Source organism: Mesorhizobium sp. M0518, from assembly GCF_040321125.1.
Lineage (GTDB): Bacteria > Pseudomonadota > Alphaproteobacteria > Rhizobiales > Rhizobiaceae > Mesorhizobium.
Genome location: NZ_JAMYQY010000006.1, coordinates 224,265 through 280,605, shown reverse-complemented (window position 1 = coordinate 280,605; position 56,341 = coordinate 224,265). Strand labels below are relative to the sequence as shown.

Sequence of the window (56,341 nt, the reverse complement as noted above, 5' to 3'; positions counted from 1 at the left end):
ACCTCGAGGAGGACGATTTTGTAGAGCGCGATGACGTCGGTCTCCGTGTCCATCGGCCAGGCTTCCGGCTTCTCCAGGAACATCGACAGGAACATGCCGAGATCAATGATCGCATCCTTGGCGTAGAAGACGGTGAACACCAGTATGGCAACGAACGAGGCAAAGAGCGCTGTCTCCCGCGAATGGGGCAGTTTGCCCTGTTCGACGGTGTCGCGGATCTTCTTTTCCGTCGCCTCTTCGGTTTTCGAATCCTTGTCGACCGCGTCAGCCATGGCGCGGTCTTAGGCGGCGTCTTGGGTCGAGGGTAGTTCGAAGGCGCCTTCGCGCGACAGCCGGATCGTCGTCGTAACGATCGTCTTGCGGGCCGCCGTGATGTCGGCGAGAGGGACCCCGTCCGAGCCCTGTCCGAGTTCGGCTTCGATCATGCGCCGCGAGCGGGCGCCGATGGCCGACAGCACCGATTCCGCGAGTGCGGCCGAAGTGCCGCGCAGGGCCAGCGTGACCAACTCCGTCGACAGCCCGTCGAACAGCAGCACCCGCGCTTTCTGAGTGAGCAGCGGCAAGTCCTCGAAAGCAAACAGGCGGGCCCTCACACCGTCGAGATCAGGCGTGCCGGCGGCTTCCAGATCCTGCATGACCTCCTCGAGCAGCGGCTTGTCGAGTTCGTTGAGAACGCTGGCGACACGCGCCTGCCCGGCCGAGGTGTCCTTGGTCGAGGTTTCCGCCAGCACGCTGGTACGCAGCCGGTTTTCGACGATCCTGGCGGCAGCGTCGGGAACATTGGCCATCGTCACCATGCGCTTGATGATTTCTCCACGCATCGGCTTGGTCAGTGTCAGCAGCACGTTGGCCGCCACCTGCGGTGCCAGCTTCGACAACACCATGGCCGCCGTCTGCGGATGCTCACCGGCCAGGAAGGCACCAAGCCGCGCCGGCTCGAGCTTTTCGAGCTCGGGCCAGATCGGCGGCGGGCCTTCCGGTGCGACCTCGAATTTCTTGTCGCCCATGATCGCGCTCATCTCTTCGGGCGAGAGCGATTCGTTGAGGATGGTGTCCATCCTGTCGGCGGAATCAAGCAATCCCGCCCCTTCCGTGAACTCGGCCTCGAACTCGGCGACGATACGTTCGAGATCGCTTTGCGGAATCGTCCGCAGCAGGCGGGCGCCCTCGATCAGGGCCTTCAGTTCTTCCTGCTTGAAGAATTTCAGCAGGCGGCTGGCCGACGGCTTGCCCATCGCCACAAGTATGGCGGCCGCCTTCTGCGCGCGGGTCAAGGTCACCGGCGTCGTCATGCCACTCGCCTCCGCTGCCACCGGCAAGCCCCGCAAACCATGTCTAGGCGCCCTTCGTGCCGGCGATGATTTCGGTCAGCCTGATGCCGAAACGCGACGGATCGCTTTCCAGCACGGTGATCTCGCCGCGCGCGATCTTGCGGCCGTTGACCACGACGTCGACAGGTTCCCCGATGCGGCGATTGAGCGCCACGGTCGACCCTTTTTGCAGCGCCATCAGATCGGAGACCGGCATCTCCGTGCTGCCGAGGATGATCTGGACATCGACGGGGATGTTCATGATCACGCTCGAATTGGCTGATGAGGCCGCCCTGAACGCCGCATCGGGGCGCTGCTCCTCTTCATGCAGGACACCGCGCAACTCTTCGATGGCACGGTCGAGTTGCTCGTCCGGCTGGTCGAGGTCGGCTTCCGCCTTGGTTTTGGCCATGATCGTCTCCAAATTCTCAGGCGCGTCCGGCGGCTGCCGGCATCAGCCCGTCGATAAAGTCCTGTCCGGCGTCGTAAGGATGCCTGATCCGGACGGTGTAGTTCTGTCCCAGTTTGCCGAACTCGCATACGAACAGCGTCTTGCCCCGTGCGCTGAGACGCGCCTGGGACTGGGCCGTTTCCTCGAATTCGATGACGTCGCCGATTTGGAAACCGGCGAGCTCGCCGAGCGTCAGCCGCGCCAGCGGCATCGTGGCCTCGAGCGCCACGGTGGAGCGCATCACCTCTTCCGAAAAGCGGGCGCGCCAGCTGGGGCCGTGATCGTCGTCGCTGACAGAAACGGCTCCGTCGCGGCTGGCCAGCACGACGCGCTGCGGCATCGTCACCGTGACGGTGCCACTATCGGCCGGCGTCGAGATGCCAAGCACGATACGGATTGCCGCGCCATCGCGCAGCACATACCGCTTCGCCTCGGTGCCGGACATTGCTCGCGGCGCGGGCAGGCGCAGGTCGAGCGAGCGCTTTCCCGATCCGTTGAGGGCCTGCGCGACCTGCTGGAACACCATGGTCGAAACATCGATTTCGATCTGCGACAGATCGCGTTCGATCGGCGATGCCGGCAGATCCGGGTCGCCGCCGAACAGCGTGCAGACCATGATCGCGATCGCCGGAGCATCGATCACCAGGGTCATCGCATCGGAGGACGCCGACGAGCCGATCACGGTCATGGCAAACGTGTCGCCGGCACGCGAACGCGCCTCGGGAACGCGGCTGACCTCGATCGCTTTGAGTTCGACGACGACCGGAACGCCAAGCTCGCTGGTCAGGCTTTTCTGCAACAGCGGTACGGCGCGTTCGGCCATGGCGCGGCCTGCGTCGATGACCTGCGCGGCCTCGCCGCTGTCACCGACCAGACGCTCGATGATCAGCGAACGCGCTTCCGCTGGACTGCCCAGGCTGGTCATGACAGTGCCGGGACCGATCTGTCGTGCATCGTTCAGGCGGCCTTCTTTTCGACGGCACCGGTGTTCATCGTGCTCTGTTCGACGGCGTCGATCGTCGGCCGTTCATAGGACGAGATGGTCTTGCGGCCGAACTCGATCGCCACCTGCGGCAGCGCACCGTTCATGTAGGCCAGCAGCGTCTGCTTGACGATGATATAGAGGCGGTTCTTCTTCTCGCGCACTGTCTTGATCTTGGTGGCGACCGGCCCGACCACCGAATAGGACAGGAAGATGCCGAGGAACGTTCCGACAAGTGCGGCACCAATCAAACCGCCGAGGATTTCAGGCGACTGGTCGAGCGCGCCCATCGCCTTGACCACGCCGAGCACGGCGGCGACGATGCCGAGCGCCGGCAAGCCGTCGCCCACCGCCACCAGCGCGTGATAGGCCTTCATCTTGTCGGACTTGATGGTCTGGATTTCTTCGTCCATCAGCGCCTCGATCTCGTGCGAGCGGGCATTGCCGATGATGATGATACGGCAGTAGTCGCAGATGAAATGCGTCAGGTCGTGGTTATGCAGCACGGTTGGGAACGCCTGGAAAATCGCCGACTCTTCCGGATTGTCGATATGCGCCTCGACTTCGCTGCGGGATTTCGAGCGCAGCTCGCGCATCAGCGAGTGCAGCACGCCGAGCGTCTCGAGATAGTCCTGTTCCTTCGGCACCGCCTGCTTGAAGGCTTCGAGGATGCCCTTGCCGGTGTCCTTGACCGTCTTCATCGGATTGGCGACGAGGAAGGTGCCAAAAGCCGCACCACAGATGATCACGGCTTCCCATGGCTGAATCAGCACATGAAGATGGCCGCCCATGGCCATGAAGCCGCCAAGGACGCAGCCGAGCGTTACCACCAGTCCAATCAGAATGCCCACGACAGGTCCTTCCGCATTTCACATCAGGAGCTAGGGATAGTCCCCGTGCCTTGTGTGAGGCTTGAATCGAGGGCTTGGAAGCGATTCAGTTTCGCGCAAGGAAGTAGGGGTATTGTGCCGGCATAGCTTCGGCCGGAGGCACGTCTTTGCTCAATACCTTTACCAGCTACCAGCTCATCACCAAGGACATTTCAAAATCGATCGACAGGATCGAGCAGCAGCCCGTGGTTGATCGCGACACCAAATATTATCTCGCGAATATCACCAAGGTGAAATCGATCGACGATTTCGTCAAAAACGACCGTTTGTTCAAGTATGCCATGAAGGCCTACGGGCTGGAGGACATGGACTACGCCAAGGCCTTCATGGTCAAGGCACTCAAGGAAGGCGTCTCCGATCCCGACAGCTTCGCCAACAAGCTGACCGACAAGCGCTACGCCGAATTCGTCAGCGCCTTCAACTTCGCCGCCAACGGCGCCGATGCGACCATCTACAACAAGACACAGCAGTTGGTGACCAAGAACTATGCCACCCAGGCGCAGATCGCCGGCCTCGATCCCAATTCGGCCTATGTGAAGGGCGAGACGACATACTATCTTGCCAACATCACCAAGGTGAAGTCGATCGACGATCTGATGTCGAACAACCGGCTCTACACATACGCGCTGGCGTCATTCGGTCTCGATTCGGCGACGGAGGACAAGGATCTCATCAAGCGGGTTCTGCAGGGCGGCGTCCGCGACCCCGACAGTGTCGCCAACAAGATGACGGACAAGACCTATGCCGCGCTTGCCTCCGCCTTCAACTTCGAAGCCTATGGCGAAAACACCACCACCATCAATCCGGCGCAACAGCCGACCGTCGACAAATACATGCGCCAGACCCTCGAAGAGGATGCCGGTCAGACCAACCAGGGCGTGCGGCTGGCGCTTTATTTCGATCGCAAGGCCCCGACCATCACCAGCTGGTATGACGTGCTGGCCGACACCGCGCTTGCCAGTGTCGTGCGCACCGTGCTCGGCCTGCCCGATTCCTTCGCCACCGCCGACGTCGACAAGCAGGCGCAGCTGTTCGAGCAAAAACTCGACATCTCGGATTTCTCCGACCCCGAAAAACTCGGCAAGTTCCTGACGCGCTTCACCAGCATGTACGAGATCAACCACCCGACTTCATCGGCCGTCGCCTCGGTCAGCGTGCTGTTTGCCCAGCCACTCACCGTCGGCATCTCCACCGACCTGATGATGGCCATGCAGAAACTGAGGTTCTGAGACCATCATGCGGGACAGCCTGTACGTCGCCCTTTCGTCGCAGATCGCGCTCGAGCGGCGCCTCGACACCATCGCCGACAACGTCGCCAACGCCTCGACGATCGGCTTTCGCGCCACCGGGGTGAAGTTCGAGGACGTCGTCTCCGGCACCGGGCAGAAATGGGTATCCTTCGCCTCTCCGGGCAAGACCTACCTTTCCGGCGCCCACGGTGCCTTGAGCGAGACCGGCAATCCCTTCGATTTCGCCGTCCAGGGCGATGCCTGGTTCGCCATAGAGACGCCGGTCGGCACCGTCATGACCCGCGACGGACGCTTTTCGATGAACGAGAACGGCGAGTTGATGTCGCTCGAGGGCCACCCGGTGCTCGATGCCGGGGGCTCGCCGATCCAGCTTGACCCCCGCAACGGCCCGCCCAAGGCCGGGGCCGATGGTTCGTTGCGCCAGAACGATCAGCTTGTCGGCTCGATCGGTCTCTACAATTTCGATCCAGGCGCGAACTTCGTCCGCTACGGCAATTCCGGCATCGTTCCGGCACGCACCCCGGAGCCTGTCACCGATCGCTCGGATATCGGCGTTGCCCAGGGCTTTCTCGAAGAGTCCAATGTCAATCCGGTGCTGGAGATCACCAGGCTGATCATGGTCCAGCGCGCCTTCGAGAACACCGCCGCCCTGATGCGGCAGACCGACTCGTCCACCGACGAGGCGATCAAGACGCTCGGCTCGAAATAATCCATGTCGCTCGACCAGCCATCCCTGCGCGCACTCGAAAGACAACTCCAGCCGGCGCCGGAAGACCGGCTTGCCGCGCTGGAACGGGTCTGGCGGCGTTTCGCCGACGCCGAGGCGCTGCTCAAGCGCGGCGGCCGCGTCATCGAAGTCACGCCCACGCACTACAAGGTGCACGGCCTTTCCGGTTTCGCCAGGCTGGGCGACATCGTCGAGCAGCGCGGCAATGCCGGTGCGCGCCGCGGCGAGATCGTCAAGATCGGCCGCGACGAGGCCGTCGTGGCGCCCTTCGAACGCAGCGCCGATTCCGGCATCGGTGATGCCGTGTTCCGCCGCGGTCCGCTCGTGGTGGCGCCGCATGCCTCGTGGCGCGGCCGCACCATCGACGCACTCACCAGGGCGATCGATGGCGGCCCGCCACTCGCCCGGGGAGACGACACAACGCGCGGCGCCCAGACGACGCCGGGGGCCATGGCGCGGCAACGCGTCGGCACTGCCTTCATGACCGGCGTCAAGGTCATCGACATCTTCACGCCGCTCTGCTTCGGCCAGCGCCTCGGCATCTTTGCCGGCTCCGGCGTCGGCAAGTCGACGCTGCTCGCCATGCTCGCCGGCGCCGACGCATTCGATACCGTCGTGGTGGCGCTCGTCGGCGAACGCGGCCGCGAAGTCCGTGAATTCCTCGAGGACACGATCGGCGACAGCATGGCCAAGACCGTCGCCGTCGTCGCCACCAGCGACGAAAGCGCCATGATGCGCCGGCGTGCGCCAGACACCGCCATGCGCATCGCCGAGCACTTTCGCGACCAGGGGCATCGCGTTTTGCTGGTGCTGGATTCGATCACCCGCTTCGCTCACGCCCTGCGTGAGGTGGCGACTGGAACCGGCGAGCCGCCGGTCGCGCGCGGTTATCCGGCCTCGGTGTTCACCGAACTGCCCAAGCTGCTCGAACGCGCCGGGCCGGGTACGGAAGGCAAAGGGTCGATCACCGCCATCATTTCCGTGCTGGTCGACGGCGACGATCACAACGACCCGGTCGCCGATTGCGTGCGCGGCATCCTCGACGGCCATGTCGTGCTCGATCGCACGATCGCCGAACAGGGTCGCTATCCCCCCGTGAACCCGCTGTCGTCCATATCGCGGTTGGCCGGAAAGGCCTGGAGCGTCGAACAGCGCGCGCTGGTGACAAGGCTGAAGTCGATGATCTCGCGCTTCGAGGACACGCGCGATATCCGGTTGCTTGGGGCCTATCAGGGGGGCGTCGATGCCGAACTCGACATCGCCGTGCGCCAGGTGCCGCTGATCTATGAGGCGCTGACGCAAGCGCCGAAGGATCGCCCGTCGGCCGACCCTTTCTCCGATCTCGCCCGCCACCTCAAGAGCAAGCTGAACGCCGATGCCGGAGACTGAACGCGAATATACCGAGCGCATCCTGCGCGACATGATCGCCGAGGCCAATGCCGTGGAGCAAGCCGAGGCTGACGAAGCGAGAACCGCCAAGGCAAAGGCTGCCCGTATCATCGCAGCCAAAGCCGAGGCCGTTCTGGCCAGAGCCGTCAAGCCAATCCTGCCACGGGCTGGCAGAGCCGATCCTGATCTTCTGGCCAGGCCCGTCGAACCCGCTCTGCCCCGGGCTGTCCAGGCGGTGGCTGCCGAGATGACGCAGGCGAGCCGCGACTCGCTGATCAACGGGCTGTTCCCGCGCACCGAATGGCCGCAGCCGCCAAAGGCACCGTTTCCCCGACTGAGGAAGAAGTCCGACCGACGCAGCGATTTCGTCATAGCCGCGCTCGGCATCACGCTCGGCCTGATCTGCGCCCTGTTTCCCTGGTACATCTTCTTTAACCAGGACCAGTTTGGCGTCCAGGCGATGAAGTTCGGCGGCACCGGCTCCAATTCCGGGCGAGCGGGCGGCGGCGTGGTCGCCGAACGCAGCGCGCCGCTGACGGCAAAGGATATTCCCGCGGCCAATCTCGATCTTCTTGCCACCGGAACGGTGCGGGATGATGCCAATCCCGCAGCCGCACCCGACGAGCAACCGTTTCCGGCCGACGCGGCGAAATTCCGCATGGTTCATGTCGCCAACGGCCGTGCCATGATCCAGGACGACGCTGGCCTCTGGATCGTCCAGCGCGGCTCGATACTGCCTGACTCCAGTCAGGTGTCCTCCATCGAGCAGCGCAACGGCAAATGGGTCATGGTCACCAGTGCCGACCGGGTAATCGAACTCTCCAGATAAACGATCTCCGGCTTCCGGCCATCCGCAAGGCCCGCGCAAGACTGGCGGCCTAGTCTCTGGGTACCTGCTCGGAGATTCCCATGGAGCCCGTTTCCCTTTTCGATCTCGCCGCCAAGCAAGCGCAATGGCTGGCCGTGCGCCAGTCGGCAGTCGCCGGCAACATCGCCAATGCCAACACGCCGGGTTATACGGCAAACGACGTCGAGCCATTCGAAAAGGTGCTCGACCGCGCCGCCGTATCGCTGCAGGCCACCCAGGCCGGCCATCTCGGCAATGCAGCGAGCAATGCCGGCTTCACCATCAAGCCGCAGGAGGATGACGGCGTCGTCATGCCGTCCAAGAACTCCGTCGTTCTGGAAGACCAGTTGCTGAAAGCCGGCGAGGTGCGCCACTCCTTCGAACTCAACACGGCGATCGTCAAGGCGTTTCATACGATGATGATGATGGCGGTGAAGAGCTGACCATGGACGCACTGACCGCAGCCCTCAAAGTCGCAGCATCCGGCCTCGGCGCCCAGTCGGAGCGCCTGCGCGTGGTTTCCGAAAACCTCGCCAACGCCCAGTCGACCGGCACCGCGCCCGGCTCCGATCCTTATCGCCGCAAGACCATCAGCTTCGTCTCCGAGCTTGACCGGGCCTCCGGCAGTTCAACGGTTGCAGTGAACTCGATCGATCGAGATCCCAGTGACTTTCCAGTCGAGTTCCAGCCCGGCAACGAGGCAGCCGACGAGAAGGGCTACGTCAAGATGCCCAACGTCAACGTGCTGATCGAAATGGCCGACATGACCGAGGCCAACCGCTCCTACGAGGCCAACCTTCAGGTCGTCAAGCAGGCCCGTGACCTGATTTCCATGACCATCGACCTGATGAGGAACCAGTAATGATCAGCGGTATCGGAGCCCTTCAGTTCAAGCCGTCGATCGGCGGCGATGACACGGCGACAAGCCTGCTCCAGGGCGGCGCAACACCCTCGGCCGGCGGCAATGTCGGCACCTCCTTTGCCGAGGCGCTGAGCCAGGCAGCCTCCAAGACCGTCGACACGATGCAGAATGCCGAGCAGGTATCGATGCAGGCGCTCAAGGGCGACGCCGACACCCGTCAGGTGGTCGACGCCGTGATGAGCGCGCAGCAGGCGCTTCAGACCGCCGTCGCCATCCGCGACAAGGTGGTTTCCGCGTATCTCGAAGTCAGTCGAATGGGCATCTGAGGAATTCCGCCATGAAAGCACTTGCCATCGCCGCCACCGGCATGAATGCCCAGCAGACAAATCTGGAAGTCATCGCCAACAACATCGCCAACATCAACACCACCGGCTACAAGCGCGCCCGTGCCGAATTCTCCGACCTGCTCTATCAGGTCGACCGCACGCAAGGCGTGCCCAACCGCTCCAACGCCTCGCTGGTGCCGGAGGGCGTCTCGATCGGCCTCGGCGTCAAGACGACGGCCGTGCGCAACGTGCACACACAGGGCGAACTGACCAGCACCGGCAACAGTTTCGACCTGGCGCTGACCGGCAGGGGCTGGTTTCAGATCGAGGGTGCCGACGGCGGCACGCTCTACAGCCGCGCCGGCGCTCTCAACACCAACGCCACCGGCCAGCTGGTGACGGTCGACGGCGCTGCCGTCATTCCGGCAATCAACGTCCCCGTGGATGCCGTCGAGGTCATCGTCAACAAGACCGGCCAGGTCTTCGCCCGCATCGACGGCCAGACCGACCTGCAGAACCTCGGTCAGCTTCAGATCGCCAATTTCGCCAACGAGGCCGGCCTGGCGCCGCTCGGCGACAATCTGTTCCAGGAAACCACGGCTTCGGGGCCAGCCAATGTCGGCGTGCCTGGCGATCCAGGCTTCGCCACCATCCAGCAGGGCTATCTCGAAGCCTCCAACGTCGACCCGGTCAAGGAAATCACCGAGCTGATCTCGGCGCAGCGCGCCTATGAGATGAACTCCAAGGTCATCCAGGCCGCCGACGACATGGCCTCCGTGGTCTCCAAGAACATCAGGTAACGCATGATGTCGACGCCCGGCCTCCTGTCCGCATTCCGCCGCAGCGCGCTCGTCCTTGCGCTGGTGACCGGCACGATGCCGGCTTTTGCCCAGGAATCGGCCAACCAGTCGGCCACCCGGATCGCCAGCAATCAAGCTGTCGGCGAGGTGGTGCTTATTCCGAGCCGGGTTATCTATCCCGGCGAGACCATCAACCTGGCTGCCCTGAAACAGGTCACCCTTATCGTCGGCAAGCACAAGCCAGAGGCGGTCGCCACACGGGTCGAGGAACTGGATGGCAAGGTCGCCAAGCGCACGTTGCTGCCCGGCCGCTACATTCCCTCCACCGCCATCCGCGAGGCCTGGCTGGTCGAACAGGGTGCTTCCGTGCAGATCTTCTTCATCGCCGGCGGGCTGACGATCTCGGCCACCGCCGTGACGCTGCAGCCGGGAGCCGCGGGCGACCTCGTCAAGGTTCGCAACATCGACAGCGGCAAAGTCCTGTCCGGCACGGTGATGGCGGATGGAACCATCCAGGTCAGCGCTTCATGATGCGCGGGCTTACCCTGATACTGGCAGCCGTGCTTGGCCTGCAGCCGGCGCTGGCCGACGGCCTGACGCCGAAGGCCAAGCGCGAGCTCGCCGCCAAGAATGGCGGCGTCTACAACGATCCCGAATATGATCCGGCCACCACCAGCCGCATGTTCCGGGTGTCGACCGGGCCGAGTTCGCTGCCGCCGGGCCAGGTCGCCTCGCGCATCAAGGACATCGCCCAGCTGCAGAGTTCGCGCGACAATCAGCTCGTCGGCTACGGCCTGGTCATCGGCCTTGCCGGATCGGGCGACAGCCTGCGCAACTCGCCATTTACCGAACAGTCTATCCGCGCGATGCTCGAAAACCTCGGCATCGCCACCGAAGGCGGCAGTGCACGCGCCAAGAATGTCGCCGCCGTCATCGTCACCGCCAACATGCCGCCCTACGTGCAGTCGGGCGCCCGCATCGACATCGACGTCTCCTCGATGGGCGACGCGACCTCGCTTTCCGGCGGCACGCTGATCATGACGCCGCTGAAGGCGGCGGACGGCGAGATCTATGCCGTCGGCCAGGGCTCGGTCATCGTGTCCGGCTTTACCGCCCAGGGACAGGCCGAGCAGCTGACGCAAGGCGTGCCGACCTCCGGCCGCGTGCCGAACGGCGCCATCGTCGAGCGTGCTGTCCAGGCCGAGTTCGACGATCAGGCGATCCTGACGCTGCAACTGCGCAATCCCGATTTCTCGACCGCTATCCGCATCGCGGACGCCATCAACGATTACACCGGCCAACGCTTCGGCATGCGGGTCGCGGCCGAGCGCGATTCGCGCACCGTTCAGATCAGAAGGCCGAAGGGTGTCTCGGCGGCGCGCTTTTATGCCGAGATCGAGAACCTTGTGGTCGAATCCGACACGCCGGCCCGTGTCGTGATCGACGAGCGCACCGGCACCATCGTCATCGGCAATGACGTCAAGATCTCACGGGTCGCCATCAGCCACGGCACGCTCACCGTACGCATCACCGAAGCGCCGCGCGTCGTCCAGCCCGAGCCCTTCTCCAAGGGCGAAACCGCCGTCGAACCGTTCACCGCCATCGACGCCAGCCGGCCCGACGCCCGCGTTGCCGTGCTTGACGGACCCGATCTCCAGACCCTCGTTTCCGGCCTCAACCGCCTCGGGGTCAAGCCGGACGGCATCATCGCCATTTTGCAGGGCATAAAGTCGGCCGGGGCCCTGCAGGCCGACCTGGTTCTGCAATAGGCGATGCCGATGACGCGCTCCTTCCCACGCCATGACGGCAGACACCGCAAAGCCGCGATCCTGCTTGCGACCGCTATTCTCGCGGCTCTGCCCTTTGCCGGCGACACCGCACGCGGCGAGGAGACGGTCCGCCAGGTCCTGCCGGGAGCACCGGTGGCAGCGCCGCCGCGGCAATTGACACGGGAAAACGCGCCGGACCAAAGCGAGATCGAGCGCTTCTGCTCAAACATCGCCGACGCCGCCCGCGACCGCCGCTATGTCCTGCAAGCGGAGGAACTGAAGCAGCTCCAGGCCGGCATTGACGAGCGCATGAAAGCTCTCGATGCAAAGAAAGCTGAATACGAGACCTGGCTGAAGCGGCGCGAGATTTTCCTGGCCCGGGCCGAGGACGGCGTCGTCCAGATCTACGCCGGCATGAAACCCGACGCCGCTGCCGAGCGGCTGGCCATCGTCAACGCCGATCTGGCTGCGGCCATATTGATGAAGCTCGACACACGCAAGGCGAGCGTCATCCTCAACGAAATGGACCAGAAGGCGGCGGCGACGCTCACCGGCATTATGGCCAGCGCAGCCCGAAGGGTAGACCCGTCATGATCCGGAAAATGCTTGTCCTGTGCGCGGTCACCGTGCTGTCGGGTTGCGGAACCAACCTCAAGGAGGTCGGCAGGGAGCCGGCTCTGTCCCCGGTCGGCTCCGGCATCGATGGCGGCAGTACTGGCTCCCTCTATCGCTATCCGCAAACGCCGCCCGCGCCGGTCAAGAAATTCTCGTTGTGGGACGACCGCCAGAGCCGGCTGTTCACCGACCCGCGGGCGCTGTCCCAGGGCGACATCCTGACGGTCAAGATCAAGATCAACGATCGAGCCAACTTCAAGAACCAGAACGACAGGAGCCGCACCGCCAATCGCAAGCTCGGTTACGACCTCAGCGCGCAGTGGGACAAGTGGAGCACCGCCGGCAAGGGCGCTGGGGCTCTCAGCTCCACCACGGACACGACCGCCGACGGCGAGATCAAGCGCTCGGAGACGCTTGAGCTCAATGTCGCGGCGATCGTCACCGATGTGCTGCCCAACGGCAATCTGATGATCACCGGATCGCAGGAAGTGCGCGTCAACGCCGAGCTCAGGGTGCTGACGCTCGCCGGCATCGTGCGGCCGGCCGATATCGGCGCCGAAAACACCATCCCCTACGAACGCATCGCCGAGGCCCGCATCTCCTACGGCGGACGCGGTCGCATCACCGAGGTTCAGCAGCCTGCCTACGGCCAGCAGATTCTCGACCAGGTTCTTCCGTTCTAGGGTTGGGGAACAGAGCACAGTGGCAAATGTCGAACAGGTCCAGCCGCGCAAGGGTCCCTCCCTTGCCATTCAGGCCGGCATGCTGCTGGTTGTGACGGCGGCCGCCATCGGCATGGGCTGGATGTCCGGCGGCTATCTGAAGGGTGTCGACGCACCGTCGTCGGTACCGGCGGCGCCCGAGAATGAAGGCAAGACGGAGCAGCCGGCTTCTGCCGAGCAGCCAGCCGTGGGGCCTACACTGGTCGTGCTGGCGCCGATCACCACCAACATCGCCTCGCCTGCCGGCACCTGGATCAGGATGGAGGTGTCCATCGTCTATGACGCGCCGCAGCCACAGGCAATGTCGGATGACATCCACCAGGACCTTCTGGCCCTGGTGCGCACGTTGAAGATGCATCAGATCGAGGGCGCCAGCGGCTACCAGCACCTGAAGGCCGACCTCGAAGACCGCGCCGCGATCCGCAGCCAGGGTCACGCCAAACAGGTACTCATCAGGACATTGCTGCTCGAATGAGAAAACTCCTTCTCGCCACGGCCATGATCGCCGCCGCCACCTCCATCGCGGCGGCCCAGCAACTCGATCTCGGCGGCATCGGCAAGGCTGACGGCACCACCGTCGGCTACATCATCCAGATGTTCGGCCTGCTGACCGTTCTGTCGGTGGCGCCAGGCCTGCTGATCATGGTGACCAGCTTCACCCGTTTCGTCATCGCCTTCTCGATCCTGCGCGCCGGCATCGGCCTGCAGTCGACACCGGCAAACCTCATCCTGATTTCGCTGTCGCTGTTCATGACCTTCTATGTCATGGCGCCGACCTTCGATCAGGCTTGGAACACCGGCGTCAAGCCGCTGATGGACAACCAGATCACACAGACCGAAGCCTTCGACAAGATTTCGGACCCGTTCCGCACCTTCATGCTGCACAATGTGCGTGACAAGGATTTCGACCTCTTCGCCGACCTCGCCCGCGAGCGCGGCCAGACCGTTTCGCGTGACACCGTCGACCTGCGCATCCTGGTGCCAGCCTTCATGATCTCGGAGATCCGGCGCGGATTCGAGATCGGCTTCCTGATCGTGCTGCCATTCCTGGTCATCGACCTGATCGTCGCCACCATCACCATGGCGATGGGCATGATGATGCTGCCGCCGACAGTGGTGTCGCTGCCGTTCAAGATCCTGTTCTTCGTCCTGATCGACGGCTGGAACCTGCTTGTCGGCAGCCTGGTGCGCTCCTTCAACTGACCCTGCCGCGCCGGCTCGAAATCCCAGCAATATATTTTCGATTAACCGTCCGGTTTAGCCCTTTGGTAGGGACTTGCCCGCATATTCGCTCGCAGATGGCGGGTGATCGATTTGAGAGATCATGGGCATGATGCCGCACCGTCATACCGGTAGAGCCGGTATGTAAAAAATACCTGTAAAATCAAGGTACGAGTACCATGTCCAGCATCATGACGAACAGCGCCGCATTGACGGCTCTGCAGAGCCTCAACGCCACCAACAAATCCCTCACCGACACCCAGGCCCGCATTTCGACCGGCTACAAGGTCTCGCAGGCTTCGGACAACGCCGCCTATTGGTCGATCGCCACCACAATGCGTTCCGACAACCAGGCAATGTCCACCGTTTCGGACGCTCTCGGCCTCGGCGCCTCCAAGGTCGACACAGCCTATACCGGCATGAGTAGCGCGATCGATACCATCAACCAGATCAAGACCAAGCTGGTCGCGTCCTACGGCCAGACGGACGCCTCCAAGGAAAAGACCCAGGTCGAAATCGCCGCCCTTCAGAACCAGTTGAAGGCCTACGCCGATGGCGCCACCTTCTCCGGCACCAACATGCTTTCGGTGTCCACTGCGACAGGCACCGCGGCCGACGTGAAGATTGTTTCGGCCTTCAACCGCGACGCGACCGGCGCGGCTTCGATCTCGACGATCGATGTCAATGTGGAAAGCATCAAGCTGTACGATGCCGGCGCGGCACCAACCGCCAAGGGTATTCTCGACACGGCTCGCCTCGGCACCACGGGCGCTGCTGTTGCCACGGCCTCGAACCCCACCCTGGGTGCTGCAGCAGCGGCAACCGACACCTATTCGGTTGCCTCGCTCACTATCTTTTCGGGTGGCACGGCTGCCAGCGATAGCCAGATCGCGCAGCAGATGAACGTCGTCGACGCCGCGCTCAAGGCCATGACCAACGCCGCCACCACGCTCGGCGCCGCCAAGAGCAGTATCGACCTGCAGAAGACCTTCACCTCGAACCTGATGGACTCCATCGATCGCGGTGTCGGCCAGCTCGTCGATGCGGACATGAACAAGGAATCGACCCGTCTGCAGGCCCTGCAGGTCCAGCAGCAGCTCGGCATCCAGGCGCTGTCGATCGCCAACGGTTCGTCGCAGTCGATCCTGTCGCTCTTCCGCGGCTAATCGCCTTCGCTCAACCGCAGTTCGCACTAAAAATCGGGCCGCGCCAAAAGCGCGGCCCGATTTGCGTTTTGCTCCAGCCCCACGCAACCCTCGATGCTTAACTCTCAAAAGCCAGCTTTTAACAGGCTGTTAACCATGCCGCGCTAGTTATGGTTAACCAATAGCTTACGACAGTTGGCGAATCGGTCCGACCGGCACGATGCCACCCGTTGAACAGGCCCATCCGGCATGTCTGAGCATGTCGGCTTTTGAGAAGGAGCGACTTTCTTGGCGAGCATCATGACCAACGCTTCGGCGTTAACCGCACTTCAAAGCCTCAGCGCCACCAACAAGTCGCTTGAACAGACGCAGGCCCGCATATCGACCGGTTACCGGGTCTCGCAGGCCTCGGACAACGCCGCCTACTGGTCGATCGCCACCACGATGCGCTCCGACAACGCGGCCCTGTCGACCGTGCAGGATGCACTCGGCCTCGGCGCCTCGAAGGTCGACGCCGCTTACACCGGCATGAACAATGTGCTGACAACGATCGGGCAGATCAAGACCAAGGTGCTGTCCATGGTCGGTCAGACGGATGCCGCCAAGGCAAAAACCCAGACCGAGATCAAGGCGCTTCAGACGCAGATGAAGTCGTTTGCCGATGCGGCGACCTTCTCCGGCTCGAATTTCCTGGCGGTGACCTCCAAGCAGACTGCCGCCCCCAATGATGGCGTTCAGCCCGACTCGCAGATCGTGTCCTCATTCAATCGCTCCTCATCCGGCGCAGTGTCGATCGGAACGATCAACATCGATGTTGAGGGCACCAAGCTTTTCGACTACGGCCTCGCCGCCGAGGTGAAGAATTCCGGAACCCTCGATCGCAAAACCTCCATCTATTCCACGGGCGCCGCCCAGACCCTGTACGACAACGCCTATGCGGGCGTGATCGCGGGCGGAGGAACGGATATCGCCGCGAACACAGCCGGCCAGACGGCGGCGGGAGCGGTCGCCAAGGTCGACAATATTTCCGCCTACAACCTCGACATCACGGCCCCAGGGGTAACCGACGACATCATCACGCAGATGGTAACCAGGATGGACAAGGTCATGGCCCAGCTGACCGACTCCGCCACCATCCTCGGCTCGGCCAAGAGCAGCATCGACCTGCAGAAGACCTTCACCCAGAGCTTGATGGACTCCATCGACCGCGGCGTCGGCCAGCTCGTCGATGCCGACATGAACAAGGAATCGACCCGTCTCCAGGCCCTGCAGGTGCAGCAGCAGCTCGGCATCCAGGCGTTGTCGATCGCCAACGCCGCCTCGCAGTCGATCCTGTCTCTGTTCAAGAGCTGATCACGGGCGCCACCGGCGCCCACCTTCCCATCAGATAATCGGGCCGCGCCGCAAGCGCGGCCCGATTTCATTTTCGCACAAGCTTCGAAGACTAGAGTTCCAGCGGACAATCATGCTGGGAGTCGTTGAACCGTGCCGGAACAGATCCAGAGCATCATCTCGAATCTCCGCGGGTTTGGCGTGAAGCGCCTCGCCATGCTGGCGGGCATCGCCGTTCTGGTGATGGGCGTCATCGGCATCGCCTCGGTCTATCTCAACCGCCCCGCCTACGACACGCTCTATGTGGGACTAGACCGTGCCGACGTGAACCAGATCGGCCTGGTGCTGGGCGAAGCCGGTATCGGCTTCGATGTCGGCGCCGATGGAACCTCGGTTCTGGTGCCGGCCGGCACCACCGCTCAGGCCCGCATGCTGCTCGCCGAAAAGGGCCTGCCGACCAGCGCCAATGCCGGCTACGAACTGTTCGACAATGTCGGCTCGCTCGGCCTCACCTCCTTCATGCAGCAGATCACCCGCGTGCGCGCGCTGGAAGGCGAGATCGCCCGCACCATCCAGTCGATATCGGGCATCAAGGCTGCGCGGGTCCACATCGTCATGTCCGAACGCGCCAATTTTCGCCGCGACGAGCAGCAGCCCTCCGCTTCCGTGGTCATCCGCTACGCCGGCATCGACGCCGAGAAGAGCGCCATGTCGATCCGCCATCTCGTCGCCGCCGCCGTTCCCGGCCTGTCGGCAGACAAGGTGACTGTTCTCGATTCCAGCGGCAATCTGCTGGCTGCGGGCGACGACCCTTCCAACACCAGCGCCGCCCGCACGCTCGGCGTCGAGCAGACCGTCGAGGCGCAGATCGGAGACAACATCCGCCGTGCGCTGACGGCCTATCTCGGCCCCGACAATTTCCGCGCCAGCGTCAAGGCCGAGGTCAACACCGACACCCGCCAGACGGAAGAGACCATCTTCGATCCGAATTCCCGCGTCGAACGCTCGGTGCAGTCGGTGCGGGCCAACGAGAACAACAACCAGAAGCAGGCTTCCACTCCGGCCAGCGTCGAGCAGAACCTGCCCGAGACCCAGGCAACCGCCACCGATGGCCCGCAATCCTCCTCGCAAAACGACCGCAGGGAAGAGATCACCAACTACGAGATCAATTCCAAGAAGATCGCCACGGTCTCCAACGGTTACACCGTCACCAAGATGTCGATCGCCGTGGTCGTCAATCAGCAGCGGCTGACGGCCATCCTCGGCAAGGACGCCACGCCGGAGCAGATCGCCAAGCGCGTCGCCGAGATCCAGAAGATGGTCACGTCCGCCACCGGCCTGGACGAAAAGCGCGGCGACATCATCGACGTCTCGGCGGTCGAGTTCATCGATGGCCTGGATGGCGAGGCGATCCCGCAGGCGGGAATGCTCGATTCTATCGGCCAGCATGCCGGCACGATGATCAATGCCGGTGCCTTCATCGTCGTGGTGTTCCTGGTCGCCTTCTTCGGCCTGAGGCCGATGGCCGCGGCGCTGACGGCAAAGGCTACTCCGGCCCTGGCAGGTCCCAGCTTCGACGACGTCCAGCGCTCGCTGCCGACGCCGGAGGCAATGGCGGCCACCGACAGTGCCGCGATCGGGACCTTGCCAGGCACACGCCCAGGCCCCACGCCGCTCGACGATCTTCGCCAGAAGATCCGGCCGGCGCCGCAGGACAGGCTTGCCAGGATGGTCGATCTCAACGAGGAGCGCACCGCGCAGATCCTGCGCAAATGGGCTGCCCAGGAAGTGGCGGTGTAAACCATGCCCTCCGTAGCCCTCTTCGACCTTCTGCCCGATTTCGGGACGCGCGCGCAACGCGCCGGCCAGCCCCGGGCAGCAGTCGATCCCGACCACAAGCCCGAGACGCCGGCGCCACAAGCCGATATCGGCACGCTGATCGCCGAGGCGGTTGCCCAGGCGGAGGCAGCGCTGGAGGTCCGCCTGTCGGCTGCGCATGACGCCGCGCTCGAAGCCGAACGCCAGGCCAGTGCCGAGGAAGCAAGGATATTTCTCGAAAGCCTCGGCGACGATGTCGGCAAGGCTGTCTCGTTGCGCATCGATGCGATGGAGGCGCGCGTGACCGGACTTGTCGCCGCCACGGTCGCCCGCATCATCGGCGGCATCGTCAGCGACGATCTGCAGAAACGTTCGATCGATGCGTTGGCCGGCGCCGTTCGCGAAGCGGTTGGCGATGCCGAAGCGGTGCGCATCGTCGTGCGCGGCCCGCTCTCGATGTTCGAAACACTGAAGGCGTCGCTCGGACCCCGCGCCGCCAATCTCGATTTTGTCGAGGCGCCAGGCTTCGACCTGACCGTCGCCATCGACGAGGCGGTGTTCGAGACGCGCATGGCCGAATGGTCGACGACCCTCTCGGAGGTCCTGGCATGAGCGTCGCCGACGCCGATCACGGCCGCCACGAGATCATCATCGTGCGGCGCAGTCATGACGACCATGACGAAGCCCACCATGGCGGCGTCTGGAAGATCGCCTTCGCCGACTTCATGACGGCCATGATGTGCTTCTTCCTGGTCATGTGGCTGATCAACGCCGCCAACGAGCAGACCAAGGCAGCCGTCGCCAGCTACTTCAACCCGGTCAAGCTGGTCGACCGCAATTCGAGCCGCAAGGGCCTGGAGGATCTCGGCGACGGCCCGCGCGCCATGGGGCTGACGGCCGACGATCCGCAAGAGGCGACCAGCAAAGCCGGACAGAACGGCAATGCCGGCGCGGGCGCGTCGGACCGCAAGCAGGACAAGCAGGAGCCGCAGCAGGCGGAACGCACCGACGATCATCTCTTCGCCGACCCCTACGCGGTGCTTTCGGAAATCGCCGCGGATACCGGCGTCATGCAGAATGTCAGCCAGAAAGGCGACGGCGGCGTGCAGGCTGCCGGACCGGCTACCGGCGCCTCCGGTGGCGCCTCCTACCGCGATCCCTTCGAGCCGGATTTCTGGTCGCAGCAGGTCGCGGCGCCCGGCGCCGAGGCCAGCGCCGAGCGCACCAAGATCGAGGGCGATCCGGCCAAGCCCGGCGACAAGACCGCCGAAACGCAAGTGCTCAAAGTCAAAGCCGTGCCGCCTGTCGCGGCACCGCTCGAGCCGCTGGCTAAGGACGCGACCGGCAAGCAGGCCGCGAACCCTGCCACGGCAATGGCCGGCGAGACCAAACCGGACGGCACCACGGTCGCGGGCGGAGCGAAAGCCGCGACGCAAAACGCCACCAAGCCTGACGTCGGCGAGAAGGCGCCAACCGCGGCTGCCGTCAAGGCAGCGGCCGACGTCAAGCGGCAACTGGCCGATGCCTTCAAGCCCGGCGACAAGCTGCACGACGGCGTCTCGGTCGAAGCCACCGACAAGGGGGTCGTCATCTCGATCACCGACCAGCTCGACTTCGGCATGTTCGAGGTCGGCTCGGCATTGCCGAGACGCGAACTGGTGCTGGCGATGGAGAAGATCGGCCGCATCGTCAACAGCCAGAAGGGCACCATCAGCATCAACGGCCACACCGACGCCCGGCCGTTCCGCGGCGACAGCTACGACAATTGGCGCCTGTCGACGGCGCGCGCGCATTCCGCCTACTACATGCTCGTGCGCGGCGGCGTCGACGAACGCCGCATCACCGAGGTCGCCGGCTTCGCCGACCGCCAGCCGAAAATAGCAGCCGATCCATTGGCGGCCGCGAACCGCCGCATCGAGATCCTGATGGCGACCGGCGGATGAAGCGAGCGGCCGTCACCCGCCGGTTGATTGGCCTGTTGCTGCTGGCCGGCGGACACCCGTCGACCGGTTTCGCCCAGGATACGCTGCAGCCGTATCAGTTGGTGCGCTCGCTGCAACTCATCCAGGACCGCATAGCCGCCGGCGATCATGCCGCCCTGCCGATGCAAGCCAAGCTGCTGGAGATGGCAGATGCGCGCCTGCGGGCGGCGAATGCCGAGGACTACAAGGATCCCGAGAACTTTCGAGCTCTGCTTGTCTATGGCATGAGCGGCGGCAACCCGGTGACCGTCGAAGCGGCCACGTCGCGCGCTACGACGGACCCGCAAAGCCTTGCCATCGCCAAAGGCGTGATTGATTACCTCAACGGCCGGCCCGGCGAGGCTATCGAAGCCTTGAGGCCGATCGATCCCATGGCGCTGCCCCCGGATCTCGGCGCCTTCCTCGCCCTGGTCAAAGGCTCACTGCTTGCCGGCGATCAACCGGCGACCGCACTCCGTCTGCTCGACGAGGCAAGATTGCTCAGCCCCGGCACGCTGGTCGAGGAAGCGGCACTTCGCCGTTCGGTTGGCCTTGCAGTCGCGCAAGGCGACGCGGCACGCTTCGCCCTTGCTTCCACCCAATATGTCGAGCGCTATCTCTATTCGCCCTATGCCAGCCAGTTCGCCGACTCCTTCGTCTCCGGCGTCATCGCGCTGCACATGTCGATCAGCCAGGACAAGCTGGGCGACATCACCTCGATGATGGATCCCGAGCGCGAGAAGGTGATCTATCTGCGCATCGCCCGCCGGGCCGCGATAGACGGCCTGAACGACTTGTCGGCCTTCGCTTCGGCGCGGGCGGAACAGGGCCGCGACGGCAACACCAATCAGGACGATCCACGCGCCCTGCTCTATGCCAGCCTTTCCACCGTCACCTCGGGTACAATCGAGGACGTTCGCGCCAAGCTCGGCAAGATCGACCGCAGCCGGCTGTCGGAGGGCGACCGCGCTTTGCTCGACGCCGCGCAGGCCATTGCCGGCGAGGTCGTCGCGCCGCCCACCGCCCTTCCGGCGGAAAAGCCTGCCCCAGTTCCTGCCGCCGCGGCGCAGCCGGTGCCCGAGATCGCCACGGCGCAAGGCGCCGATGACAGTGGCCTGCCGCCGGTCGAAGGCGCCATCTCGGAGCAACCCGCCGTCACCGCGGCCTCCGGCGGACCAGCCGCCAATGCGCCGGACATGGCAGCAGCGGCATCCGCCGACCCTGCGACTGTCATGCCAGCGTCGGCACCGTCACCCGCAGCCGGTCCAGAGCCCGCCGATCCGACCGACGCCGCCATGACCAGAACACGTCGACAGCTCGACCTGATCGACCAGATGCTTGGAGCCGCCCCAAAATGACCACCAGCCTCGGCTCGGCCTTGCCAGGATTTGCCTCCACGCGCGCGACGTCGGAGCAGCCGGCCGCGAACGGCAGGAACGATGACGCCGGCTTCGGCGAGATGCTGCGCGACGATGCCGGTGCTGCCCGCCCGGAACGGCAGCCTTCGACAGAGGCGGGATCGCGCGACCAGCGCTGGAGCAAGCTCGCTGCCGGCCTTGCCGGGCATGACGCCAGGGCCGAACCAGCATCGGCCGAGCCCGGAAGGACCATCTCGGCCAAAGTGGCAAACGTGAAAACCGGCAAGGACGATTTGGAAGAAAACGCGAAGGCCGACGCTGAAGATACGGCGCCGGATGCCGGGCCGCTTCAGGACGACCTGCCGCTGCTGATCGCGTTTCATGACCTGCGGCATTTCGCGACAACGGCCAATGCAGCCGGGGGCAATACGGCCACCGGCGAGAATCCGTCGGACCCGGCGCTCGATGGGCAGGCTTCACTGCCAAAGACCTACCGGCCAAAAGCCGCGGGCGGACGCGAAGCACTCGAAACCATGTCGAAGCCGGAGCAGGCGTCGATCGTCGACGGACCTTTGACGGCGTTTGACGGTCAGTCGCCGAGCGCTGCCTCCAGCGCGCCAAAACGCGACGCCGCAGCGGCGGCCCAGAAGCTGTCGGACGCACCGGCCGCCGATGTGCCCGGCGTGCGGTCGAAGCACACCGCGAATGCGATGAAGAGCATCGAGGATGTCCAGTCCTCGATGCGTCCAGAAGCGGGAAAACAGTCCCTGTCCACTGCGCGCATCGACGTGGTGTCGGAACGGAGTTTCCCCGCACCGCCGCAAAGTCCCATCAGCCAGGCAGCCCTCAATGTGATCAACGCCATAGCCGCCGACGCCGGGCCGCAAAAGGCGCTTTCAGCCTCACCCACGACCACCCATCTGGCCAGCTCTGTTGCCGTTCCGACACATGTGTTGAAGATCGAACTCCACCCCGCCGAACTTGGCATGGTGACGGCCAATCTTCGCCTCTCCGGGGAACAACTTTCGATTGAGCTGATGCCTGAAACGCATGACGCTTATCGTCGGCTGTCGGCCGACAGCGAGGCCATCGTCAAGTCACTGCGGGGGCTCGGCTTTGAGGTTGACAAGGTCACGATACTGCAACCTTCGGTAGCAGCTCCCGCTACAACCCGGACGGATGCAACCGCTCCTATGGCGGCGGCGACAGGCCGCGATCCAGCATCCTTTCAACCGGGGAATTCGGGCAGCGGCAATGGTGGAGCCGGCGGCCAGCAACCGGGCCAGCAATCCTCAGGGAAACGCAACGATGACGCGCAGGACTACGGCCGCGGCACTTCGCCTGCTCGCGAGCGCGCTGGCGGCGATATCTTTATCTAGCGCGGCAAACGCCGCCGCAGCTACGGCCAACCCCTGCGAGCCGGAGATCCTGCGCGCCGCCGATCGTTATGGCGTGCCCGCCGGCATCCTCTATGCCGTTGGCCTGACGGAGACCGGAAACAAGGGCAGCCTTCAACCCAATGCCTTGAATATAGAAGGAAAAGCAGTCTTTCCGAGGAGCCGGACCGAGGCCCTTGCCGCCTTCGCCAATGCCCGGCGCGAGGGCAAGACCCTGATCGATCTGGGCTGCATGCAGATCAATCACCACTATCACGCATCGCATTTTCGCAGCGTCGAGGACATGCTCGACCCACGCCAGAACGTCGACTATGCGGCGCGCTTCCTGGCCAGCCTTCATGCCCGTCACGAGACCTGGTCGATGGCCGTTGCCCGCTATCATGCCGGTCCCGACAACGACCCGGCGCAGAAGATCTATGTCTGCCGCGTCATTGCCAACATGGTCGCCACCGGCTTTGGAAAATGGACCGCGAACGCCCGCGGCTTCTGCAACCCGTAAGCGCATTTCCCGTTACTAATAGACCAACCGTACAACCCGAATTGTTGGTTTGACTTGATCATACCTTGCCGCCGAAAGCACATCTGGCCGCCCGCTAATGCAACCGGTACGATTCCAGACTCCCAAGAAACTAGCTACAAGAAATGACGGTTGTTCAGGATTCCCGCCAGCGGATACGCCTCTCTTCACGGGGCAAATGATTTGATTCGGAAGGCGGGGCCGATGATTGTGATCGTTGACGAGCGCGAGCTCGTAACAGAGGGATACAATTCACTTTTCGATCGTGAGGGCATCGCCTGTGCAGGCTTTGCGTCCGGCGAATTCGGTGAGTGGGTGAACTCGGCCGCGGACACCGATCTGCGCTCGGTCCGAGCCTTCCTCATCGGCGACTGCCGCGAAGGTTCCATCTCTCCCCGCCAGATCCGCGACCGCACCGGCGCTCCGGTCATTGCGCTCAGCGAACAGCATTCGCTGGAGAACACGCTGCGGTTGTTCGAGAGCGGCGTCGACGACGTCATTCGCAAGCCCGTCCATATCCGCGAGATTCTGGCCCGCATCACCGCCATCCGCCGCCGCGCCCAGGAAGACGTCGCCTACACCGAGATCGGCGCCATGCGCATCTTCATGGACGGCCGCGACCCCGAGATCGACGGTCAGCCCCTCCCCCTGCCGCGCCGCGAGCGCCGCATCCTCGAATATCTGGCGAGCAATCGGGGGCGCCGTGTCACCAAGACCCAGGTTTTCAATGCCATCTACGGCATCTTCGACGAAGAGGTCGAGGAGAACGTGGTGGAAAGCCACATCAGCAAACTGCGCAAGAAGCTGCGCGAGAAGCTGGGCACCGACCCGATCGATTCCAAGCGTTTCCTCGGCTACCGGCTCGTCTTCTGATGCAGCGCCGCGCCAGCCTCGCGCAAGAAAACATGCGTAGCCTCGTAGCCAGCAGCATGGACACAGCGGAGACGTTTCGATGAGCCTCTACGGAATGATGCGGACCGGCGTCTCCGGCATGAACGCCCAGGCAAACCGCCTGTCGACGGTCGCCGACAACATCGCCAATTCCGACACCACCGGCTACAAGCGGTCCTCCGCCGAATTCTCGACGCTGGTCATGCCGTCGACCGGCGGTGCCTATAATTCCGGCGGCGTCACCACGACGATCCGCCAGGCGGTCAGCGATCCGGGTGTGCTTCAGTACACGACCTCGGTTTCCGACCTTGCCGTCAGCGGCGATGGCTTCTTTGTCGTTCAGGATCCGAGCGGCACCCCCTACCTGACCCGGGCCGGCGCTTTCGTTCCCGACGGTCAAGGCAGACTGGTCAACTCGGCCGGCTTCCAGCTGATGGCGTACAGCTACGACAACGGCGTACCGGCAGCGACGGTCAATGGCTTCGAGGGGTTGGTCCCGGTTGTCATCTCCGACCAGGGAATGACCGCAACGCCGAGCACCGAGGGCAGCTATGCCGGCAACCTGCCGGCCGGCGCGACCCCGGTCGCCGCCGGCAATCTGCCCACCACCAATGCTGTCGGCGCGCAGTACACCTCGAAATCCTCGATGGTTGCCTACGACAATCTCGGCAACAAGAAGCTGCTCGACGTCTATTTCACCAACACCGGCGCCGGCACCTGGCAGGTCTCGGTCTTCGATCAGTCTCAGGCCACGGCCGGGACAGCATTCCCCTATACCGGCGGCGCGCTGGGCTCGGCCAACCTGACGTTCGACGCCACCACTGGCAAGCTCACCGGCGCCGTCGACAGCGTCTCCCTCACCGTGCCCAACGGCGCCGCCTTTTCGCTCAATCTGTCTGCGCTGACCCAGCTTGGCGCCGGCTTCACGGTTTCCGACGCCCAGGTCAACGGCAACGCGCCGAGCACCATCGACAAGGTTCAGATCAGCAAGGACGGCACCATCTACGCGCAGTACAAGGACGGCTCCACCAAGCCGCTCTACAAGATCCCGCTGGCTGACGTACAGAGCCCGGATCAGCTCACCGCGCTGCCTGGCAACGTCTATTCGCAGGGCACCGAGTCCGGCGCGGTTCGTGTCGGCTTTGCCAATGAAGGCAAGCTCGGCTCCATCATCTCCGGCGCGCTCGAGAATTCCAACGTCGACATCGCCGAAGAGCTGACCAACATGATCGCGGCGCAGCGCAGCTACACCGCCAATTCGAAAGTCTTCCAGACCGGTTCCGATCTGATGGACGTCCTTGTCAACCTGAAGAGATAAGACGGGCGTCGCCCGCGAAAGACCCGCATGTCACTGTCTACCGCATTGAGTATCGCCCAGTCGGCGCTTATGAACACCGCGCGACAGACCAGCGTTGTCTCGCGCAACGTGGCCGACGCCTCCAACCCGGACTATTCACGGCGTCAGGCCGTCGTCACCAGCACGGCGCCGGGCGCGCGTTCGGTCGATATCCAGCGCGCAGCCAACGAGCTTTTGTTTCGCCAGAATCTCGGCGCGCTGTCGGCCTGGAGCGGGCAGAACGCGCTCTACAGCGGCATGGATCAGCTGGGCGTTGCGGTCAATGGCGTCGACAATGCGTCCTCGCCCTCGACCGCGATCGCCAACCTGCAGCAGGCGCTGCAGCTCTACGCCACCTCGCCGTCGAACCAGAACCTCGGCGCCTCGGTCATCGACGCCGCCAAGCAGGTCGTGCGCTCGCTCAATGAGGGCTCCAAGGCAGTCCAGGATTTCCGCACCCAGACCGACGGCCAGATCGCCACCGCCGTCGATGACCTGAACTCGCTGCTCAGCCAGTTCCAGGATGCCAACACGGCGGTCATGTCCGGAACCCGTTCCGGCACCGACGTTTCCGATGCGCTCGACCAGCGCGACGCGCTTTTGAAGAAGATTTCGAACTATGTCCCGGTGTCGACCTTCACGCGAGGCGACAATGACATGGTCATCACCACCGGTGACGGCACGACTTTGTTCGAGACGATACCGCGCACGGTCACCTTCGCGGCGTCGGCAGGCTATACCGCGGGTGCCGCCGGCAATGCCGTTTACATCGACAACGTGCCGATCTCGGCGGGAGCCGGCGGCAACACCAGCGCCAGCGGCACGCTTGCCGGCCTGCTGCAATTGCGCGACGGCGTCGCCTCGACCATGCAGAGCCAGCTCGATGAGACCGCGCGTGGCCTGATCACCGCTTTTGCCGAGACCGCACCCTCGATGGCCAATGCCGCCGGCCTGTTCACCTGGTCGGGAGCGCCGGCCGTGCCGGCCGCCGGCACGCTGGTCACCGGCCTTGCCGCGTCCATCAGCGTCAATGCAGCGATGGACCCGAGCACCGGCGGCAACCCGACGCTGCTGCGCGACGGCGGTGCCAACGGTGCGGCCTATGTCGCCAACACGGGCGGCGGCGCGTCCTATTCCACCCTTCTGGTTGCCTATGGCGACCGGCTCGACCAGCCGATGACTTTCGACCCCGCCGCCGGCGTTTCGGCAACCTCCAGCGTATCCGACTACGCCGCCAGTTCGATCGGTTGGTTCGAGAGCGTGCGCCAGCAGGCTTCGACCGCCTCCGACGCCAAGGAAGCACTGGCATCGCGCAGCGCCGAGGCGCTGTCCAACGCGACCGGGGTCAATGTCGACCAGGAAATGTCGCTGCTGCTCGACCTCGAACACACCTACCAGGCATCAGCCCGGATGATGAAAACCGTCGACGACATGTTGACGGCCTTGCTCAACGCGGTGGGATAATTCCATGACTTCAGTCTCCTCGGCCGCAATCTCCAATGCCATGCGCTCCCAGCAGATGCGCATGCAGGCCGAACTCGTCAAAGCCACCAAAGAATCCTCGACGGGCCGGGTCGCTGACGTCGGCCTGGCTCTCGGTGGGCGCACCACCCAGGCCGTCACCTTCCAGCGCGATCTTGACCGGCTCAACGTCATCATCGATTCCAACGGCCTGGTCGGCGCCCGGCTTTCCTCGACGCAGACCTCGCTTGGTCAGCTCTCCACCGCCGCGCAGACCTTCCTGTCCGCCCTGACCACCGCTTCCTCGAGCGACTCGTCCAACAGCCTCACCCGGGACTCCGGCAAGGCGACCATCCAGCAGCTGACCTCGATCCTCAACACCAGCGTTAATGGTGAATATCTGTTTGCCGGCACCAACACAGACGTCAAGCCGATCAACGATTTCACCGCTGCCGGCTCTCCTGCCAAGGCTGCATTCGATACCGCTTTCCTCACCAATTTCGGTTTCACCCAGGACGACCCGGCAGCGGCCAACATCACGGCTGCCCAGATGGACGATTTCATCACCAATGATGTCGTGCCGCAGTTCACGGGCGCGGGTTGGCAAGGCAACTGGTCGAACGCCACCGACCAGCAGATCGTCAGCCGCATCGCACTCAACGAAACCACACCGACTTCGACCAGCGCCAACAGCGATGGCATTCAGAAACTCGCCATGGCGGCAGCCATGGTCAGCAGCCTGATGTCCAGCAACATCAGCCAGGCGGCGAAGAATACGGTTGTCAGCCGCTCGACCACATTGGTTGGCGAAGCGCTGAGCGGCATTGGCCAGCTTCAATCCGAGACCGGCATCGTCCAGAAGCGGGTTTCCGATGCCAACGATCGGATGAAAACGCAGGTCGACCTTTTCGAACGGCACATTCTCGATCTGGAAGCCGTCGATCCGGCGGCAGCCGCGACACGGGTCGCGGACCTGACACAGCACATCGAAACGTCTTTCGCGTTGACCGCACGCCTGCAGCAGCTCAGCCTGTTGAATTACCTGACCTGACAACGCTTAACGGAACGGTAGAGCCCCAACGATGTACCAATTCTCCTACGCCGACATCCAGAGCAACTCCGTTGCCGACGCGAAGGACCGTGAGCGGGAGCTTCTGACCCGCTCGATCGACATGCTGGCGGCGGCAGCAGCGGCCGGCCACGATTCGATGGAGGCGATCGAGGCGCTTCACTTCACCAACCGCGTCTGGACCGCCTTCGTCGAGGATCTTGGCTCCAGCGACAACGCCCTGCCCAAGGAACTGCGCGCCAACCTCATTTCCATCGGCCTGTGGCTGCTGCGCGAGGCGGAGGACATCCGTCAGGGCCGCACCAACAATTTCGAAGGGTTGATCGAGGTGTCCCAGATCATCAGGGACGGCATTCAATGACCAACACGCTGAAGATATCGCTGAAGCCGAACGAAAAGATCTACATCAACGGCGCCGTCATCCGGGTCGACCGCAAGGTCACCGTCGAATTGATGAACGACGTCCAGTTCCTGCTCGAAAGCCACGTGATTCAGGCCGACGATGCCTCGACGCCGCTCAAGCAGCTTTATTTCATCCTGCAGGTCATGCTGATGAACCCGGCCGGCGCCGCCGCCGCACGCGACATGTTCCGCCGTTCGCTGCCGCTGCTTCTGGCAAGCTTCGAGGACACCCAGATCTGCAGCGCGCTGAAACAGATCGACCGCATGGTCGGCGAGGATCATATCTACGAGGCGCTGAAGGCGATCCGCGCGCTTTATCCGCTCGAACGCCGCGCGCTGGGTGGTAATGACGATGTTTCGGGTGCCGAGCGCCCGTTGGCTGTGGGAGCACGATACTGATGAACGTGGACATGACGACGACGATTCCGACCGGCGCCAATCAGGCCACGGCGTCGACCTCGAAGACAGCGGTCGACTACCAGTCGTTCCTGAAGCTTCTGATCGCCGAGATGAAGAACCAGGATCCAACCAAGCCGATGGATTCGACGCAATATGTCGCCCAGCTCGCCACCTTCTCTCAGGTCGAGCAATCGGTGCAGACCAACACCAAGCTCAATCAGATCATGCAGTCCTCGGCGCTGTCGCAGGCCGACGCACTGATCGGGCGCTCGATAACCTCCGCCGACGGCCTGACGACAGGCACCGTGGCTTCGGTGCGCCTCGCCAGCAACGGTCTCATCGCCGTGCTGCAGAACGGCACCGAAGTCGCGGTCGGTCCGGGAGTTTCGGTCAAGGCAGCAAGCTGACGCTTTCGGCAGAGAGCCAGTCCCATGAATGAGGCCGACGCTCTCGACATCGTCCAGTATGCGGTGTGGACGGTGCTCGTCGCGTCGGCTCCGGTGGTGCTGGTCGCCATGGTGGTCGGCATCGGCATCGCCCTCATCCAGGCGCTGACGCAGGTGCAGGAGATCACCTTGACCTTTGTGCCGAAAATCGTCGCCATCATGCTGGTGGTGGCGCTGACCGGCCCCTTCATCGGCAGCCAGATATCGGCCTTCACCAACGTCATCTTCGAGCGCATCCAGAACGGATTCTGAATCTGTTCCAGGATGGTGTGCCGCGGCATGCCGTTCGCAATTGTCTGAAGACAGAGCCGCCGATCCCCGCGGCACCTCCGGACCCACGGCGGACAAGGCCTGGACCGCCTCTATCCCATTGTTGGACCATGAGCTTTTTTGCCCTTTGCGGCGCCATGCCCTACTTTCGGCAAACGGTCTGCGCAAACGGATTGTCTGACGAGCAGGCACGACATGGCAGGAACCCCAAATGATTGACGAAAAGCCGGACAGCGAGAGCGTCTCGGCGCTGGCGCCCTTCCGTCACGGCATTTTCCGCGCCGTATGGGGCGCAAGTCTCGTCTCGAATTTCGGTGGCCTGATCCAGGGTGTCGGCGCCGCCTGGATGATGACCACGATCGCCACCTCGCCCTATCAGGTGGCCCTGGTCCAGGCTTCGACCACCTTGCCGATCATGCTGTTTGCACTCGTAGCCGGCGCCATCGCCGACAGTTTCGACCGGCGCAAGGTGATGCTGGTCGCCCAGACCTTCATGCTGGTGGTGTCGGTGCTCCTGACCGTGTTCACTTATTCCGGCCTGATCACGCCATGGACGCTGCTTGCCTTCACCTTCCTGATCGACAGCGGCACCGCGCTCAACAGCCCGTCATGGCAAGCCTCCGTCGGCGATATCGTACCCCGCAACAAGGTGCCGGCGGCCGTCGCCCTCAATTCGATGGGCTTTAACCTGACGCGCAGCGTCGGTCCGGCGATCGGCGGCATCATTGTCGCCGCGGCCGGTGCGGCGGCCGCCTTCGCGGCGAACGCGGTGAGCTATATCGGCCTGATCGTCGTGCTGGCGCGCTGGAAGCCGGACGTGCCCATGTCGACCTTGCCGCGCGAGTCGCTGGGGGCCGCCATGGGCGCCGGCCTGCGCTATGTCGCCATGTCGCCCAACATCGGCAAGGTGCTGGTCAGGGGAGCTGCGTTCGGCTTCAGTGCAGGCGCTGTGCTTGCGTTGCTGCCTCTGGTGGCGCGCGATGTCGTCAAGGGCGATGCGCTGACCTATGGCATCATGCTCGGCGCCTTCGGCATCGGCGCGGTCGGCGGCGCCTTGATCAGCGTCAGGCTGCGGCAGTTGCTGTCTAGCGAGACGATGGTGCGCTGTGCTTTTGCCGGCTTCGCTGTCTGCGCCTTCAATGCCGCCGTCAGCCAGCATGCCTGGCAGACGTCGCTCGGCCTGCTTGTCGGCGGCGCCTGCTGGGTGATCGCGCTTTCGCATTTCAACGTCACGGTGCAGATGGCGACGCCGCGCTGGGTGGTCGGCCGGGTGCTGTCGGTCTACCAGACCGCGACTTTCGGCGGCATCGCGCTCGGCAGCTGGATCTGGGGTGTCGTCGCCGATGCGCACGGCGCCGAAACCGCGCTGATCGCAGCCAGCGTCGCCATGCTGGCCGGCGGCGCCATCGGCCTTTTGCTCCCGCTGCCGCAACAGCAGGTGCTCAACCTCGACCCGCTCAATCGCTTCAAGGAACCGCACCTTGCGCTTGACCTGAAGCCGCGCAGTGGTCCCATCGCCATCATGATCGAGTATGTGATCCGGCACGAGGACGAACCGGAGTTCCTCGCCATCATGGCCGAACGCGGCCGCATCCGCCGTCGTGACGGCGCCCGCAACTGGACGCTGGCACGCGATCTCGAGAATCCCACCGTATGGATCGAGCATTATCACACGCCGACCTGGATCGAATATATCAGGCACAATGGACGCATCACCCATGCCGACGCCGTCATCGGCGAACGCGTGCGGGCCCTGCACAGCGGCGACGAACCGCCGCGCGTGCGGCGTATGATCGAGCGTCCGACCACCGCCGGCACGGCGCTTGTGATGGCCAAGGGACCGATCGAGCACTAGGCTCCGCAACCACTGTGACAGGCATCCGGCTTGGCCTTCGTTACCCCTCGCCCGACAGGTCGCGGCGCGCCTTGTCGAGTTCCTCGGCATAGCGCCGCATCAGATGGCCTTCGGTCAACAGGCCCAGCACGATGTGGTCGGTGAAATCCTCGACGACAGCGAGTTCTTCGGCGCCGGCGCGCTGGAATGTTTCCGCGGCGGCCTGCACGTTCATGCTCGGCACCAGCACCGCGTCCTTGGATTTGGCAAGATCGCGCACCGGGACCTCGCCGCCGGAAGGATCGCTGTGCAGTTCGGCTACGATCAGCACGCCGACATAGTGGTCGCCCGCGTCGACGGCGATGACGCGCTGGGCAGAGCCGAGCGGCACTTGCTTGCGGAAGGCTGCCAGCGTCGTCGAGGCATAGATGGTCTTGATGTCCTTGCGCATCATCGAGCCGACTGTGAGGCTGCGCATCCAGCCAACATCGTGGGCGCTGCGGATGGTCTCGCCGCGCAAATGGAAGCGCCATGTCGAGAACGAGTAGCCGAAGGTCTCGCGCACCAGGATCGCCGACATGATCGAGGCCGCCAGCACAACGCCGGTCAGCGTCAGGTCGCGGGTCGATTCCAGCGCCAGGAAGGTCATCGTCAGCGGACCGCCGACGACACCGACTGCGAGCGACGTCATGCCGACGACGGCGGCAACGGCAGGGTCGATGCCGGTTGCCGGCGAGACGACAATCATCACATCCGCGAATGCCTTGCCGAGCAGCGCGCCGAGGAACAGCGAGGCGAAGAACAATCCGCCGCGAAAACCCGACCCCAGCGACACCGCCGACGCCGTCAGCTTGAGCACGAAGACGCTCGCCACCACGGCCAGCCCGTAATTCATCGAGAATTCGCGATGCAGCGCGCCATGGCCGCTGGACAGCACTTGCGGGGTGATAAGACCCAGCAGCCCGACGATGACGCCACCGATGACGGGGCGCAGCGCCGCATCGATCGACAGTCTGGCAAAACCGCGCTCGATCAGTGTCACCAGATGCATGATGGCGATCGAGGCGGCACCGCCGAGCAGGCCGAGCAGCAGGAACGGCACATACTGGCTGGCGGTGAGCGCCGGCAGGCCCGAAAGCTCGAGCGGAAACGGCACGCCGCCGAACATTTCGGCGGTCAGCGAGGCGCAGATCGCGGCTGTCAAGACCGGCGCGACATTGGCGACAGAGTAGATGCCGATGACCAATTCGAAGCCGTAGAAGGCGCCGGTCAGCGGTGCATCGAAGGCGGCGGCGATGGCGCCGGCCGCACCACAGCCGACCAGGATGCGGACATCGTTGCGGCGCAGCCTGAAGATGCCCGCCAGCCGCGATGCCAGCCCGGAGCCAACCTGCGTATAGCCGGCTTCCAGCCCGACCGAGGCGCCAAAACCGCTGGAGATCATCGTCTGGCCGGCGATGATGAAGGTGTCGGTCAGCGACATGCGCCCGCCATAGAGCGCATTGGCTTCGATCGGGTCGATCGGCGTGCGGAATTTCCGTATCCTGAGCCTGACCACCGTCAGCCCCAGCAGCATGCCGCCGATCGCCGGTATCAGCGCCTGCATCGGATTGGCGAGCGAGAACATGCCGGAAAGCCGGCCGCCTGGCTGAACGCCGAACAGCAGCCCGTGCAGGTCCTGCACGATCTGGCTCATCGCCGTGACCAATATGCCAGCCATCACGCCTACGACACCTGCGAGGATGACCACCACGATGCCGCGTGCCTCGAGCAGAGGCAACGACCTGACCAGCACCGCGCGCAGCCGGCGGGCGTAGACTTCGCTGTGGTTTCTGGAAAGCACCGGGGCGGCTCGCCGATATCGAAAGGCAGTGGAAAGCCAGCCTGATACGCCCGGCGGCACGGCATGGCAACCACAATGCCGACAGACACCACATTGGCGACAGCGGGCGCGATATCGATCGGCCGATGGACCGTTCAGGTCGGCATGGGCTCGCCGGCTTCATAGAGCACGAGGTTGCGCTCGCCTATGCCAAGCGCCGGCCAGCTCGCACGCCAGTCCGCAATGTGCGGCGAGGCGAAATGCGCGTCGAGCGCTGCCCTGTCGCTCCAGACTTCCGTGACCGGATGAGCCCGGCATCGAAAACATCCTGCGCATAGGAATATTGGATGCAGCCGAACTCGGTGCGGCTGCCGGAAACCATGCGCTCCATTGCGGGCTTGGCTTCCTCCAATTTGTTTGGCGGCAAGCGGATGGTGCCGATGATCAGAAGCACGGGTTTTCCCTTCTCTACAAGGCCGACCGACACGGCGACCTGCGCATGATCGTCCGAACTAGCCAGTCTCCCACCCTCGCGCAAGCTTGGCGGGCTACCCTCACAGGGCTGTCGCGCGCTCGGCAGTCTATGGGGTTTGAGGACGATATGGCGATCAGCGAAAGCATTCAGCCCGGCGCGGTGGCCAAGAACGGCCGCGACGTCTTCTTCGCCATCGGCATCGTCATCATCCTGGCCGTGCTGTTCCTGCCGATTCCGGCCTTTCTCATCGACATCGGCCTCGCCTTCTCGATCGCACTTTCGGTGCTGATCCTGATGGTGGCGCTGTGGATCCAGCGGCCGCTCGATTTCTCGTCGTTCCCGACCGTGCTGCTCATCGCCACCATGCTGCGGCTGTCGCTCAACATCGCCACCACGCGCATGATCCTGTCGCATGGCAATGAGGGCACGCATGCCGCCGGCTATGTCATCGCCGGCTTCTCCAAGCTGGTGATGGCCAGCGACTTCGTCATCGGCCTGATCGTCTTCATGATCCTGATCGTGGTGAACTTCATCGTCATCACCAAGGGCGCCACCCGTATCGCCGAAGTCGGCGCCCGCTTCACCCTCGACGCCATCCCAGGCAAGCAGATGTCGATCGACGCCGACCTGTCGGCCGGCATGATCGACGACAAGACAGCGCAGCTGCGCCGCCGTGAACTGGAAGAAGAATCTTCTTTCTTCGGCTCGATGGACGGCGCCTCGAAGTTCGTGCGCGGCGATGCCATCGCCGGCCTCATCATCACCGCCATCAACATCGTCGGCGGCATCGCCATCGGCTACATCAGGCACGGTATGGGCATGGGCGAAGCCGCCGACGTGTTCATCAAGCTGTCGGTCGGCGACGGCCTCGTCACCCAGATCCCGGCCCTGATCGTGTCGCTCGCCGCCGGCCTGCTCGTCTCCAAGGGCGGCACGCGCGGCTCGACCAACCAGGCGGTGTTCGGCCAGCTCGGCGCCCACCCGCGCGCCCTCTATGTCGCGGCATCGCTGCTGGTGCTGCTCGGCCTGATGCCCGGCCTGCCGCTGTTCCCGTTCTTTGCGCTGGCCGCCGGCATGGCCGGCCTCGGCTACGTCATCCCGATGCGCGCCAACCGCGCCGTCGCCGAAGCCGAGGCGATCAAGGACCAGGAAAAGGCGACTAAGGTCGAGGAGGAGAAGAACTCGGTCAAGGCCTCGCTCGCCACCGCCGAGATCGAGCTTTTGATAGGCAAGCAGCTGTCGACAAGGCTGCTGACGTCGCATCAGGAACTGGTTTTCCGCATGGGCAAGATGCGCAAGAAATTCGCCACCCAATATGGCTTCGTGGTGCCGGAGGTGCGCGTCGCCGACGATTTCGCCATCCCGCCGAAGAGCTACCAGATCAAGGTGCACGGCACCGTGGTGGCCGAGTATCAGATGCGCGTCGGCGAGATCATGGTGCTGCTCGGCAACCGCGACATACCCGAGATACCGGGCGAGGAAATCCGCGAGCCGGCCTTCGGCATGCGCGCCTATTCCGTGGTCGAAGCCTTCGCCGAGGATCTGAAGCGCGAGAACTACACCTTCGCCGACAACATGTCGGTGCTGCTCACCCATCTCTCCGAGGTCATCCGCAACAACCTGCCGCAGCTTCTGTCCTACAAGGACATGAAGGCGCTGCTCGAACGCCAGGACCAGGAGTACCGCAAGCTCGCCGACGAGATCTGCACCACGCACATCTCCTATCCCGGCCTGCAGGCGGTGCTGAAGCTGCTGCTGGCCGAACGCGTCTCGATCCGCAATCTGCACCTGATCATCGAGGCGATCGCCGAGATCGCGCCGCATGTGCGCCGCACCGAGCAGATCGTCGAGCATGTCCGCATCCGCATGGCCCAGCAGATCTGCGGCGACCTGTCCGAGGGCGGCGTGCTGAAGGTGCTGCGCCTCGGCAACCGCTGGGACCTCGCCTTCCACCAGAGCCTCAAGCGCGACGCCAAGGGCGAGGTGCGCGAATTCGACATCGACCCGCGCCAGCTCGAGGAGTTCGGCCAGGACGCGACCAAGGCGATCAAGAAATATCTGGAAGCCGGCGAGCGTTTCGTCCTCGTCACCGCGCCCGACGCCCGCCCCTATGTGCGCATGATCATCGAGCGCCTGTTCACCACGCTGCCGGTGCTCAGCCATGTTGAAATCGCCAAGGGCGTCGAGATCAAGGTGCTCGGAACCATATCGTGAGCGTGCTGTCGCAAGGCGTCGTCATCGCGGCATTCCTGGCTTTCTGCCGCATCGGCGCCTGTTTCATGCTGATGCCGGGCCTCTCCAGCGCCCGCGTCCCGGTCCAGGTCAGGCTGTTCGTGGCGGTCGCCGCCACCGGCGGCCTGCTCGCCTTCCTGTGGGACAAGATCTTTCCTTTCGTCGACCCGCGCCCCCAGATCCTGGTGCCGATGATCATCTCGGAACTTCTGGTCGGCGGCCTGATCGGCGCCATGACCAGGCTCTACATGGAAGCCCTGCGCTTCATGGGCTCGGCCATCGCCATGCTGGTGGGCTATGGCGGCAGCGGCGGACCGGCGATCGAGGAGCCCGAACCCCAGGCAGCCCTTGCCGCCATCATCTCGTTCTCGGCGCTTTTGATGCTGTTCGTCTTCGATTTCGACCACGAAATAATACGCGCGCTGGTTTCCTCCTACACGGTCGCGCCGGTCAACATCTTCTTCAACCCGCAGGCAGCCCTTGTCGATGTCACCGACACGGTGTCGGACACCTTCTTCCTGGTCATCCGCCTCGGCAGCCCGTTCGTCGCCTATGCCATTCTCGTCAATCTGACGATCGGCTTCGTCAACAAGCTGACCCCGCAGATCCCCATCTATTTCATCTCCCAGCCCTTCATCATCGCCGGCGGCATGATCATCTTCTATTTCGCCGTCGGCACCATGCTGTCGCTGTTCGTCGACGGCTTCGTCGACCTGACATTGGCGAGGTAGAAATGAGCACGCGCAAGGACCGCCTCAAGAAGCTGGTCAAGGTGCAGGAACAGCTGAAGGCGCTGCACGAAACCCGCCACGCCACCTTCCTTGCGGCGGCCAGTACCGCCGAGGCCGAGGCCAAGGAACTGGTCGGCCATTTCGACCAGGCCGATTCGCTCTCCGCCCTGTTTCCCGATCTCTACCATCGCCGCATTGCCCAGGCGGTGGTGCGCCAGGAGGCGAACCTGGCGAGCGCCAGGCAGGAAGCCAACCTCATCGCCGCGGCGACCGCCCGCACCAACATGGTCGAGCGCGCCTACAAGGACGTACGCAACCGCGACGAACGCGAACGCTCCGACCGCGAGCGGCTCGATATCATCGCGCAGAAGCAGGGCGAGGAGTAGCTGGGAGGATTGTGTGGCGCGAAGCGGACCCTCCAAGGTTCGGCCTTCCCGTAAACGCTTTACAGCCCGGTTTGGTAGCGCTACCGTTTGGCCTAGCGTGAGCCTGGGAGGAGCCAGGGCTGTCGCTGGCGGAAGCGTTTGTTCCTTCGACGACGTCGCAGGAATTGTTGGGAGGACCGATGGCGTCTGTCGCAATTGGCGAAGTCTATAAATCATTCGGCGCTGTCGAGATCCTGCACGGGGTCAGCGTGAACATCGAGGACGGCGAGTTCGTCACTCTGGTCGGACCGTCGGGCTGCGGAAAATCAACCCTTCTCAGAATGATCGCCGGCCTGGAAAAGATTTCACGCGGCCAGATCGCGATTGGCGAACGTGTCGTCAACAACGTTGCGCCCAAGGAGCGCGACGTCGCCATGGTCTTCCAGAACTATGCGCTCTATCCACACATGACCGTCGCCGAGAACATGGCGTTCTCGCTGATGCTCAAAGGAGTTTCCAAGCCGGAGAGCGATGCCGGCGTGCGCCGCGCAGCCGAAATCCTTGGGCTGGTGCCGTTGCTGGCGCGCTATCCTCGGCAGCTTTCCGGCGGCCAGCGCCAGCGCGTCGCAATGGGCCGCGCGATCGTGCGTGATCCGGCGGTGTTTCTCTTCGACGAACCGCTGTCCAATCTCGACGCCAAACTTAGGGTGCAGATGCGCGCCGAGATCAAGGAACTGCACCAGCGCCTCAAGACCACGACAGTCTACGTCACTCACGATCAGATCGAAGCCATGACTATGGCTGACAAGATCGTGGTCATGCATGACGGCATCGTCGAGCAGATAGGGCCGCCGCTGGAACTTTATGACCGGCCGAACAATCTTTTTGTCGCCAGCTTTATCGGCTCGCCGGCCATGAATTTGCTGAGGGGCGAGATCGCTTCCGACGGCTCACCCTCGTTCCGCGGCGCCGGGGGGATTTCAGTGCCGTTGGCCTCGGCACTTTCCATCCGCAACGGCGAGCCTGTGGTGCTGGGAATAAGGCCCGAGCATTTGCGGCTGTCCGACGAGCAGGGCATTCCGGTCACCGTCGCGGTGGTTGAACCAACCGGGTCCGAAGTGCAGCTCATCGGCAGGACAGCCGGCGGCGAAGAGATCGTCGCGAATTTCCGGGAACGACATTCCTTCACGCCGGGCGAAACCATCCGGCTTACGGCCGAGCCCAGCCTCATTCATCTCTTTCACGCAGAAACCGGACAGAGATTCCAAACACGTACCGATCAGTAGGACCATAGGCAAGGACAACAAACAGGAGGAAACGAGCATGAAGTTCACCAGACGCGACGTGATCCGCACCACCGCCGGCGCGGCGGCGGGTGCCTTGGGAAGTCGGTTCATCAGCTCTCCGGCCCTTGCCCAGGACGGACTGAAATACAAACCCGAGGATGGCGCCAAGCTTAGACTGCTGCGCTGGTCGCCTTTCGTCCAGGGCGACGAGGACCAATGGCTGGCCAACACCAAGCGCTTCATCGAAGCGACCGGTGTCGAGGTTCGCGTCGACAAGGAAAGCTGGGAGGACATTCGTCCCAAGGCGGCGGTCGCCGCCAATGTCGGGTCCGGCCCCGACCTGATGTTCGTCTGGTTCGATGACCCGCACCAATATCCCGACAAGCTGCACGACGTGAGCGAACTGGGTGAGTATCTAGGCGCGAAATACGGTGGCTGGCACGAGGGACCTAAGCAATATGCGACACGCGCCGGGAAGTTCGTCGGCCTGCCCCTGGCCACGATCGGCAATGCCATCGTCTATCGGGAAAGCTGGGTGAAAGAGGCCGGCTTTTCGGAGTTTCCCAAGGATACGAAAGGCTTCCTGGAACTTTGCAAGGCCTTGCAAGCGAAGGGACATCCGGCCGGCTTCACGCATGGCCATGGCGTCGGCGACGGCAACAACTATGCTCATTGGCTGCTGTGGAGCCATGGCGGCCAGATGGTCGACGAGAGTGGCAAGGTAACGATCAACAGCCCCGAGACCCTCAAGGCGATCGAATACGCGCAGGAGCTCTACAAGACCTTCATTCCAGGCACCGAAAGCTGGCTCGACGTCAACAACAACCGCGCCTTCCTGGCCGGCGAACTGGGGGTGATCGCCAATGGAATTTCCGCCTACAACACGGCCAAGATCAACAAGGACAAAGATCCAAAGCTGGCTGAAATCGCCAAGGACATACGCACGACCAACCTGCCCATCGGTCCTGTCGGCAAATCCGTCGAATTGTTCCAGGTGACCACGGCTGTCATCTTCAATTACACGCCCTACCCCAACGCGGCTAAGGCGTATTTGCAGTTCATGTTCGAGGAACCGCAAATGAAGGACTGGATCACCTCCTCGGCCGGATATTGCTGCCAGACACTGAAGGCATTCGACAACAACCCCGTATGGACCGCCGATCCCAACAACGCCGCTTACGCCAAGGCTTCGGCTACTCTGCGGCCTAACGGCTATGCCGGGCCGCTCGGCTATGCCTCGGCGGCAACCATGGCCGACTACGTGCTGGTCGACATGTTCGCCAAAGCGGTGACCGGCCAGGCGACGCCGCAAGAGGCAATGGAAGAGGCCGAGAAGCGGGCAAATCGCTATTATCGCGTTTGAGCCTGCTCAGCCGGGCAGCGCGGCTGCCCGGCTGGCTTCGGATTGCGTCGCGGCCGATCCGGCCTATCAATGAGACCTCAGCAGGAGCCAACCCATGGCCGTGCCGTCAGCTGCTATCCAGCCGCGATCTTCGATCTTCTCACGGATTCTGTCGCGCTGGAGCGAAAGTCGGAACGCACTTGGCTTCGGCTTCATGCTTCCGGCGGCTGCACTGCTGCTTGTCTTCCTGACCTATCCGCTGGGGCTTGGCGTCTGGCTCGGCTTCACCGATGCCCGCATCGGCCGCCCCGGCATCTTCATCGGCATCGAAAACTATGAATATCTGTGGAGCGACGCCGTCTTCTGGCTCTCCGTCTTCAACACCTTGCTCTATACGATCAGCGCTTCGATCCTCAAATTCGCGCTCGGCCTCTGGCTAGCGCTCCTCCTCAACCAGAACCTTCCCTTCAAATCGTTCTTCCGTGCGATTGTCCTGCTGCCGTGGGTGGTGCCGACGGTGCTCTCGGCCATCGCCTTCTGGTGGATCTACGATTCGCAGTTCTCCATCCTGTCGTGGGCGCTCATGGAAATGGGACTGATCGATCACCGCATCAATTTCCTTGGCGATCCGGAGAACGCACGCGCCTCGGTGATCGCTGCCAATGTCTGGCGCGGCATTCCTTTCGTGGCCATCACGCTGCTGGCCGGCCTGCAGACGATTCCCCAATCGCTTTACGAGGCCGCGACGCTCGACGGCGCCAGCCGTTGGCAGTTGTTCCGCTATGTGACGCTGCCGCTGCTGACGCCGATCATCGCCATCACCATGACCTTTTCGGTCCTGTTCACCTTCACCGATTTCCAGCTGATCTATGTGCTGACTCGCGGCGGGCCGGTGAATGCCACCCATCTGATGGCAACGCTCTCGTTCCAGCGCGGCATTTCCGGCGGCCAGCTTGGCGAGGGAGCCGCGATCGCGGTGGCGATGATCCCATTCCTGCTAGCGGCGATCCTTTTCAGCTATTTCGGCTTGCAACGTCGTAAATGGCAGCAGGGCGGTGGAGACTGACATGGCCGCGATCGAAACGAACAATCGTCCGAACACGGATGAAGGCGGCATGGGCTATCTCCAGAGCCTGCCCCGGCGCGTGGTGACCGTTTATCTGCCGCTCCTGATCTTCGTCATCGTGCTGCTGTTCCCGTTCTACTGGATGACGATCACGGCGGTGAAACCCAATCTCGAGATGACGGATTATGCCAATTTCAATCCGTTCTGGGTCGTCCATCCGACACTCGAGCATATTCGGTATCTGCTCTTCGACACATCCTATCCGGGCTGGCTTCTCAACACGATCATCATCTCGACCGCCGCAACTTTCCTGTCGCTGCTGGCGGCGGTTTTCGCTGCCTATGCGATCGAACGCTTGAGGTTTTCCGGGGCGCGGCAGGTCGGCTTGGCGATCTTCCTGGCCTATCTCGTGCCGCCCTCGATTCTGTTCATTCCCCTGTCGGTGATGGTTTTCAACCTCGGCCTTTACGATACGCCGTTCGCGCTGATCCTCACCTATCCGACGTTCCTCATTCCATTCTGCACGTGGCTCTTGATGGGCTACTTCCGCTCGATCCCTTTCGAACTGGAAGAATGCGCGCTGATCGACGGCGCCAGCCGCTGGCAAATCCTGACCAAGATAGTTCTGCCGCTGTCGGTGCCTGGCCTGATTTCCGCCGGCATCTTCGCTTTCACCCTGTCATGGAACGAATTCATCTACGCTTTGACTTTTATCCAGTCGTCCGAAAACAAGACCGTGCCGGTCGGCGTGCTTACCGAGCTCGTACGTTCGGACGTCTATGAATGGGGAGCCCTGATGGCAGGCGCGCTGATCGGCTCCCTGCCGGTGGTGGTGCTCTATTCATTCTTTGTCGAGCACTACGTCTCCTCGATGACGGGCGCGGTCAAGGAGTGAAGCTGAGGCGGAAATCGACGATGGAAAAAACTGCCCGACAACGCATGGCGCGAAGCCGGCAGCTTCGATCCGATCCCCGCACTTCCGCTCCCTCTCCTTCCCGCAAGCCTGCCACAAGCTTGTTGAGGCATGGTCTGGCTAAGGAAAACCGGTAAAAGGCGGACTTTCTTGGCGATTTCTCCACCCAGCGACATCGTTATGGATGTGGCCCGAGCCGTCGACCCGGCGGATATCGAGACCGCCCGCGCCGCGCTGGCAAAGCGGGCCGGCGGCGCTGCGGGCACGTTTTCACTCGACACCGCCGCTTCGGTCGATGCCGGCTCGATCCTGTCGCGCGCCACCGCCGACAAGGCCGCCGCTGCAACCGACCCGGCCAACAAATTCAAGAAGTTCGAGGCGATGGTGCTGCAGACCTTCATCCAGAACATGCTGCCAAAGGATACCGAGGGCGTCTACGGCAAGGGCCTGGCCGGCGACATGTGGAAATCGCAGCTTGCCGAGCGGGTCGCGGACGTGATGGCCGAACGCGGTGGCATCGGCATCGCCAAGTCGATGCTTGCCGACCACTATCTCGAAGGCAAGCGCGTGGTTCCGGTCGGTCCGGTTTCGGGCGGGTTGGAAAAGACCGAGATCGACCAGCAAAACAGCCTGTCGACCTCGCTGGTCCACCAATTACAGCGCAAGGCTGCGGGGTCGATGACCGGTGACGAGACGATCATAAAAACAAACATCAAGATCTAAACTGGGAAACGCCATGGCCGACTTTTCGGAATCCACCCCCAACCTGCCAGTACGCACGACGGCGTCGGAAGCGCCGATCCCGTTCGCGCGGCCCGGCAACCTCGCCGCCATCATCGGTCGCATCGAGGAAGTGGTCGAGGAAGAGACCGCCGGTATCCGCAACGCGACCAACTATGATCTCAAGGCGTCGAACGCCCGCAAGAGCCGCTACCTCTACGAGTTGACCCGCGCCATGAAGGGCGGCAGCGAAGCCGAATTCCTCGAACAGCACCGCGAGGGCCTGACCCGGCTGCGCCAGAAGCTGGCGAAGAACGAAGCGGCGATCCTGGCGCATCTCAGCGCGGTCAACGAAGTCGCCAGCCTGCTGCGGCACGCCATCCAGCGCGCCGAGACCGACGGCACCTACTCCGCCGGCGAGTTCGGCTGGATGAAGGCATGATGCCGAACACGAGCGACACTTCGGAGATACTGCCGAAGCAACGGCGCAGTGCCGCGTCGCCTTCGCAAGGGACGGATCAAGGGACTGACAAGAGCCGATGATCAAGGTCATCGCCATCGCCGTCTGGATTTGCGCCGCAACCCTCGGCGCCGTGTTCTATTCTTTCCAGGCGGCCGGCGAGCGCGGTGTCGGCGAAACGCCGAAGCCGATGCTGGGCGGTCTCGACTACGTCAAGACCGACATCATTTCGGTGCCGCTGATCCGCGATTCTGAGATCGGCGGCTATTTCCTGACCAAGCTCGTCTACACCGTCGAACCCGAGCAGATAAAGAAGCTGTCCATTCCGGCCGAAGCGCTGATCACCGACCAGGTCTATTCCTACCTCTATTCCAATCCGCAGATCGACTTCACCAACAAGGCGACCATCGATCTCGATGCCTTCCGCGCCGCAATCCGCGATACCGTCAACGCGCGTGTCGGCGCGCCTTTGGTGCATGAGGTTCTGATCGACCAGGTCAATTTCCTGTCGAAGGACGAAATCCGCGACAACTGGCTGCGCCGCAAGAAAAGCGAAACGGCGACCGAAATGACCAAGGCGTTCAAGGAACACTGAGTTGCCCTGCTCACAGGCCTGGTCACATCGAGCCTCGCCTGCCGCAAGGGCAGGAACCAGCCACCCGAATCCGCGTTGACGTAAACGTCAACCCAAAGCTATATGCGGCAGCGACCGTGATCGCGAAACCGCGGCATGGGCTTCGGCTGGATCGAAGCGCCGTTGCGAGACAGATGCAACCAGACAAGGAGAACAGCGTGAGCGTTCAGAAGATTGCCGAGAAGATCAAGTCGCGGGTGGCCAGCAGCGGGTTCGATCGTTCCGTGAAATTCGACACCGGCAGCGACGGCGTCATCGTCATCGACGGCGCAACCGTCTCGAACACCGATGCACCCACCGACTGCACCATCAAGCTCTCGCTCGACGATCTGGATTCGCTGATCGCTGGCGACCTGAACCCGACAATGGCGTTCATGACCGGCAAGATAAAGGTCGAAGGCGACATGACCGTCGCCATGGCGCTCAGCCAGCTGATCGGCTGAAGGCATCCAGCCGCCCAGGCGGCACCCACCAAGCGCAAAAACGCCGCCTTTTCGGGCGGCGTTTTTGCATGAAATGCTGCCGGCTTCGTGTCTCAGGCCGCCGATATCAGTTCCTGCGCCTTCAGCTTGCGGCCGGCCGCCTTCAGCGTGCCGTGCACGCCGTCAAGCGCGCCTTCCACCAGTTCCAGCGCCAGCAGGCGGTGCCGCTCATAGGGTCCTGGCATGGCAAGTGAACCGGTCTTCTCGGCCGAGAAGCCGAAGCGCGCGTAATAGGGCGCATCGCCGACCAAAAGGATAGCGGCATGGCCGAGACGCGCCGCTTCGGCGATGGCATGGCGCATCAGCGCCGAGCCGATGCCGGCATTCTTGAGCGACGGGTCGACGGCAAGCGGGCCAAGCAGCAGCGCGGCCGCACCGCCCTCGCCCAGCCTGACATCCCACAGCCGCACGGTGCCGGCCACGCCGCCCAAAGCATCGCGGGCGACGAAGGCCAGCCCTTCCGAGGGCCGCCGGCCACGCCGCAACTTCTCCGACGACTTTTTCCTGCGCTTCGGCCCCATGGCCCGATCGAGCAACGCCTCGCGCGCCGCAACATCGGCGGCGGCTTCGGCGACCATCCCAAAGGCCGGTGCGTGGCCCCCAATTTCAACTGGCATTTCCATTTCAAATGACATTTCCATTTCCGCAATCCCTGGCGAGCGGAGATCTGTTCCACAGGCGAGCCCGGGTGGACGACAGGCGCCCACCTGGGATGATCTGATCGGCTCTCTCAGCGCATTTTCAGGCGAAGTTGTGTCCGGTTCGCCGTCCGAAAATGCGCTGAGGAAGCGCCGTCAGATCACGTAGGATCGGAGAGGCTCGAAGCCGTTGAAGGCGACCGCCGAGTAGGTGGTCGTGTAGGCGCCGGTGCCTTCGATCAGCACCTCGTCGCCGATCGTCAGCGACAAAGGCAGCGGATAGGGCGTCTTCTCGTACATCACGTCGGCCGAATCGCAGGTCGGGCCGGCGAGCACGCAGGGCGCTGTCTCCGTGCCGTCATGCGCGGTGACGATCGGGTAGCGGATCGCCTCGTCCATCGTCTCGGCCAAGCCGCCGAACTTGCCGATGTCGAGGAACACCCAGCGCACATTGTCGTTGGCCGCTTTCTTCGAGATCAGCACGACTTCCGACTTGATGACGCCGGCATTGCCGACCATGCCACGGCCCGGCTCGATGATGGTCTCGGGAAGCGCATTGCCGAAATGCTTGCGCAGCGCCGAGAAGATCGCCTGGCCATAGGCCTGGGCGGCCGGCACGTCACGCAGATAGCGCGTCGGGAAACCACCGCCCATATTGACCATCTTCAAGACGATGCCTTCTTCGGCGAGCGTCGCGAACACCACCTTGGCGTCGGCCAGCGCACGGTCCCAGGCGGTCAGGTCGGTCTGCTGCGAGCCGACATGGAACGACACGCCATAGGCGTCGAGGCCGAGCCCCTTGGCATGGCGCAGCACGTCGACGGCCATCGCCGGCACGCAGCCGAACTTGCGCGACAGCGGCCATTCCGCGCCCTCGCCATCGGTCAGCACGCGGCAGAACACGCGCGCGCCTGGAGCGACGCGGGCGATCTTCTCGACCTCTTCGACGCAGTCGACCGCGAACAGGCGGATGCCGAGCTGGTAGGCGCGTGCGATGTCACGCTCCTTCTTGATGGTGTTGCCGAAGGAGATGCGGTCCGCCGGCGCACCAGCGTCCATCGCCATCTCGACTTCGGCAACGGAAGCGGTGTCGAAGGACGAGCCCATCGCAGCAAGCAGGCGCAGGATTTCCGGCGCCGGGTTTGCTTTCACAGCATAGTAGATCTTGGAATCAGGCAGCGCCTTCTCGAAGGCGCGGAAATTGTCGCGCACGACATCGAGGTCGACGACGAGGCAGGGGCCGGTCGGACGTCGGGTGGCGAGAAAGTCAAGAATGCGCTGGGTGGCCATCGGGGTCTCTCCATCAGCGCCTTTCGGCGCGCAATAAGGCTGCGGGACGCGGGCTGTCGGCCTCGCGAACTCGCGGTGGACAAAGGCGGGACGGAAATTCATGGAACCAGCCGGTGGAGACCCCGGAACCATGAAGCGCCGTCTCGCGGCGGTGAACCTTGGCCTTGCCCGGCCTCGGTTCGCTTTGTCTGCCTTGGCTTGGATGGGAGACCCGTCCGCACTGCCGGCAATGAAGGTGTGCCTCTTCAGTAACCCCGGTTTTTGGACAACCGGCAGAACACCAGAAAGGCCCGCACCGTCGTTGCTTCAAGGTGTCCTCGCGCTGGCGGTTGGCCGCTAGACCGACTGGAGGGGTTAGCTCCAGTTACCTTACCGATTTCCCTCACCATTCGAGGATCGGCGGACACCCACAGGCACGTGCGACTTTGGGCAAGCGCGATATAAGGGCGAAGACTTTCACAATCAATAAAAATCGTATCGCAGGTTGTAAAATTTCTGGCGTCGAACAATGTTGCGGCAACCGTATCCGGATATCGAACGATGACAGGCACGCACGGCCCTCTCAACGCCTTTCTCGATCTTCGCCAGATGCCAGTGGCACATGCCCAGCTAGGCCCGCTGGCCGGCCTGCGGCTGGCCGTCAAGGACATCTACGACGTCGCCGGCTACCGCACCGGTTGCGGCAATTTGCAAAAATTCGCCGAAAGCCACGCAGCTTCGCGCACCGCACCCGCCGTGCAGATGATCCTCGATGCCGGCGCACGCTTCGTCGGCAAGACGCAGACCGACGAGCTTGCCTTCGCGCTGTTCGGCCAGAATGCGCATTTCTCGTTTCCGGTGAACCCGGCGGCACCCGACCGCGTCACAGGCGGCTCCTCATCGGGATCGGCGGCGGCGGTGGCGGGCAGGCTGGCCGATATCGCCACCGGCTCCGACACCGGCGGCTCGATCCGCGCCCCGGCGAGCTTTTGCGGACTGATCGGGCTGCGCACCACGCATGGCCGCATTCCGCTCGACGGCACGATGAAGCTGGCGCCGAGCCTCGACACGTTCGGCTGGTTCGCCGATGACATCGAGACCTACGAAACCGTCGGCAAGCTGCTGCTCGGCCGCGATCCGCACCAGCATGTGTTGGACCGGCCGCTGGCACTGGATTGGCTGGATGGATTGGTCGCCCGCCCGGCGCTTGCCGAATATGGTGAAATGAAGGGGCTGGCGGGCAAGGTCTTCGGCGCGCCGATGACGCCGGGAGTGCGCTTCTCCTCATCTCCCGATGAACTCTACTGGTGCTTTCGCCGGCTGCAGGCCAGGGAGGCCTGGGCGGTGCATGGCGAATGGATCACCAGCGGCGAGCGCGGCCTTGGCCCCGGCGTCGAGGAGCGTTTCGGCTTTGGCCGCGCCGTCGACGACAAGACAGCCCAGGCCGAGAAGGTGCGACGTCTGACCTTTCGCGGCGAACTGAGCGCCCTGCTCGGCAAGAACGGCTTCCTTGTCCTGCCGACGGTGCCTGGTCCGGCACCTTACGTGGACAGCACGCCGGAGCAGTTCCAGGCCTATCGCGAACGGGCGCTCCAACTTCTGTGCCTGGCCGGCCTGTCCGGTTTTCCACAGATCACACTGCCCGTCGGCTCGGTCGCCGGCGCCCCGTTCGGCCTGTCGCTGCTTGGCCCTTCCGGCAGCGACATTGCCCTGATACGGCTCGGCCGGAAACTTCTCGACGCGGCACGAAAGGCCTGACCATGGACACACTGACGCGCATGCGTGCCTTCATCGACGTGGTCGAGGCCGAGGGCTTTTCGGCGGCGGCGCGCAAGATCGGCCGCTCCAAGGCCCTGCTGTCGAAATATGTGCGCGAGCTGGAGGACGAACTCGGCGCTTTGCTGCTCAACCGCACCACGCGCCAGTTCTCGATGACAGAGGCCGGCCACACCTATTACCGGCGCGCCTCGGAGATCGTGCGCGAGGTCGACAGCCTGGCCGACGCGGTGCGTGAATCCTCCGGTGACGTGCGCGGCCGGATCAAGCTGTCGGCGCCGCGCACCTTCGCCGATGCGCCGATCGGCCAGTCGCTGATCGACTTCGCCAAGCAGCATCCCGACATCGTCCTCGACATCCAGCTCGACGACCGCTTCGTCGATCTGGTCGAGGAGGGCTTCGACCTTGCGGTGCGCATCTCGCGGCTGGAGAACTCGTCGCTGATCGCCAGGCGGCTGGCGCCGTTTTCGATAAAGCTCTGCGCCTCCCCCGAACTGATCGCCAAGCATGGCATGCCGACACGGCCGCAGGATCTCAGCCGCATGCCTTGCATCGTCGACACCAATGGCCGCGGACTGAACAACTGGCCGTTCAAGGGCGACAATGGCGATCCGGTGAGCGTTTCGGTGTCCGGTCCGGTCGAGGTCAACAGCCCGATGACGGCGAGAGCCGCGGCCGTGGCGGGTCTCGGATTTACCGTCCTGCCGGATTTCATCGCCGCGCCCGACCTCGCGAGCGGCCGGCTGGTGGCGGTGATGGATGACCGTATCCTGTCGGGCGGCGGCATCTTCGCCGTCTACCCGCACCGTCGCTATCTGCCGGCGAAAGTCCGCGTCTTCGTCGACTTTTTGGTGCAGTGGTTCAGGACGCGCGAGGCTGGCTGACCGGCGTCAATAGTCTCGTGGTCCCAATTTCGCCCCCTTTCTGGTAACTCTCGGCAACTCTTCCGAGGCCTATGGACCGAGAATGAATCTGAAACGGCACGCAATCATGCTGGCTTCGGCCTTGGCGGCTACTTTTGCCGCCACTGGACCCGCTTACGTGCATCCGCATGTCTTCGCCGAGGCCCGCCTCGATGTGATCCTCTCCCCGGATCACCAAAGCGTGAAGGCTCTGCGTCATCTCTGGCGCTTCGACGATCTGTTTTCCTCGACCGTGATGATGGAGTTCGACAAGAACTCCGACCTGAAGCTCGACGACAAGGAGCTGAAGGAAGTCGCCGACACCGTTCATGCCTCGCTGGCCGAGTTCAATTACTTCCAGCTCGTCACCGTCGACGGCAAGGATGTGGCGATGACGCCGCCGCCGCATCTGATGGCCAATTTCGACAACGATCAGCTGATCATCCTTTTCGAGTCCGAACCTAAGGTGCCGATCAAGCTCCACGGCAAGATCGATATCGGCGTCTACGATCCGACATTCTACACGGCGATCGACTTCACCGAGGACTCCAACATCACGGTTGAAGGCCTGCCCTCGAACTGCACCAGCAAGGTGGTCCGTCCAGACCCGGACGAGGCCATCAAGGAAAACCAGAAGACCCTCACCGATGCCTTTTTCAATGACCCGACCGGCACCGATATGAGCAAGATCTTCGCCACCAAGCTCGAACTGACCTGTCAGCCAGAAGGATGAAGCCGGTGACGAAACCGTCCCTGCGTTTGGCATTCGGCCTGTTGGCCCTCACTGTCGCCATGATGCATTTCGCCGACGCCGCTCATGCCCAGAGTTCGCTCGGCATCGGCGTCAATGACGGCATGGCGCCCACCACCGGCCCGTTCGCCCATATCCTGATGTGGATCAATCTCAGGCAGCAGGAATTCTACCGCGCGCTGGCGACGGCGATGAAGGCGATGCGCCAGGACGGCAGCAAGATCTGGGTACTCGTCGGCCTGTCCTTCGCCTACGGTATTTTCCATGCCGCCGGCCCCGGCCACGGCAAGGCGGTGATCTCGTCCTACATGGTGGCCAATGAGGTGGCGTTGCGGCGCGGCATCCTCTTGTCCTTCGTCTCGGCGCTGCTGCAGGGCCTGACCGCGGTCGCGGTGATGGGAGTCGCCTACTTCGTCCTGCGCGGCACCTCCGTCTCGATGACGGACGCAGCCTGGTTCATGGAGATCATGAGCTTTGTCTTCGTCACCCTGTTCGGCGCCTGGCTGCTGTGGCGCAAGCTCGGCCCTTCCATCCTCCGTCTGTTCGGAAGAGGCCCGGCCTACAGCCTGTCGGCGGCTCACGCCGGTCATTCTCACGCCGATCATTCTCATGGGGGTCATTCGCACGGCGCGCATTCGCAGGCCGGTCACTCCCATGCAGCTCACAGCAATTCGGCGCATGCTCATTCGCACGCGCTACACGCGCATGACCATGTGCACGGCCCTTCGCACGATCATCACGATCATGCCGAACACGATCATGCTCATCACGATCACGCGGCGGGCGAAGTCTGCGACACCTGCGGCCATTCGCATGCACCAGATCCGGCGCTGCTGTCGGGCGACCGCTTCGACTGGCGCACGGCCTGGACGGCGGTGGCGGCGGTCGGCATCCGCCCCTGCTCCGGCGCGCTGATCGTGCTCAGCTTCGCCCTGCTCAACGGGCTCTGGCTCGGCGGCCTGCTGTCGGTGCTGGCGATGTCGCTGGGAACCGCCATCACCGTTTCGGCACTGGCGACACTGGCGGTGACCGCCAAGAACTGGGCGGTCTATTTCGCCGGCGACGGCCGCATGGGCAACCGCATCCACTCGATCGTTGAGATCGGCGGCGCCGCCTTCGTGTTCCTGTTCGGACTGCTGCTGCTGTCGGCAAGCCTGGCGGCAGGCGGATGATGCCCGACGCAGCGAGGCTCGGAGTTTAACCCGCGATCTTGCCGCCGAGCTCATCTTCGATATGAGCGCGGATGATCTCGTCAAAGCTCCTTTCGGCGCTGAAGCCCAGTTCCCTTGACCGCCGCGCCTCGAACCGTGTTGGCCAGCCCTTGACGATCGCCCAGATCGTGTCATCCGGCTCCTCGCGGATCAGGCTTACCGCCTTCGGCCCGGCGATGCGTTCCAGCGCCTCGATCTGCTCGCCGACGGTGACGGCGACGCCAGGCATCGTCAGGTTGCGGCGTGGCCCGACGGCGCTGCTGTCGATCCCTGCCGCATGGATCAGGAAGTTGACCGCCGAGCGCGGGCTGGCATGCGTGTGCACGACCGAGCGCGGCACCGGCAGGATCGCCTCCTGGCCGCTCAACGGCTCGCGGATGATGCCTGAGAAGAAGCCGGACGCCGCCTTGTTCGGCTTGCCCGGCCGCACGCAGATGGTCGGCAGCCTGATGCCGATGCCGTCGAAGAAACCGCGCCTGGAATAGTCGGCCAGCAGCGCTTCGCTCATCTGCTTCTGGGTGCCGTAGGAGGTCAGCGGCGTCGGATGGAAGTCATCGGGAATGACATCCGGGAACGGCGCGCCGAACACCGCGATCGACGAGGTGAAGACGACGCGCGGCGCAAAGCCCGCCAGCCGGATGGCATCGAACAGGGCCCGCGTGCCATCGAGATTGACGCGGTAGCCGAGATCGAAATTCGCTTCCGCCTCGCCCGACACGATGCCGGCAAGATGGAACACGACGTCGGGGCGCGATGCGACCAGGCGCTCAGTGGCCCCCGCTTCGGCGAGATCGCCGGTGTGCAGCGTGACGCTGACGCCATCCAGGCTCGGTGCCTGCGGCGGCACGATATCGTGTAAATCGAGCGCGGTGATCTTGCCGCCGCGCAGCGTGCCGTCCTTGGCCAGCCGGGCGATGAGCTTGCGGCCGACCATACCCGCGGCGCCAGTGATCAGAATGCGCATATCGAAGATCCCTTGCCTATTTACCCTGGTTTTTGCGCTGGTTGCGGGCCCGCAGCCAGAACACCGAGAAGAACGCCAGCACGAAGACGACGCCGAAGGCGCCGGCCAGCACGGTCGAAAGGCTGCCGAGTGCCAGCATCACGGTCGGCAGATAGTAGGCGCCGATACCGAACAGAAGCATGATCCACACTGCAGCGATAAGAGCATTCCTGGTGTCACGATCCATCACGCCGCACCAGGACAGCGGGTGTTCATCAAGCTGGTTTTCAAGGTTTCGCAACTCCCGAGGCAGGACCAATCGACATCGATCGATCCGGTCCTAGTGATGGTGGTCGTGATAGGCAGCCGCTTCATGCTCGTGCCCGTGGTCGTGTTCGTCGCCATCGTCGGCGCACTGGCCGAATTCCGGTTCCACGGTGGCATGGCTGATGCCGTGCTCGCTGGCAAGCCGCTTCTTGACGGCACTCACCGCCTGATGCGCATCGACGTCCTCGTCGAGACAGGCATGCAGCGTCGCCATGTTGCTCGTCCCGTCGAGCGACCAGACATGCATGTGGTGCACTTCGCGCACGCCCTGGATGGTCGCCTCGATATCCCTGGCGATCAGATCGCGGTCGAGGCTTGGCGGCACGCCCTCGAGCAGGACATGGGCGGCTTCTCGCATCAGCGACCACGCCGTGTACAGGATCAGCAGCGAGACCAGGACCGACAGGATCGGGTCGACCGGCGTCCAGCCGGTCGCCAGGATGACCAACGCCGCAACGATGGCCGCAGCCGAGCCGAGCAGGTCGCCAAGCACATGCAGGATGGCGCCGCGCATGTTCAGGCTCTCGCGATCGCCGCCATGCAGCACGAAGAACGCGCTGATGTTCACCAGCAGGCCGAGGATCGCCACCACCAGCATTGGCCCGCCAAGCACTGGTGCCGGCGCCTGCAGGCGCTCCCAGGCCTCGTAGACGATCCACAGGGCGATGACGAAGATGGCGATGCCGTTGGTATAGGCCACCAGCGTCTTGACCCGCCCGAAGCCATAGGTGAGGCGAACGGTCGCCGGGCGGCTAGCCAGATGGAAGGCATACCAGGCAAGGCCGAGCGCGATCGAGTCGGCGAGCATGTGGCCGGCATCGGCCAGCAGCGCCAGAGATCCGGTGAGAATGCCGCCAAGGGCTTCGGCGACCATGAAGCCGCCGGTCAGGCAGGCTGCGATCAGAACGCGTTTCTTGTCGGTCGAGCCGTGCACATGGCCAGGCCCATGATCGTGCCCAGTGTGATCATGCCCGCTGTGATCGTTTGTATGTGCCAATGGCGAACTCCTAAGCGCCGAATTCCGCGCGACAATCCTCGAGCCGTCGCTTCTGCTGGCCGTCGCCATCGAAATTGGCCGGATCGAGCCACGCCTCATAGGCACTGCGCAGCGCCGGCCACTCCTTGTCGATGATCGAATACCACGCGGTGTCGCGGTTTTCACCCTTGACGATCAGATGCTGGCGGAAAATGCCTTCGAACTTGAAGCCGAACCGTTCGGCCGCCCGCTTCGAGGGCTCGTTGCGGTCGTTGCACTTCCATTCGTAGCGGCGGTAGCCGAGTTCGTCGAAGATGTATTTCATGAACAGGAACTGCGCTTCGGTTGCTCCCGGCTTGCGCGAGATGAGCGGTCCCCAATAGATGTTGCCGATCTCGATGACGCCGTACGCCGGATCGATGCGCATCAGTGTCTGGCGTCCGGCGACCTTGCCGCTGGCCTTGTCGATGACGGTGAAGAACAGCGGATCCTCGCTGGCCTCGACCTTGTCCAGCCATGGCTGGAAGGCGGCGCGGGTCTCCGGCGGATAGTCCGGCAGCCAGGCGAAGCGGCCGCCGATGTCGGACACGGAGGACGCTTCATAGAGGCCGTCGCCGTGTTTTGCGGCGCTCAGCGGTTCAAGCCGGACATACCGGCCATCGATGGCCGTGCGTTCAGGCCGCGGGCGCGGTTGCCAATCCCTGAGATTTTCCGACACCGAAAGCTCCAATCCGTTTGACTTTTGCCAGCCGAAGCTCACAAAAACGCGACCCAACAGTAAGAACCACACGGACGGGAAAAATGCTCCACACGATTTCGGCCTTCGACCGTCTCGGCGAGGAAAATGCATTCGCGGTGCTGGCGCGGGCGACAGCCCTTGCAAGCCAAGGTCGGGACATCGTCAATCTCGGCATCGGCCAGCCCGACTTCAAGACGCCGCAGCACATCGTCGAGGCGGCGATCAAGGCGCTGCGCGACGGCCATCACGGCTACACGCCGGCCAATGGCTTGCTGGCGACGCGCGAAGCGGTGGCGCGCCGCACGCTGACCACCACCGGTGTCGAAGTATCGCCCGAATCGGTGATGATCCTGCCCGGCGGCAAGCCGACCATGTTCGCGGCGATCCTGATGTTCGGCGAACCTGGCGCCGAAATCCTCTATCCCGATCCGGGCTTCCCCATCTATCGCTCGATGATCGAATTCACCGGTGCGGCGCCTATTCCGGTGCCGATGCGCGAGGAGAACGGCTTTGCCTTCTCCGCCGAGGAGACGCTGGCCCTGATCACCTCGAAGACCAGGCTGCTGATCCTCAACTCGCCGGCCAATCCGACCGGCGGCGTCACGCCCCGTGCCGAGATCGAGAAACTGGTCAAGGGGCTGGAGGCGCATCCGCACGTCGCCATCCTCTCCGACGAGATCTACGACGTCATGACCTATGATGGCGAGACGCATTGCTCGCTGCTCGGCTTTCCCGAGATCCGCGACCGGCTGATCGTGCTCAATGGCTGGTCGAAAACCTGGGCCATGACCGGCTGGCGCATGGGCTGGTCGATCTGGCCGAATGGCGACAAGGGCGCCCATCTCTACGACAAGGTGCGCAAGCTGGCGGTCAACTGCTGGTCCTGCGTCAACGCGCCGAGCCAATTCGCCGGCATCGCCGCAATCGACGGCCCGCAGGACGATGTCGCCAATATGATGCGCGCCTTCGACCGCCGCCGGAAGATCGTCGTCGAGGGACTGAACGCCCTGCCTGACATCTCCTGCATCACGCCCAAGGGCGCGTTCTACGCTTTCCCCAACGTCTCGAAGACCGGCTGGAAGGCCAAGAAGCTGGCCTCGGCGCTGCTCGACGATGCCGGCGTGGCGCTGATCGGCGGCCCCGATTTCGGCATTCTCGGCGAAGGCTATATCAGGCTCTCCTACGCCAATTCCGAGGAGAACATCTTGCGGGCGCTGGAACGGATCGGGGCCTTCCTGGCGAAGGAAGCTTGAAAGCGGGCCGCTGTCCTCTTCCGGACAATTTGCGGCTGTGGCATGACGGTGGCATGAGCCGTCCGGAGGCGCGAGGCCAAGACTGGGCGTGCATGTCGAGAACGGCTACGGTCCTCGGATCAGGATCGAAGTGGGGTGACATCGGATGTTCTATGCAATCCTTGCCTATCATGTGGAAGACGCAATCAAAGCGCTGACGCCGCAGGAAGATACGGCGCTGATGGCTGACTTGCTCAAGATCCATGAAGGGCTCTATGCCGACGGCAGCCTTGGGCCGTCGGCGCGGCTTGACGCGACACAATCGGCCTGCACCTTGCGCGACGGCATGATCGTCGACGGCCCCTTCGCCGAAACCAAGGAACAGCTTCTCGGCCTCTATGTCGTCGACTGCCCGACGCGGGACGATGCCATCGCTATCGCGCGCGAGTTTCGTCGCGTCAATCCGACCGCCGTCTACGAGATCCGTCCTATCGCGCTCTATCTACCCGGCGCAGAGCTACCGGGAGAATAACTACCCACGCCCGACAAACGGCATCTTGGTCGCCATGACGGTCATGAACAGCACGTTGGCCTCGAGCGGCAGGCTGGCCATATGGACGACGGCGTCGGCGACGCGCTGAACATCCATCACCGCTTCGGCTGATATCGAGCCGTTGGCCTGCGGCACGCCGACCGTCATCGGCTGCGCCATATCGGTCAGCGCATTGCCGATGTCGATCTGGCCGCAGGCGATGTCATAAGGCCGGCCGTCGAGCGCCAGCGTCTTGGTCAGCCCGGTGATGGCATGCTTGGTCGCCGTGTAGGGCACCGAGCCCGGGCGCGGCGCATAGGCCGACACCGAACCGTTGTTGATGATGCGGCCACCCATCGGCTTCTGCTTGCGCATGGCGCCAAAGGCGGCACGGGCACACAGGAACGAACCGGTGAGATTGACGCCGACGATATCGTTCCACACTTCGACCGGTATCTCGTCGATCGGCGCCGATTTGTAGCCCATGCCGGCATTGTTGAAGAGCAGGTCGACACGGCCGAAGGCCGCCGCCACGGTCTCGAACAGATCGTCGACCTCGCCTGCCTTGCTGATATCGCAGGCTACCGCCAAGGCCTTGGCGTCGGTGCGGCCGGCCTCGGCGACCGCAGCGTCCAGCACCGACTTGCGGCGCCCGCAAAATACCGTGTTCCAGCCGTTCTTGAGCAGCGCCGTGGCGACGCTCTTGCCGATGCCCGTGCC

General features: G+C 63.6%; 62 protein-coding genes and 1 pseudogene (2 of these 63 only partly in view). 49 read left to right on the top strand and 14 right to left on the bottom strand.

Annotated elements, in window-relative coordinates; genetic code table 11:
* The 5 genes in view from flhB to motA are tightly spaced (at most 43 nt apart) and all read right to left on the bottom strand, a layout consistent with a single transcriptional unit that may run on beyond the window.
* Window positions 1-272, bottom strand: partial view of a flagellar biosynthesis protein FlhB gene (flhB, locus tag NKI66_RS11625; protein ID WP_023809992.1) — the 5' portion only. The gene continues 811 nt to the left of window position 1, outside the view; 272 of the gene's 1,083 nt are visible here — the first part of the coding sequence; its start codon is at window positions 270-272; its stop codon lies off the left edge, out of view.
* Between the two features lie 9 nt (window positions 273-281).
* Window positions 282-1,292 carry a flagellar motor switch protein FliG gene (locus NKI66_RS11620; RefSeq protein ID WP_352751662.1) on the bottom strand — a complete coding sequence of 337 codons (1,011 nt, stop codon included), beginning with the start codon at window positions 1,290-1,292 and terminating at the stop codon, window positions 282-284.
* A gap of 43 nt (window positions 1,293-1,335) precedes the next feature.
* Window positions 1,336-1,722 (bottom strand): flagellar motor switch protein FliN, encoded by a 387-nt coding sequence (gene fliN, locus NKI66_RS11615; protein ID WP_023809994.1) that lies wholly within the window; start codon window positions 1,720-1,722, stop codon window positions 1,336-1,338.
* Window positions 1,723-1,738: 16 nt separating this feature from the next.
* Window positions 1,739-2,686 (bottom strand): FliM/FliN family flagellar motor switch protein, encoded by a 948-nt coding sequence (locus tag NKI66_RS11610; protein ID WP_128304925.1) that lies wholly within the window; start codon window positions 2,684-2,686, stop codon window positions 1,739-1,741.
* A 32-nt stretch (window positions 2,687-2,718) separates the two neighbouring features.
* Window positions 2,719-3,594, bottom strand: a complete 876-nt coding sequence (motA, locus tag NKI66_RS11605) for a flagellar motor stator protein MotA (protein ID WP_352613298.1) — start codon at window positions 3,592-3,594, stop codon at window positions 2,719-2,721.
* Between the two features lie 146 nt (window positions 3,595-3,740).
* Between motA and NKI66_RS11600 the strand changes: the two genes are divergently transcribed.
* From NKI66_RS11600 to NKI66_RS11450, 31 genes are all read left to right on the top strand, one after another.
* Window positions 3,741-4,862, top strand: coding sequence for a DUF1217 domain-containing protein (locus NKI66_RS11600; RefSeq protein WP_023809997.1), 1,122 nt, complete (start codon window positions 3,741-3,743; stop codon window positions 4,860-4,862).
* A 7-nt stretch (window positions 4,863-4,869) separates the two neighbouring features.
* The gene (gene flgF, locus NKI66_RS11595) at window positions 4,870-5,592 is read left to right on the top strand and encodes a flagellar basal-body rod protein FlgF (protein WP_352751660.1); all 723 of its coding nucleotides are present in this window, start codon (window positions 4,870-4,872) and stop codon (window positions 5,590-5,592) included.
* Window positions 5,593-5,595: 3 nt separating this feature from the next.
* Window positions 5,596-6,999, top strand: a complete 1,404-nt coding sequence (fliI, locus tag NKI66_RS11590) for a flagellar protein export ATPase FliI (RefSeq protein ID WP_023809999.1) — start codon at window positions 5,596-5,598, stop codon at window positions 6,997-6,999.
* Window positions 6,986-7,828: a hypothetical protein gene (locus tag NKI66_RS11585; protein WP_023810000.1), complete on the top strand. Its 843-nt coding sequence runs from the start codon at window positions 6,986-6,988 to the stop codon at window positions 7,826-7,828. Before fliI ends, NKI66_RS11585 begins: the two co-directional genes overlap by 14 nt.
* Window positions 7,829-7,908: 80 nt before the next feature.
* Window positions 7,909-8,289: a flagellar basal body rod protein FlgB gene (gene flgB / locus NKI66_RS11580; RefSeq protein ID WP_023810001.1), complete on the top strand. Its 381-nt coding sequence runs from the start codon at window positions 7,909-7,911 to the stop codon at window positions 8,287-8,289.
* Between the two features lie 2 nt (window positions 8,290-8,291).
* Window positions 8,292-8,708 (top strand): flagellar basal body rod protein FlgC, encoded by a 417-nt coding sequence (flgC, locus tag NKI66_RS11575; RefSeq protein WP_013529797.1) that lies wholly within the window; start codon window positions 8,292-8,294, stop codon window positions 8,706-8,708.
* Window positions 8,708-9,034, top strand: a complete 327-nt coding sequence (gene fliE, locus NKI66_RS11570; RefSeq protein ID WP_023810002.1) for a flagellar hook-basal body complex protein FliE — start codon at window positions 8,708-8,710, stop codon at window positions 9,032-9,034. Before flgC ends, fliE begins: the two co-directional genes overlap by 1 nt.
* An 11-nt stretch (window positions 9,035-9,045) precedes the next feature.
* Entirely contained in the window at window positions 9,046-9,834 is a 789-nt protein-coding gene (gene flgG, locus NKI66_RS11565; RefSeq protein ID WP_013529795.1) for a flagellar basal-body rod protein FlgG, read from the top strand.
* Between the two features lie 3 nt (window positions 9,835-9,837).
* Window positions 9,838-10,365, top strand: coding sequence for a flagellar basal body P-ring formation chaperone FlgA (gene flgA, locus NKI66_RS11560; RefSeq protein WP_031212802.1), 528 nt, complete (start codon window positions 9,838-9,840; stop codon window positions 10,363-10,365).
* Complete coding sequence (locus NKI66_RS11555; protein ID WP_352441901.1) at window positions 10,362-11,603, top strand: flagellar basal body P-ring protein FlgI; 1,242 nt, start codon at window positions 10,362-10,364, stop codon at window positions 11,601-11,603. The genes flgA and NKI66_RS11555 overlap by 4 nt, the downstream gene beginning before the upstream one ends.
* Before the next feature lie 9 nt (window positions 11,604-11,612).
* Window positions 11,613-12,197 carry a MotE family protein gene (locus NKI66_RS11550; protein WP_502897946.1) on the top strand — a complete coding sequence of 195 codons (585 nt, stop codon included), beginning with the start codon at window positions 11,613-11,615 and terminating at the stop codon, window positions 12,195-12,197.
* Window positions 12,194-12,901 carry a flagellar basal body L-ring protein FlgH gene (gene flgH / locus NKI66_RS11545; protein ID WP_127290408.1) on the top strand — a complete coding sequence of 236 codons (708 nt, stop codon included), beginning with the start codon at window positions 12,194-12,196 and terminating at the stop codon, window positions 12,899-12,901. The genes NKI66_RS11550 and flgH overlap by 4 nt, the downstream gene beginning before the upstream one ends.
* Window positions 12,902-12,920: 19 nt before the next feature.
* Window positions 12,921-13,415: a flagellar basal body-associated FliL family protein gene (locus NKI66_RS11540; RefSeq protein ID WP_352441899.1), complete on the top strand. Its 495-nt coding sequence runs from the start codon at window positions 12,921-12,923 to the stop codon at window positions 13,413-13,415.
* Window positions 13,412-14,143: a flagellar type III secretion system pore protein FliP gene (gene fliP, locus NKI66_RS11535; protein ID WP_128304917.1), complete on the top strand. Its 732-nt coding sequence runs from the start codon at window positions 13,412-13,414 to the stop codon at window positions 14,141-14,143. The genes NKI66_RS11540 and fliP overlap by 4 nt, the downstream gene beginning before the upstream one ends.
* Window positions 14,144-14,340: 197 nt before the next feature.
* Window positions 14,341-15,327 (top strand): flagellin N-terminal helical domain-containing protein, encoded by a 987-nt coding sequence (locus NKI66_RS11530; protein ID WP_128304916.1) that lies wholly within the window; start codon window positions 14,341-14,343, stop codon window positions 15,325-15,327.
* Between the two features lie 267 nt (window positions 15,328-15,594).
* The gene (locus NKI66_RS11525; protein ID WP_127290416.1) at window positions 15,595-16,659 is read left to right on the top strand and encodes a flagellin N-terminal helical domain-containing protein; all 1,065 of its coding nucleotides are present in this window, start codon (window positions 15,595-15,597) and stop codon (window positions 16,657-16,659) included.
* A gap of 132 nt (window positions 16,660-16,791) precedes the next feature.
* Window positions 16,792-18,438, top strand: coding sequence for a flagellar basal-body MS-ring/collar protein FliF (fliF, locus tag NKI66_RS11520; protein ID WP_023810010.1), 1,647 nt, complete (start codon window positions 16,792-16,794; stop codon window positions 18,436-18,438).
* Between the two features lie 3 nt (window positions 18,439-18,441).
* On the top strand, window positions 18,442-19,068 hold the full coding sequence (locus NKI66_RS11515) for a hypothetical protein (protein ID WP_023810011.1): 627 nt from the start codon (window positions 18,442-18,444) through the stop codon (window positions 19,066-19,068).
* Window positions 19,065-20,399: a MotB family protein gene (locus NKI66_RS11510; RefSeq protein ID WP_023810012.1), complete on the top strand. Its 1,335-nt coding sequence runs from the start codon at window positions 19,065-19,067 to the stop codon at window positions 20,397-20,399. The genes NKI66_RS11515 and NKI66_RS11510 overlap by 4 nt, the downstream gene beginning before the upstream one ends.
* A complete protein-coding gene (locus tag NKI66_RS11505) occupies window positions 20,396-21,775 on the top strand; it encodes a MotC family chemotaxis protein (protein ID WP_352722607.1) in 1,380 nt (459 codons plus the stop codon). The genes NKI66_RS11510 and NKI66_RS11505 overlap by 4 nt, the downstream gene beginning before the upstream one ends.
* A gap of 272 nt (window positions 21,776-22,047) precedes the next feature.
* A complete protein-coding gene (gene fliK, locus NKI66_RS11500; protein ID WP_352751658.1) occupies window positions 22,048-23,154 on the top strand; it encodes a flagellar hook-length control protein FliK in 1,107 nt (368 codons plus the stop codon).
* Complete coding sequence (locus NKI66_RS11495; protein WP_352613312.1) at window positions 23,084-23,671, top strand: transglycosylase SLT domain-containing protein; 588 nt, start codon at window positions 23,084-23,086, stop codon at window positions 23,669-23,671. The genes fliK and NKI66_RS11495 overlap by 71 nt, the downstream gene beginning before the upstream one ends.
* Window positions 23,672-23,893: 222 nt before the next feature.
* Complete coding sequence (locus tag NKI66_RS11490) at window positions 23,894-24,562, top strand: response regulator transcription factor (protein ID WP_013529780.1); 669 nt, start codon at window positions 23,894-23,896, stop codon at window positions 24,560-24,562.
* 79 nt (window positions 24,563-24,641) lie between these two features.
* Window positions 24,642-25,898, top strand: coding sequence for a flagellar hook protein FlgE (locus NKI66_RS11485; protein ID WP_352722609.1), 1,257 nt, complete (start codon window positions 24,642-24,644; stop codon window positions 25,896-25,898).
* A 27-nt stretch (window positions 25,899-25,925) separates the two neighbouring features.
* Entirely contained in the window at window positions 25,926-27,380 is a 1,455-nt protein-coding gene (gene flgK, locus NKI66_RS11480) for a flagellar hook-associated protein FlgK (protein ID WP_128303090.1), read from the top strand.
* Between the two features lie 4 nt (window positions 27,381-27,384).
* A complete protein-coding gene (locus NKI66_RS11475) occupies window positions 27,385-28,428 on the top strand; it encodes a flagellar hook-associated family protein (RefSeq protein WP_023810017.1) in 1,044 nt (347 codons plus the stop codon).
* Between the two features lie 31 nt (window positions 28,429-28,459).
* Window positions 28,460-28,807, top strand: a complete 348-nt coding sequence (gene flaF, locus NKI66_RS11470; protein ID WP_023810018.1) for a flagellar biosynthesis regulator FlaF — start codon at window positions 28,460-28,462, stop codon at window positions 28,805-28,807.
* Complete coding sequence (gene flbT / locus NKI66_RS11465; protein ID WP_023810019.1) at window positions 28,804-29,247, top strand: flagellar biosynthesis repressor FlbT; 444 nt, start codon at window positions 28,804-28,806, stop codon at window positions 29,245-29,247. The genes flaF and flbT overlap by 4 nt, the downstream gene beginning before the upstream one ends.
* Window positions 29,247-29,654 (top strand): flagellar hook assembly protein FlgD, encoded by a 408-nt coding sequence (gene flgD, locus NKI66_RS11460; RefSeq protein ID WP_013529774.1) that lies wholly within the window; start codon window positions 29,247-29,249, stop codon window positions 29,652-29,654. Before flbT ends, flgD begins: the two co-directional genes overlap by 1 nt.
* A 24-nt stretch (window positions 29,655-29,678) precedes the next feature.
* Entirely contained in the window at window positions 29,679-29,945 is a 267-nt protein-coding gene (gene fliQ, locus NKI66_RS11455) for a flagellar biosynthesis protein FliQ (RefSeq protein ID WP_013529773.1), read from the top strand.
* A 229-nt stretch (window positions 29,946-30,174) separates the two neighbouring features.
* Complete coding sequence (locus NKI66_RS11450) at window positions 30,175-31,818, top strand: MFS transporter (RefSeq protein ID WP_128303092.1); 1,644 nt, start codon at window positions 30,175-30,177, stop codon at window positions 31,816-31,818.
* 40 nt (window positions 31,819-31,858) lie between these two features.
* On the opposite strand, the gene NKI66_RS11445 is transcribed toward NKI66_RS11450, so the two are convergent.
* A complete protein-coding gene (locus tag NKI66_RS11445) occupies window positions 31,859-33,640 on the bottom strand; it encodes a chloride channel protein (RefSeq protein WP_352751656.1) in 1,782 nt (593 codons plus the stop codon).
* Window positions 33,641-33,774: 134 nt separating this feature from the next.
* Window positions 33,775-34,031: pseudogene (locus NKI66_RS11440) on the bottom strand (putative quinol monooxygenase).
* Between NKI66_RS11440 and NKI66_RS11435 the strand changes: the two are divergent.
* The 12 genes from NKI66_RS11435 to NKI66_RS11380 all read left to right on the top strand — a co-directional run bounded on the left by NKI66_RS11435 (window position 33,967) and on the right by NKI66_RS11380 (window position 44,286).
* Window positions 33,967-34,122, top strand: coding sequence for a hypothetical protein (locus NKI66_RS11435; protein WP_352610383.1), 156 nt, complete (start codon window positions 33,967-33,969; stop codon window positions 34,120-34,122). The pseudogene NKI66_RS11440 and the gene NKI66_RS11435 sit on opposite strands and share 65 nt — an antisense overlap.
* A 98-nt stretch (window positions 34,123-34,220) precedes the next feature.
* Entirely contained in the window at window positions 34,221-36,308 is a 2,088-nt protein-coding gene (gene flhA, locus NKI66_RS11430; protein ID WP_127326668.1) for a flagellar biosynthesis protein FlhA, read from the top strand.
* The gene (gene fliR, locus NKI66_RS11425) at window positions 36,305-37,057 is read left to right on the top strand and encodes a flagellar biosynthetic protein FliR (RefSeq protein WP_127290444.1); all 753 of its coding nucleotides are present in this window, start codon (window positions 36,305-36,307) and stop codon (window positions 37,055-37,057) included. Before flhA ends, fliR begins: the two co-directional genes overlap by 4 nt.
* Before the next feature lie 2 nt (window positions 37,058-37,059).
* A complete protein-coding gene (locus tag NKI66_RS11420) occupies window positions 37,060-37,443 on the top strand; it encodes a hypothetical protein (protein ID WP_352722610.1) in 384 nt (127 codons plus the stop codon).
* 179 nt (window positions 37,444-37,622) lie between these two features.
* Entirely contained in the window at window positions 37,623-38,708 is a 1,086-nt protein-coding gene (locus NKI66_RS11415; RefSeq protein WP_352722611.1) for an ABC transporter ATP-binding protein, read from the top strand.
* Between the two features lie 37 nt (window positions 38,709-38,745).
* Complete coding sequence (locus NKI66_RS11410) at window positions 38,746-40,071, top strand: ABC transporter substrate-binding protein (RefSeq protein ID WP_352677083.1); 1,326 nt, start codon at window positions 38,746-38,748, stop codon at window positions 40,069-40,071.
* A 193-nt stretch (window positions 40,072-40,264) separates the two neighbouring features.
* The gene (locus NKI66_RS11405) at window positions 40,265-41,116 is read left to right on the top strand and encodes a carbohydrate ABC transporter permease (RefSeq protein WP_372337954.1); all 852 of its coding nucleotides are present in this window, start codon (window positions 40,265-40,267) and stop codon (window positions 41,114-41,116) included.
* 1 nt (window position 41,117) lies between these two features.
* On the top strand, window positions 41,118-42,011 hold the full coding sequence (locus tag NKI66_RS11400) for a carbohydrate ABC transporter permease (RefSeq protein ID WP_023810030.1): 894 nt from the start codon (window positions 41,118-41,120) through the stop codon (window positions 42,009-42,011).
* Window positions 42,012-42,140: 129 nt separating this feature from the next.
* Window positions 42,141-42,752, top strand: a complete 612-nt coding sequence (locus NKI66_RS11395; RefSeq protein WP_352722612.1) for a rod-binding protein — start codon at window positions 42,141-42,143, stop codon at window positions 42,750-42,752.
* Window positions 42,753-42,765: 13 nt separating this feature from the next.
* Window positions 42,766-43,191 carry a hypothetical protein gene (locus NKI66_RS11390; protein WP_023810032.1) on the top strand — a complete coding sequence of 142 codons (426 nt, stop codon included), beginning with the start codon at window positions 42,766-42,768 and terminating at the stop codon, window positions 43,189-43,191.
* Window positions 43,192-43,288: 97 nt separating this feature from the next.
* Window positions 43,289-43,804 carry a hypothetical protein gene (locus NKI66_RS11385; protein WP_023810033.1) on the top strand — a complete coding sequence of 172 codons (516 nt, stop codon included), beginning with the start codon at window positions 43,289-43,291 and terminating at the stop codon, window positions 43,802-43,804.
* A 173-nt stretch (window positions 43,805-43,977) separates the two neighbouring features.
* Window positions 43,978-44,286 (top strand): SCP2 sterol-binding domain-containing protein, encoded by a 309-nt coding sequence (locus NKI66_RS11380; RefSeq protein ID WP_196815312.1) that lies wholly within the window; start codon window positions 43,978-43,980, stop codon window positions 44,284-44,286.
* A gap of 92 nt (window positions 44,287-44,378) precedes the next feature.
* Here the strand turns inward: NKI66_RS11380 and NKI66_RS11375 are convergent, their stop codons facing one another.
* Both NKI66_RS11375 and odc2 read right to left on the bottom strand, forming a co-directional pair.
* Window positions 44,379-44,948, bottom strand: coding sequence for a GNAT family N-acetyltransferase (locus NKI66_RS11375; protein WP_023810035.1), 570 nt, complete (start codon window positions 44,946-44,948; stop codon window positions 44,379-44,381).
* 171 nt (window positions 44,949-45,119) lie between these two features.
* A complete protein-coding gene (odc2, locus tag NKI66_RS11370; protein WP_023810036.1) occupies window positions 45,120-46,253 on the bottom strand; it encodes an ornithine/lysine decarboxylase in 1,134 nt (377 codons plus the stop codon).
* A gap of 540 nt (window positions 46,254-46,793) precedes the next feature.
* Between odc2 and NKI66_RS11365 the strand changes: the two genes are divergently transcribed.
* From NKI66_RS11365 to NKI66_RS11350, 4 genes are all read left to right on the top strand, one after another.
* Complete coding sequence (locus NKI66_RS11365) at window positions 46,794-47,990, top strand: amidase (RefSeq protein ID WP_023810037.1); 1,197 nt, start codon at window positions 46,794-46,796, stop codon at window positions 47,988-47,990.
* Window positions 47,991-47,992: 2 nt separating this feature from the next.
* Window positions 47,993-48,892, top strand: a complete 900-nt coding sequence (locus tag NKI66_RS11360; protein ID WP_023810038.1) for a LysR family transcriptional regulator — start codon at window positions 47,993-47,995, stop codon at window positions 48,890-48,892.
* Between the two features lie 82 nt (window positions 48,893-48,974).
* Entirely contained in the window at window positions 48,975-49,643 is a 669-nt protein-coding gene (locus NKI66_RS11355; protein ID WP_023810039.1) for a DUF1007 family protein, read from the top strand.
* Window positions 49,640-50,833 (top strand): nickel/cobalt transporter, encoded by a 1,194-nt coding sequence (locus NKI66_RS11350; RefSeq protein ID WP_352751653.1) that lies wholly within the window; start codon window positions 49,640-49,642, stop codon window positions 50,831-50,833. Before NKI66_RS11355 ends, NKI66_RS11350 begins: the two co-directional genes overlap by 4 nt.
* A 25-nt stretch (window positions 50,834-50,858) precedes the next feature.
* Here NKI66_RS11350 and denD read toward each other — a convergent pair whose 3' ends face one another.
* From denD to NKI66_RS11330, 4 genes are all read right to left on the bottom strand, one after another.
* Entirely contained in the window at window positions 50,859-51,836 is a 978-nt protein-coding gene (gene denD, locus NKI66_RS11345; protein ID WP_352610360.1) for a D-erythronate dehydrogenase, read from the bottom strand.
* 16 nt (window positions 51,837-51,852) lie between these two features.
* On the bottom strand, window positions 51,853-52,065 hold the full coding sequence (locus NKI66_RS11340) for a hypothetical protein (protein ID WP_023810042.1): 213 nt from the start codon (window positions 52,063-52,065) through the stop codon (window positions 51,853-51,855).
* Window positions 52,066-52,155: 90 nt separating this feature from the next.
* A complete protein-coding gene (locus NKI66_RS11335; protein ID WP_352751651.1) occupies window positions 52,156-53,139 on the bottom strand; it encodes a cation diffusion facilitator family transporter in 984 nt (327 codons plus the stop codon).
* Between the two features lie 10 nt (window positions 53,140-53,149).
* Window positions 53,150-53,836, bottom strand: coding sequence for a GNAT family N-acetyltransferase (locus NKI66_RS11330; RefSeq protein ID WP_352751649.1), 687 nt, complete (start codon window positions 53,834-53,836; stop codon window positions 53,150-53,152).
* A gap of 83 nt (window positions 53,837-53,919) precedes the next feature.
* Here NKI66_RS11330 and NKI66_RS11325 point away from each other — a divergent pair, with 83 nt between their 5' ends.
* Both NKI66_RS11325 and NKI66_RS11320 read left to right on the top strand, forming a co-directional pair.
* Window positions 53,920-55,110: a pyridoxal phosphate-dependent aminotransferase gene (locus NKI66_RS11325; RefSeq protein ID WP_352751648.1), complete on the top strand. Its 1,191-nt coding sequence runs from the start codon at window positions 53,920-53,922 to the stop codon at window positions 55,108-55,110.
* Between the two features lie 145 nt (window positions 55,111-55,255).
* On the top strand, window positions 55,256-55,621 hold the full coding sequence (locus NKI66_RS11320; protein WP_128303104.1) for a YciI family protein: 366 nt from the start codon (window positions 55,256-55,258) through the stop codon (window positions 55,619-55,621).
* Here NKI66_RS11320 and NKI66_RS11315 read toward each other — a convergent pair whose 3' ends face one another.
* Window positions 55,622-56,341, bottom strand: the 3' portion of a protein-coding gene (locus NKI66_RS11315) for an SDR family oxidoreductase (RefSeq protein WP_023810046.1). Its footprint extends 36 nt past the window's final position; 720 of the gene's 756 nt are visible here — the last part of the coding sequence; the start codon falls outside the window, past its right edge — the gene reads right to left on this strand; the stop codon is at window positions 55,622-55,624. It lies immediately after the preceding gene.

Coding starts and splice junctions, on each gene's coding strand:
- NKI66_RS11620 (WP_352751662.1), bottom strand. CDS start 1,292: ATGACGACGCCGGTGACCTTGACCCGCGCGCAGAAGGCGGCCGCCATA.
- fliN (WP_023809994.1), bottom strand. CDS start 1,722: ATGGCCAAAACCAAGGCGGAAGCCGACCTCGACCAGCCGGACGAGCAA.
- NKI66_RS11610 (WP_128304925.1), bottom strand. CDS start 2,686: ATGACCAGCCTGGGCAGTCCAGCGGAAGCGCGTTCGCTGATCATCGAG.
- flgF (WP_352751660.1), top strand. CDS start 4,870: ATGCGGGACAGCCTGTACGTCGCCCTTTCGTCGCAGATCGCGCTCGAG.
- fliI (WP_023809999.1), top strand. CDS start 5,596: ATGTCGCTCGACCAGCCATCCCTGCGCGCACTCGAAAGACAACTCCAG.
- NKI66_RS11585 (WP_023810000.1), top strand. CDS start 6,986: ATGCCGGAGACTGAACGCGAATATACCGAGCGCATCCTGCGCGACATG.
- flgB (WP_023810001.1), top strand. CDS start 7,909: ATGGAGCCCGTTTCCCTTTTCGATCTCGCCGCCAAGCAAGCGCAATGG.
- flgC (WP_013529797.1), top strand. CDS start 8,292: ATGGACGCACTGACCGCAGCCCTCAAAGTCGCAGCATCCGGCCTCGGC.
- fliE (WP_023810002.1), top strand. CDS start 8,708: ATGATCAGCGGTATCGGAGCCCTTCAGTTCAAGCCGTCGATCGGCGGC.
- flgG (WP_013529795.1), top strand. CDS start 9,046: ATGAAAGCACTTGCCATCGCCGCCACCGGCATGAATGCCCAGCAGACA.
- flgA (WP_031212802.1), top strand. CDS start 9,838: ATGATGTCGACGCCCGGCCTCCTGTCCGCATTCCGCCGCAGCGCGCTC.
- NKI66_RS11555 (WP_352441901.1), top strand. CDS start 10,362: ATGATGCGCGGGCTTACCCTGATACTGGCAGCCGTGCTTGGCCTGCAG.
- NKI66_RS11550 (WP_502897946.1), top strand. CDS start 11,613: ATGACGCGCTCCTTCCCACGCCATGACGGCAGACACCGCAAAGCCGCG.
- flgH (WP_127290408.1), top strand. CDS start 12,194: ATGATCCGGAAAATGCTTGTCCTGTGCGCGGTCACCGTGCTGTCGGGT.
- fliP (WP_128304917.1), top strand. CDS start 13,412: ATGAGAAAACTCCTTCTCGCCACGGCCATGATCGCCGCCGCCACCTCC.
- NKI66_RS11530 (WP_128304916.1), top strand. CDS start 14,341: ATGTCCAGCATCATGACGAACAGCGCCGCATTGACGGCTCTGCAGAGC.
- NKI66_RS11515 (WP_023810011.1), top strand. CDS start 18,442: ATGCCCTCCGTAGCCCTCTTCGACCTTCTGCCCGATTTCGGGACGCGC.
- NKI66_RS11510 (WP_023810012.1), top strand. CDS start 19,065: ATGAGCGTCGCCGACGCCGATCACGGCCGCCACGAGATCATCATCGTG.
- NKI66_RS11505 (WP_352722607.1), top strand. CDS start 20,396: ATGAAGCGAGCGGCCGTCACCCGCCGGTTGATTGGCCTGTTGCTGCTG.
- NKI66_RS11495 (WP_352613312.1), top strand. CDS start 23,084: ATGACGCGCAGGACTACGGCCGCGGCACTTCGCCTGCTCGCGAGCGCG.
- NKI66_RS11490 (WP_013529780.1), top strand. CDS start 23,894: ATGATTGTGATCGTTGACGAGCGCGAGCTCGTAACAGAGGGATACAAT.
- NKI66_RS11485 (WP_352722609.1), top strand. CDS start 24,642: ATGAGCCTCTACGGAATGATGCGGACCGGCGTCTCCGGCATGAACGCC.
- flgK (WP_128303090.1), top strand. CDS start 25,926: ATGTCACTGTCTACCGCATTGAGTATCGCCCAGTCGGCGCTTATGAAC.
- NKI66_RS11475 (WP_023810017.1), top strand. CDS start 27,385: ATGACTTCAGTCTCCTCGGCCGCAATCTCCAATGCCATGCGCTCCCAG.
- flaF (WP_023810018.1), top strand. CDS start 28,460: ATGTACCAATTCTCCTACGCCGACATCCAGAGCAACTCCGTTGCCGAC.
- flbT (WP_023810019.1), top strand. CDS start 28,804: ATGACCAACACGCTGAAGATATCGCTGAAGCCGAACGAAAAGATCTAC.
- flgD (WP_013529774.1), top strand. CDS start 29,247: ATGAACGTGGACATGACGACGACGATTCCGACCGGCGCCAATCAGGCC.
- fliQ (WP_013529773.1), top strand. CDS start 29,679: ATGAATGAGGCCGACGCTCTCGACATCGTCCAGTATGCGGTGTGGACG.
- NKI66_RS11450 (WP_128303092.1), top strand. CDS start 30,175: ATGATTGACGAAAAGCCGGACAGCGAGAGCGTCTCGGCGCTGGCGCCC.
- NKI66_RS11435 (WP_352610383.1), top strand. CDS start 33,967: ATGCAGCCGAACTCGGTGCGGCTGCCGGAAACCATGCGCTCCATTGCG.
- flhA (WP_127326668.1), top strand. CDS start 34,221: ATGGCGATCAGCGAAAGCATTCAGCCCGGCGCGGTGGCCAAGAACGGC.
- NKI66_RS11420 (WP_352722610.1), top strand. CDS start 37,060: ATGAGCACGCGCAAGGACCGCCTCAAGAAGCTGGTCAAGGTGCAGGAA.
- NKI66_RS11415 (WP_352722611.1), top strand. CDS start 37,623: ATGGCGTCTGTCGCAATTGGCGAAGTCTATAAATCATTCGGCGCTGTC.
- NKI66_RS11410 (WP_352677083.1), top strand. CDS start 38,746: ATGAAGTTCACCAGACGCGACGTGATCCGCACCACCGCCGGCGCGGCG.
- NKI66_RS11405 (WP_372337954.1), top strand. CDS start 40,265: ATGCTTCCGGCGGCTGCACTGCTGCTTGTCTTCCTGACCTATCCGCTG.
- NKI66_RS11400 (WP_023810030.1), top strand. CDS start 41,118: ATGGCCGCGATCGAAACGAACAATCGTCCGAACACGGATGAAGGCGGC.
- NKI66_RS11395 (WP_352722612.1), top strand. CDS start 42,141: ATGGTCTGGCTAAGGAAAACCGGTAAAAGGCGGACTTTCTTGGCGATT.
- NKI66_RS11390 (WP_023810032.1), top strand. CDS start 42,766: ATGGCCGACTTTTCGGAATCCACCCCCAACCTGCCAGTACGCACGACG.
- NKI66_RS11385 (WP_023810033.1), top strand. CDS start 43,289: ATGATCAAGGTCATCGCCATCGCCGTCTGGATTTGCGCCGCAACCCTC.
- NKI66_RS11380 (WP_196815312.1), top strand. CDS start 43,978: ATGCAACCAGACAAGGAGAACAGCGTGAGCGTTCAGAAGATTGCCGAG.
- NKI66_RS11375 (WP_023810035.1), bottom strand. CDS start 44,948: ATGGAAATGCCAGTTGAAATTGGGGGCCACGCACCGGCCTTTGGGATG.
- odc2 (WP_023810036.1), bottom strand. CDS start 46,253: ATGGCCACCCAGCGCATTCTTGACTTTCTCGCCACCCGACGTCCGACC.
- NKI66_RS11365 (WP_023810037.1), top strand. CDS start 46,794: ATGACAGGCACGCACGGCCCTCTCAACGCCTTTCTCGATCTTCGCCAG.
- NKI66_RS11360 (WP_023810038.1), top strand. CDS start 47,993: ATGGACACACTGACGCGCATGCGTGCCTTCATCGACGTGGTCGAGGCC.
- NKI66_RS11355 (WP_023810039.1), top strand. CDS start 48,975: ATGAATCTGAAACGGCACGCAATCATGCTGGCTTCGGCCTTGGCGGCT.
- NKI66_RS11350 (WP_352751653.1), top strand. CDS start 49,640: ATGAAGCCGGTGACGAAACCGTCCCTGCGTTTGGCATTCGGCCTGTTG.
- denD (WP_352610360.1), bottom strand. CDS start 51,836: ATGCGCATTCTGATCACTGGCGCCGCGGGTATGGTCGGCCGCAAGCTC.
- NKI66_RS11325 (WP_352751648.1), top strand. CDS start 53,920: ATGCTCCACACGATTTCGGCCTTCGACCGTCTCGGCGAGGAAAATGCA.
- NKI66_RS11320 (WP_128303104.1), top strand. CDS start 55,256: ATGTTCTATGCAATCCTTGCCTATCATGTGGAAGACGCAATCAAAGCG.